Here is a 57671-nt window from a genome sequence, read left to right as displayed (position 1 = left end):
GGAAGAGCTGCCGGGACAGCTCCTTGGCGGCCCGGCGGGCCGGGTTGGCGGTCTCGTGGGGGATCTCGTCGAGCCGGTTGCGCACCAGCCGCTCGATCTCGCCGTCCTCGAACGCGGGCGCCCTGAGGGCGTCGGCGAGCAGGCCGAGCGCCTTGGGCAGCCGGGAGACGGGGACTTCGAGGCTGAGGCGTACGCCGGGGTGGTCGGCGTGGGCGTCGAGGGTGGCGCCGCAGCGCTCCAGCTCGGCGGCGAACTCCTCGGCGGAGTGCTTGTCGGTGCCCTCGGAGAAGGCCCTCGCCATGATCGTGGCGATGCCGTCCAGGCCCTTCGGCTCGGCCTCCAGGGGCGCGTCCAGGAGTACCTCCACGGCGACGACCTGCTGGCCGGGGCGGTGGCAGCGCAGCAGCGTCAGGCCGTTGTCGAGCGCGCCGCGCTCGGGCGCCGGGAAGGCCCAGGGCCGGGCCTCGCCGGCCTGGGGCTGCGGGTGGAACTCCATCGTGGCGAGCTCGGTCACTTGGCCGCCTCCTCGTCGGTGTCGTCGGTGGTGGCGGTGGCGTCGGCGTCCTCGGGGGCGACCGGTTCGTAGACCAGCACCGCGCGGTTGTCGGGGCGCAGGCGGGCCTTGGCGACCTCCTGGACCTCCTCCGCGGTGATGTCGAGGACGCGCTGCACGGCGGTCAGGGCGAGCTGGGGGTCGCCGAACAGGACGGCGTACCGGCACAGTTCGTCGGCGCGGCCGGCGACCGTACCGAGCCGGTCCAGCCACTCGCGCTCCAACTGGGCCTGCGCGCGCTCCATCTCCTCGGCGGTGGGGCCCTCCTCGGCGAACCGGGCGAGCTCCTCGTCGACGGCGGCCTCGATCACCGGGACCTCGACGTCACCGGACGTCTTCACGTCGAGCCACCCCAGGGAGGGCGCCCCGGCGAGGCGCAGCAGGCCGAACCCGGCCGCCACGGCGGTGCGGTCACGGCGCACGAGCCGGTTGTAGAGCCGGGACGACTCGCCGCCGCCGAGAACCGTGAGGGCCAGGTCGGCCGCGTCGGCCGCGCGCGTGCCGTCCTCCGGGAGGCGGTAGGCGGCCATCAGCGCGCGGGCCGGGACCTCCTCCTCGACGACCTCGCGCAGCTGCTCACCGATGGTCTCCGGGAGCGAGCCGTCGCGCGGGGCGGGCTTGCCGTCGTGGCTCGCGATGGAGCCGAAGTACTTCTCGACCCAGGCGAGCGTCTGCTCCGGGTCGATGTCGCCGACGATCGACAGCACCGCGTTGTTGGGCGCGTAGTAGGTGCGGAAGAAGGCGCGGGCGTCCTCGAGGGTGGCCGCGTCCAGATCGGCCATCGACCCGATCGGGGTGTGGTGGTAGGGGTGGCCCTCCGGGTAGGCGAGAGCGGTCAGCTTCTCGAACGCGGTGCCGTAGGGGACGTTGTCGTAGCGCTGCCTGCGCTCGTTCTTGACGACGTCCCGCTGGTTCTCCATCGACTCCTCGTCGAGGGCGGCGAGGAGCGAGCCCATCCGGTCGGCCTCCAGCCAGAGAGCGAGCTCCAGCTGATGGGTCGGCATGGTCTCGAAATAGTTGGTCCGCTCGAAACTCGTCGTGCCGTTGAGCGAACCGCCCGCTCCCTGCACCAGTTCGAAGTGGCCGTTGCCCTTCACCTGTCCGGAGCCCTGGAACATGAGGTGCTCGAAGAGGTGGGCGAGCCCGGTGCGGCCCTTGACCTCGTGGCGCGAGCCTACGTCGTACCAGAGGCACACCGCCGCGACAGGGGTCAGGTGGTCCTCGGAGAGCACCACACGCAGGCCGTTGGCCAGGCGGTGCTCGGTCGCTGTCAGGCCGCCGGAACCGGCCTCGGCTGTGGCCGTGTGACCCATGGGCATGTACGTCCCTTCGATCGCGGGGAACTGCTGAATTCCTGCTAGTCATGCCACTGTATGCAAGCGCGCGGACAGCTGGCGAAGTTCCCGTGCCGGGTACGCCGAGAGCGAGCACGCCCGGCGCCACCGGCATCTCGTACGGTCGTACGAGCGCGGGCGCGCCCCCGGCCCGGGGGCGGAAACCGGACACACGGCTTCCGGAGGGCGCGAACGCCACCGTGATCATGTCCGTACCCCCTGGGGACCGCCGCGCGGCCGGCGACGCGGTAGCGTCCTGGGACCTCCGCGGTCCGCCGCAGGCCACGCTTCCGAACGCTGTCGAGGCTTCGCCGGCGCGGTCTGCGGGGCCCGTTGGGGCGGTCGCGCACCTGGTCCGCGAAGCCCGTACGGACGGGTCGTGGTCCGCGTTGTCAGTACTCCGGTCCACAATGGACCGCGTCAGCCCCCGTCAGAACCCGTTCATGCCCCGGCAGAGACTGTGAAGGAGTCGCAGCAGCGATGGCCCGCCGCAGCACGAAGACCCCGCCTCCGGACGACTTCGAGGAGCGCATCCTCGACATCGACGTCGTCGACGAGATGCAGGGCTCCTTCCTCGAGTACGCGTACTCGGTCATCTACTCCCGAGCCCTGCCGGACGCCCGCGACGGCCTCAAGCCCGTGCACCGCCGCATCGTCTACCAGATGAACGAGATGGGGCTCCGGCCCGACCGCGGCTACGTGAAGTGCGCCCGTGTCGTCGGCGAGGTCATGGGTAAGCTCCACCCCCACGGCGACGCGTCGATCTACGACGCCCTGGTCCGCCTCGCCCAGCCGTTCTCCATGCGGCTGCCCCTGGTCGACGGCCACGGCAACTTCGGTTCGCTGGGCAACGACGACCCGCCGGCCGCCATGCGGTACACCGAGGCGAGGATGGCCGACGCGACCTCCCTCATGACGGAGTCGATCGAAGAGAACACGGTCGACTTCGCCCCGAACTACGACGGCCAGGAGCAGGAGCCGTCGGTCCTCCCCGCCGCGTATCCGAACCTCCTGGTCAACGGCGCGTCGGGCATCGCGGTCGGTATGGCGACGAACATGGCGCCGCACAACCTCGGCGAGGTCATCGCCGCCGCCCGCCACCTGATCCGCCACCCCGGCGCCGATCTCGACACGCTCATGAAGTACGTGCCGGGCCCCGACCTGCCCACCGGCGGCCGGATCGTCGGCCTGTCCGGGATCAGGGACGCGTACGAGAAGGGCCGCGGCACCTTCAGGATCCGCGCCACGGTCGCCGTGGAGAACGTGACGGCGCGCCGCAAGGGCCTCGTCGTCACCGAACTGCCCTTCACCGTCGGCCCGGAGAAGGTGATCGCGAAGATCAAGGACCTGGTCAACGCGAAGAAGCTGCAGGGCATCGCCGACGTCAAGGACCTCACCGACCGGGCGCACGGTCTGCGGCTGGTCGTCGAGATCAAGAACGGCTTCGTGCCGGAGGCCGTCCTGGAGCAGCTCTACAAGCTGACGCCGATGGAGGAGTCCTTCGGCATCAACAACGTGGCGCTGGTCGACGGCCAGCCGCTCACGCTGGGCCTCAAGGAACTCCTGGAGGTCTATCTCGACCACCGCTTCGAGGTCGTACGCCGCCGCAGCGAGTTCCGCCGCACCAAGAAGCGCGACCGGCTGCACCTGGTCGAGGGCCTGCTCGTGGCCCTGCTGGACATCGACGAGGTCATCCGGCTCATCCGCTCCAGCGAGAACTCCGCCCAGGCCAAGCAGCGCCTGATCGAACACTTCTCGCTGAGCGAGATCCAGACGCAGTACATCCTGGACACGCCGCTGCGCCGGCTGACCAAGTTCGACCGCATCGAGCTGGAGACCGAGCGCGACCGGCTCAACGGCGAGATCGACGAGCTGACCGGCATCCTGGATTCCGACGCCGAGCTGCGCAAGCTGGTGTCGGGCGAACTGGCCGCGGTGGCCGCGAAGTTCGGCACCGACCGGCGTACGGTGCTGCTGGAGTCCGCCGGTTCCGCCGCCACGGCCGTCCCGCTGCAGGTGGCGGACGACCCGTGCCGGGTGCTCCTGTCCTCGACGGCGCTGCTGGCCCGTACGGCCAACGGTGAGCCCTTCGGGGAGGACTCGGGCAGGCGCGTCAAGCACGACCTGATCGTCTCGGCCGTCCCGGCGACGGCGCTGGGCGAGATCGGCGCGGTCACGTCCACCGGACGGCTCCTGCGGATCAACGTCATCGACCTTCCGCAGCTGCCCGAGACCGCTTCGGCCCCCAACCTCTCCGGGGGCGCGCCGGTCTCGGAGTTCCTGACGCTGGAGGGCGACGAGCAGGTGGTCTGTCTGACGACGCTCGACGAGTCGTCACCCGGCCTGGCGCTCGGCACGCAGCAGGGCGTGGTCAAGCGGGTCGTCCCGGACTACCCGTCCAACAAGGAGGAGCTGGAGGTCATCTCCCTCAGGGACGGTGACCGGATCGTCGGCGGGGCCGAGTTGCGCACGGGTGAGGAGGACCTGATCTTCATCACCGACGACGCGCAGCTGCTGCGCTACCAGGCGTCCCAGGTCCGCCCGCAGGGCCGGCCCGCGGGCGGTATGACGGGGGTGAAGCTCACCGAGGGCGCCAAGGTGATCTCGTTCACGGCGGTCGACCCGGCCGTGGACGCGGTGGTCTTCACGGTGGCGGGTTCGCGCGGCACGCTGGACGACTCGGTCCAGACGACGGCGAAGCTGACCCCCTTCGACCAGTATCCGCGCAAGGGCCGTGCCACGGGCGGCGTGCGGTGCCAGCGGTTCCTGAAGGGTGAGGACTGCCTGAGCCTGGCGTGGGCGGGTCCCGCACCGGCCCGGGCCGCGCAGAAGGACGGGACGCCGGCGGAACTGCCGGAGATGGACCCGCGCCGGGACGGCTCGGGTGTCTCCCTGGCGAAGACGGTGGCGGCGGTGGCGGGCCCGGTCTAGACCTCCACCGGCTCCTCCCCGCCCTCCGGCTCCTGTACGTACCGCAGGACGCCCCACATGCTGTGCTCGTCGGCGTGTGGGGCGTCGTCCTTGCACGCCTCCAACTGCCGTTCGAGTGCGGGGACGTCGATGCCGGACCCGATGAGCACGAGCTGGGTGAGGCGCTCGTCCCGTCCGCCCTCGGCCCAGGGCTCCGGGTAGAACCGCAGGAACCGGCCCACGGCGTGTACGGCGTACCGGTTACGGGGGTCGGCGGCGCCGAAGTCGATGTACCCCTTGATGCGGTAGAGCCCGTCGGACCTGCTGTCGAGGAAGTCCATCAGCTGCCGGGGCCCGAGGGGCACGTCGGAGGTGAAGGAGAGGGACTCGTAGGCGGAGTGCAGATGGCCCGCATGCCGGCCGGAACCGCTGTCCTCGCCGTCACCGTCGCCGTCGTTGTCGCTGCCGTTGTCCTCGTCGTACCGGTGGAGGTCGTCGAAGGAGAGCTGGCCGATACGTTCCTCGGCCGGCCGGCAGTCGAAGAGGAACTCGGGGTCGATCCGCCCGTACGAGGCGGCGACGACGGCCGCGCCGTCGGCGAGCGTCCGCACGAGTCCCAGGACCCGGTCGGGATCCGCGGCCCGGTCCGTCTTGTTGACGACGACGAGGTCGGCGACGGCGAGATGCCGGTCGATCTCGGGGTGCTTCTCGCGGGTGGCGTCGAACTCGGCGGCGTCGACGACCTCGACGAGGCCGCCGTAGACGATGTGGGGGTTCTCGCTGGCGAGGAGCATCTTCACCAGCTCCTGCGGCTCGGCGAGGCCGCTCGCCTCGATGACGATCACGTCCATCCGGACGGAGGGCCGCGCGAGCCGGTCCAGATACAGATCGAGTTCGCTGGAGTCGACCGCGCAGCACAGGCAGCCGTTCCCGAGGGAGACGGTGGAGTCACCGAGCGCGCCGGCGACGGCCATCGCGTCGATCTCGATGGCCCCGAAGTCGTTCACGATCGCCCCGATACGGCTGCCGCCGCCGCGGTGCAGGAGATGGTTGAGGAGGGTGGTCTTACCGGAGCCCAGAAAGCCGGCGAGGACGAGGACGGGGATCTGCCGGGGGCTCGCCTGACTCAACGCGCGACCTCTCTCACACCAATGCGTGCACCGGCTCGCGGACCGGCTCTCACGACGGGGAACGAATGCCCACCAAGGATACGAGGCGCCGGAAACCCCTCGGAGTGAACGATTGTTAGCGGCGCTCGCGGGGCACACGTCAGGCAAGGCGCCGAGCTGCGCGACCCGCGCTTACCTCCGTGCGCCGCCTCTCCGCCTCCCAGCCGATCAGACCCGCTCGGCACCCTGGGAGACGGCAAGCGCCGCCCAACGCTCGCCGGTCCCCATCAGTCGACCCGCACCCGACGACCGGCGGACGGCCGCCTGATTCGGGGGTTGACATGGCCACACAGAACTTTGGCATCCGGGGGTTGAGTACCGTCGCCGTGGCGGGACTCGCGTTCACCACAGGAACTCTCGTGGTCCTCACCCTCCAGCAGCGTCAGTACAGCAGGACCAGACTGCGGGTGGAGCAGCAGCGCGTGCACCTGCAACTGCTGGGCAGGGCCATGGACGACCCGGAACTGGCCGTCGTGATGAGCACGGTCGACCTCAGCGGCGCGCCGGTCGCCGAGCAGCCCCGGCTGCGACGCCAGTACCTCTTCGCCAACGCCCTGTACGCGAACGCCCTGCATGCCTTCCACGCCGGACACGTCAACTGGAAGGAACTGCACGGACACCTTCGGGTGCTCTGCCAGAGCAGTGTGTTCCGCGACTTCTGGGAAGCCACCCGCCATCATCGCGACAGCCTCGACGACGCGTCGCAGGAGGCTCGCATAGGCCGGATGGTGGACAGGCTTGTCCGCGATCTGGATGACGCCGACACGGACGAGTGGTGGGTTGTGGGTGAACCCCCCGCGATGTAGGGCCAGTTGGGCTACCCCGCGTTCGCACCATCGACATCACGCGCGTTATTGTCCCGCTCTTGGCCCTACTGCTCCGAGAACCGGGATCCCTCTTGAAAATTGTGCGTCGCATCGGCGCGTCGCCTCGTGAACGAGGCAGCGTGACCGGCGAGACCTGCCCCGACATCTTCGAACTCAGCGATGGCAACTTCGCTGTCATCGGCACCGAGGCCACGGCGGCGCTCGACACCGAGCTCCCCGCCGACGCCGCGCGCGCCGACTACGAACGCATTGTCGTGGTGAGTCGAGAGACCTTGATTCGCGCCAAGGCAGACATCCCCGACGCATGAGTCCCCTTTCCGGAGCACGAGTTCACCCCCGACTCGCTCCGTGATCTCCGACGCCTCGCCGCACCCCACCTCCGTGCAGGCCAGAGGCCGTCCCCGGCCGGGCAGCGGAACAACCGGTCACTGCCCGACGACACACCACGCAAGGCCCGGTGCCAGACCGGCTCTCCGGGCCACGCATGCTCAGCGCCCCACCGGCGGAGGTGGTCAGGCCACCGCGGGAACCGCGGTCGGCGCCCCCGGCCCCACATACCGCGCCGCCGGTCGGATGATCTTCGGGTCCTCCGCCTGCTCCAGGATGTTGGCGCTCCAGCCGACCACCCGGGCCGCCGCGAACGTCGGGGTGAACATCTCCCTCGGGATTCCGCACAGTTCCATGACGACGCCCGCGTAGAACTCCACGTTGGTGTGCAGCTCACGCCCCGGTTTGAGCTCCGCGAGGATCGCCTCCACCCGGCGCTCGACCTCGACGGCGAAGTCGACCAGCGGGCCACCGAACCCCCGGGCGATGTCGCGGAGCATGCGCGAGCGGGGATCCTCCGTGCGGTAGACGGGATGCCCGAAGCCCATGATGCGCTCGCCCGCCAGGACCCGTTCACGGATCCAGGAGTCGATGCGGTCAGGCGTTCCGATGGCGTCGAGGGTGTCCAGGGCCCGGCTCGGGGCACCTCCGTGCAGCGGACCGGAGAGGGCTCCCACCGCCCCGACGAGACAGGCCGCCACGTCCGCGCCCGTGGACGCGATCACACGTGCCGTGAACGTTGACGCGTTGAACCCGTGATCAATGGTTGAGATCAGGTACTGCTCGACGGCCCGCACCCGCTCGGGTTCCGGCTCCGACCCCGTCATCATGTAGAGGTAGTTGGCGGCGTACGACAGGTCGTCGCGCGGCTCGACCGGTTCGAGACCGCGCCCGAGCCGGTGGAGCGCCGTCAGCAGCGTCGGCACCGCCGCCGACGCCGCGAGCGCGTCCGCCCGGCGCCGCTCGGCGTCGAGGTCGTACACGGGCCGGAACCCACGCGCCGCACCGAGCAACGACAGAGCGGTCCGCATCCCGGCCAGCGCGCCGGCCCGCTCACCGGCCCCGGCGATGGCGGGCAGCGCAGCCCGCACCTCCCCGGGCAGCCGACGCAGTTCCGCCGTCCGCGCGGCGAAGGCGGAACGCCGCGCCGCGTCCGGCAGTTCACCGTGCATCAGCAGATGCCACACGTCCTCGAAGGTGCGGCTGCGTGCGAGTTCCACGGCCGAGTACTGCCGGTAGTGGTAGAACCCCTCCAGCCCTCTGACGTCACCCAGCACGGTGTCGGTGACGACGACGCCCGCGAGCCTTCGCGGAACGTCGACGGAAGTGACCGAGGCCCGGCCGGCGGCGGCCCGGTTGTTCGTCATGCTTACCTCCTTGGACATGATTCGACTGTCCATGCTTGACTCAAATATTGTCAACATTGATCCAGTCAATGTATTGGTCCACACACGACGACACATGGATACGGTGACGCCCATGAGGGATCAACAACCGGCCCCGGTACCGGCCCGAGCTCCGGAGCCGACTCACGGAGGACGGCGGATCAGCACCCGCGAAGCCGCCGACCTGCTCGGCGTCAAGCCGGAGACGGTCTACGCCTACGTGAGCCGTGGCCGGCTCAGCAGCCGGAGCACCCCGGGCGGCCGGGGCAGCACCTTCGACCCCGAGGAGGTGGCGGCTCTCGCGCGTCGCAACAGGCGCGAGCCCGCCGAGAGCACGCCCGCCGCGGGGAAGCTGTCCGTCCGCACCCGGATCACCCTGATCGACGGGAACCGCTACTACTTCCGGGGCGTCGACGCGACCGAACTCGCCGCGCACCACTCCTACGAAGAGGTCGCGGAATGGCTCTGGACCGGCGTGCTGCGCCCCGGCGTCACCTTCACGGCTCCCGCCGCCTCCGTCGAGGTGGCGCGCCGCGCCGTCGACTCGCTGCCCGAGCACACGGGCCCCACGGACCGCCTCCGCGTGGCAGCCGTCGCCGCGGCGACGGCTGATCCGCTGCGCTTCGACCTGTCCGAGGAAGCCGTGCTGGGCACGGCCCGCACGTTGATCCCGACGCTCGTCGCCGCGCTGCCTCCCAAGTGGCACGACCGTCGGGACGACGGTCCGCTGGCCCACCGCCTGTGGGTCCGGCTCAGCGGACGCGAGCCTTCCGAGGCGTCCCTGCGGGCCCTGGACGCGGCCCTCGCACTGCTCGTCGACCACGACCTGGCCGCCTCGACCCTGGCGGTCCGCGTGGCGGCCTCGGCCCGTGCCCACGCGTACGCCGCCGTCTCGGCGGGACTCGGCGTCCTGGAAGGCCCCCTGCACGGAGCGGCCAGCGGACTGGCGCACCGGATGCTCCTCGACGTCCTCGACCACGGCACGGCGGTACCCGTGATCGCGGACGAGCTCCGCGCCGGACGCCGTGTGCCGGGCCTCGGCCACCGCGTCTATTCGGGTGAGGACCCACGCGCGCGGGCACTGTTCGCTCTCCTGGAGGAGATCCCCGACGCCGCCCCCGCCCTGGCCGCGGCTCGCGACGTCGTGTCCACGACGGCCCGCCACGCGCCCCTGCACGCCAACGTCGACCTGGCCCTCGCCGTCCTGACGGCCTCGTCCGGCATGCACGCCTCGGCGGGCGAGACGATCTTCGTCGTGGCCCGCACCGCCGGCTGGATCGCCCACATCCTGGAGGAGTACGGCGAGAGCCCCCTGCGGATGCGCCCGAGCGGACACTACGTGGGGGAAACGCCGCCGCGACCACTTCCCGAGCGGTGACACCACCGGCCTTCGAGTAAGCCTGCAGCAAGTCAGGTTAGGCTCACCTTGTGAGTACGTGCGCGAAGGTCTCCCAGGATCTGGGCGAGCCCCTCGCCGGGACCGCCGCCACGGCAAGGACGTGGCTGCTGGTGGAACAGCCCGGTCCCTGGGGTGCCGACGCGCTGACATCGAGCCATCTGGATCCCGCGCTCGGCCGCGCCCTGGAACGGGCCGCGGAGGGCACCGGCGTACGGGTCGCCCTGATCCGCCGCCCGGGACGCCACGCCGACTGCCACACCATCGCCGAGCGTCATGTGTACGCGGCACACACCACCCCGGGAAACGTGTGGCTGCACGAGGCCGTCACGTCCGACCCCGGACACCTGCTGACGCTCGACCTCGCCGAGCTCGGCGCCGGCCTGCCCGGCACCTTCGACACGACGCTCGGAGGCCGCCCCCACACCGGTGATCCGCTCGCTCTGGTGTGCACCAACGGCAAGCGCGACCGGTGCTGCGCCCTGTTCGGCCGCCCCCTCGCCGCCGAACTGGCCGCGTCCGGGGTGAAGGGCACGTGGGAGGTCACGCACCTGGGGGGCCACCGTTTCTCGCCGACCCTCCTCGTACTGCCCTTCGGCTACGCGTACGGCCGCGCCGGGGCCCATGCCGTCAAGGAGGTCCTCCAGGGCGTACGGGAGGGGCGTGTCGTCACCGATGGGTGTCGTGGCAGCTCTGCCTGGGAGCGGCCGGGACAGGCCGCCGAGCTGGCGCTGCGCACCGCGCTGGCCGAGGACGCGGCGGGCGCGCTCAGCGTGGTCCGTACCGACGGCGGGGCCCCCTGCTGGGAGGTGACGGTCGCCCACGCGGACGGCCGCCGGTGGGTCGTCACGGTCGCGCAGGGCGCCTCGTCACCGCCCCGGGCGGAGAGCTGCGGCTCGGCACTCGGCTCACCGGCACGGATGGACGTGACGGCGGTGCGCGAGCTCTCACGCGGGGCGGCCTCGTCTCCCGCGGCCCGCTGACCAGGTCCTCGGACCGAGATGCCCGCCACACCCCCTACGGACTCGCAGGCCGTGCCCCGTACCGTCATGGGTATGAGTTCCACCGCCCCTGTTCGACGACTCCGCCTCGGCATGCCCAGGCGGATGTTCTCGCAGGTGCTGCTGATGCAGGTGGCGATCGCCGCGGGAGTCGCCGTACTCGCGACGGGTCTGTTCCTGGCGCCCCTCAGCGACCAACTGGACGACCAGGCGATGCGGCGTGCGCTCGCGATCGCGCAGACCGCCGCGGCGCAGCCGCAGCTCGCCGAGGAACTCACGTCGACGCGTCCCTACGCGGACGGACCCGTGCAGGCCGAGGCGGAACGGGTCCGCAGGGCGAGCGGCGCCGAATACGTCGTGGTCATGGACATGCGTGGCGTGCGCTGGTCACACACCAACCCCGCCGAGATCGGGGAACGCGTCTCCACCGACCCGCGGCAGGCGCTGGCCGGCCGGGAGGTCATGCAGATCGACGACGGCACGCTGGGCCGCTCGGCGCGCGGCAAGGTGCCCCTGCGGGACGCCCGCGGTGACATCGTCGGCGCGGTCTCGGTCGGCATCGCGTACGACAGTGTGCGGGCCCGTCTGCTCCACGCGATCCCGGGGCTCCTCGCCTACGCGGGCGGGGCGCTGGCCGTCGGCGCGCTGGCCGCCTATCTGATCTCACGCCGGGTGCAGCGCCAGACCCGTGACCTGGCCTTCTCGGACATCGCCGGACTCCTGGCGGAACGTGAGGCCATGCTGCACGGCATCAGGGAGGGCGTCGTCGCGCTGGACCGCGAGGGCAGGATCCGGCTGCTCAACGACGAGGCCCGGCGGCTGCTCGGCCTCGGCGACGAAGCCGTGGGGCAGCCTCTGCACACGGCGCTCGGCGAGGGACGCACGACCGATGTGCTGGCCGGGACCGTCGGCGGAACCGATCTGCTCACCGTCCGCGGACACCGCGTCCTGGTCGCCAACCGCATGCCCACCGACGACGGCGGCGCCGTCGCCACCCTGCGGGACCGCACGGAGCTGGAGCAGCTGGGCCGCGAACTCGACTCGACCCGCGGTCTCATCGACGCCCTGCGCGCCCAGGACCACGAGCACGCCAACCGTATGCACACGCTGCTCGGCCTGCTGGAACTGGAGATGTTCGACGACGCCGTGGAGTTCGTCGGCGAGGCGGTCGGCGATCACCGGGCCACCGCGGAGCAGGTCACCGAGAAGATCCACGACCCGCTGCTCGCCGCCCTGCTGGTGGGCAAGGCCACTGTCGCGGCGGAGCGGGCCGTCGCCCTGCGGATCTCGGACGGGACGCTGTTCCCCGACCGGCTGGTCGACGCCCGGGGGCTGGTCACGATCGTCGGGAACCTCGTCGACAACGCGCTCGACGCCGTCGCGGGAACCCCCCACGCACGCGTGGAGCTCGAATTGCGCGCGCAGGGGCGTACAGCCGTGCTCAAGGTGCGTGACACCGGGCCGGGGATCCCCGCCGCGCAACGTGAGCTGGTCTTCACGGACGGATGGTCCACGAAGGAGCCACCGGCCCACCGCAAGCGCGGGATCGGGCTGTCGCTGGTGCGCCGGCTCGCCGAACGGCAGGGTGGCAGCGCGCGGGTCGCGGAGGCGGAGGGCGGCGGCGCGGAGTTCACGGTCGTGCTGCCGGAGGCACTGGCGGAGCCGCGGCTCGCGCCCGAGCCGGAGCACGGGACCCCGGCCGAGCGGGCACGGGGAAGAGCCGGCACGACGACCGAGGAGGGGCCACGGTGATCGAGGTACTGGTGGTGGACGACGACATCCGGGTCGCGCAGGTCAACGCCGCCTACGTGGAGAAGGTCGCGGGTTTCCACGTCGCGGGCCTGGCTCACTCGGCGGCGGAGGCACTGCGGCAGATGGAAGCGCTGCCCCGGCTGGACCTGGTGCTGCTCGACCACTATCTGCCCGACCGGACGGGACTCGCGGTCGTCCAGGAGATGCGGCGGCGCGGCGACCAGACCGACGTGATCATGGTGACCGCGGCCCGTGACATCACCACGGTCCAGGCGGCGATGCGGTACGGCGCCCTCCAGTATCTGGTGAAGCCGTTCGCCTTCGCCGGACTCCGCGCGAAGCTCGACGCGTACGCCGAGCTGCGGCGTACCCTCGACGGCGGCGGTGAGGCCGAACAGGCCGAGGTCGACCGCATCTTCGGCGCCCTCTCGGCCGGCACCGAGCCGAATCTGCCCAAAGGCCACTCCCCCACCACGGCGGAGGCCGTGCGGCAGGCCCTGGTGACCGCCGAGAGCCCGCTGTCCGCCCAGGAGATCGCCGACCGGACGGGCCTCAGCCGGCAGACCGCTCAGCGCTATCTGAAGCTCCTGGAACGCACCGGCCGGGCCACACTGAGCCTCAAGTACGGCGACGCGGGCCGCCCGGAACACCGCTACGTCTGGGCGACCCGGCCCTGAGGACACCGCTGGGCACACCGCCGGGCACGAGGCCGGGCGACGCGAGGCGGGGACGGTTGAGGACGGCCGAGGCGGGCCGAGGACGGATACGAACGGGCGCCCCCCAGAGGGCCAGGCCCTCTCAGACCGCCCCGGCTCCCGTGAGCGCCCGCACCTCGGTCTCCGCGTGCTTGGCCTCGTCCGGCGGTTCCGCCGAGGCGACCGTGCCGAGCCAGCCCGCGAGGAAGCCCAGCGGGATGGACACCAGGCCGGGATTCTCCAGCGGGAAGTACTGGAGGCCGGCGTCCGGGAACAGCGAGGCGGGACTGCCCGACACCACGGGTGACAGCACCACGAGCACCAGCGCCGGCACCAGACCGCCGTAGACGGACCACACCGCGCCGCGCGTGGTGAAGTTCCGCCAGAACAGCGAGTACAGCAGGACGGGCAGGTTCGCCGACGCGGCGACCGCGAAGGCGAGTCCGACCAGGAAGGCCACGTTCAGGTCGCGCGCGAGCAGCCCGAGCGCGATGGCCACGACGCCGATGCCGACCGCGGCGGTCCGCGCCACCGCCACCTCGCTGCGCGGTTTCCCACGCCTGCGGCGCAGTGACGCGTACAGGTCGTGGGCCACCGACGCCGAGGAGGCGAGCGTGATGCCGGCGACGACCGCGAGGATCGTGGCGAAGGCGATCGCGGCGACGATCGCGAACAGAACCGTTCCGCCGGTGGACGCCGCTCCGCCGCCCAGATCGAGCGCCAGCAGAGGAACTGCCGTGTTCCCGGCCGCGTTCGACCCGCGGACGGCATCGGTGCCGACGATCGCCGCCGCTCCGAAGCCCAGCACGATCGTCATCAGGTAGAACCCGCCGATGAGGCCGATCGACCAGACGACCGAGCGGCGTGCGGCCCGAGCGGTCGGCACGGTGTAGAAGCGCGACAGGATGTGCGGCAGCCCGGCCGTGCCGAGCACCAGGGCGAGGCCCAGACTGATGAAGTCCAGGCGCGCCGTCCAGTCCCCGCCGTACCGCAGTCCCGGCGCGAGGAACGATGTCCCGTGCCCGCTGCGCTCCGCGGCCGTACGCAGCAGTTGGTCGAAGTCTCCGTGGAACCGCAGCAGGACGAGCACCGTCAGCGCGATCGCCCCGCCCATGAGCAGGACCGCCTTGACGATCTGGATCCATGTGGTGGCCCGCATCCCTCCGAACGACACGTAGACGACCATGAGCGCGCCGACACCGATGACCGTCCAGGTCTGTGCCGCCTCGCTCGTGCCTCCCAGCAGCAGGGCGACCAGGCTGCCCGCCCCGACCATCTGGGCCACCAGATACAGAACGGACACGGTCACCGAGGAAGTTCCCGCGGCGATCCGCACCGGCCGCTCACGCATGCGTGAGGCGACGACGTCGGCGAGCGTGAACCGCCCGCAGTTGCGGACCAGTTCGGCGACCAGGAAGAGCACGACGAGCCAGGCGACGAGAAAGCCCACCGAGTAGAGCAGACCGTCGTAGCCGAAGAGCGCGATCAGCCCCGAGATGCCGAGGAAGGAGGCGGCGGACATGTAGTCGCCCGCGATGGCAAAACCATTCTCCATGGGCGAGAAGAGCCGGCCGCCCGCGTAGAACTCCTCCGCCGATCCGTGCCGGTGACGGCTCACCCAGGTCGTGATCCCCAGCGTGACGGCGACGAACACGCTGAAGAGCAGCAGGGCCAGCGTCTGGTGGTCCCCGGTCACCGGCCACCACCCGCGACGCCGCGTGTCAGCTCCTGGGTGTCCCAGCGCAGGTCGAGCGCGGGACGGTCTCTGCGCAGCCGCGCGTGCCGTGCGTACGCCCAGGTGAACAGGAACGTCGTGAGGAACTGTCCGAGCCCCGCGACCATCGCCACGTTCACCGCGCCGGCGACGGGCCGCGCCATGAAGGCCGGTGCCGTGGTCGCCGTCACGACGTATCCCACGTACCAGGTGAAGAAGACGGCGACGCCCGGGATCACGAACCTCCGGTACCGGCTGCGCACCTCCTGGAAGGCCGCACTGCGCTGCACCTCCAGATAGATGTCGGCGGCGCGGGCGCTGTGGTCCTGCCGCTCCCCGCGCGCGGGCGGCAGGATGGGGGCGGGTGCGCCCGTACCGTCCAGCTCGCCCCACCCGGAAGCGAGCGCGTCGTACCAGGGATCGTCGATCCGGACCTTTCCGGCGTCGGGACCCTCGTGCTTCTCCACCGAACTCTCCTTGTCCGCGGCCCGTTTCGGCCGCGTGCCCAAGGATGGACAGAACGGGAAGATCCCTGACTCTTCTCCCCCGCACTTCACCCCATCAGGTGACCCACCCCCCTGGTGGGCGCACAAGCCACCGCGCGAAGGCGTAACGGACCGCCGCGGACAGTCCCTGAGCCGGGGCCGGCCGGTACTCCGGCCGGCCCCGCCGGGTCGCCTACGCGTCGATGCGCGAGCGGTCCAGCGTCGCCGCGGAGCTGGAGATGAACTCCTTGCGCGGAGCGACGTCGTTGCCCATCAGCAGGTCGAACACCTGCTCGGAGGCTTCGAGGTCGGAGATGTTGATCCGGCGCAGGGTGCGGTGGCGCGGGTCCATGGTCGTCTCCGCCAGCTGGTCCGCGTCCATCTCGCCGAGACCCTTGTAGCGCTGGATCGAGTCCTTGTACCGCACGTTCTTCCGCTGCAGCTCGAGCAGCGTCTCCCGCAGCTCGCGGTCCGAGTACGTGTAGATGTACTTGTCCTGGCCCTTCTTCGGCTGGCTCAGCTCGATGCGGTGCAGCGGCGGCACCGCGGCGAACACCCGGCCGGCCTCGACCATGGGACGCATGTAGCGCTGGAAGAGCGTCAGCAGGAGGCAGCGGATGTGCGCGCCGTCGACATCGGCGTCGACGAGCAGGATGATCTTCCCGTAACGGGCGGTGTCGAGATCGAACGTCCGGCCCGACCCGGCCCCTATGACCTGGATGATCGCGCCGCACTCGACGTTCTTCAGCATGTCCGAGATGGACGACTTCTGGACGTTGAGGATCTTTCCGCGGATCGGCAGCAATGCCTGGAACTCGGAATTCCGGGCGAGCTTGGCGGTGCCGAGCGCCGAGTCCCCCTCGACGATGAACAGCTCGCTGCGCTCCACGTCGTCACTGCGGCAGTCGGCGAGCTTGGCGGGCAGCGAGGAGGACTCCAGAGCGGTCTTCCGGCGCTGCGCGTCCTTGTGCTGGCGGGCCGCGATCCGCGTGCGGGCGGCGGCGACCGCCTTCTCCAGGACGACGCGGGCCTGGGCCGCCGTGTCACGCTTCGTGGAGGTCAGGAACGCCTTGAGCTCCTTGGAGACCACGTTCGTCACGATGCGGCGGGCCGCGGAGGTACCGAGCACCTCCTTCGTCTGCCCTTCGAACTGGGGCTCCGCGAGGCGCACGGTCACGACCGCGGTGAGGCCCTCCAGGGCGTCGTCCTTGACGACGTCGTCCTCGGCGACACGCAGCAGCTTCTTGGCGCGCAGCACTTCGTTGACCGTCTTGGCGACGGCTTGTTCGAAGCCCGCGACGTGGGTTCCGCCCTTGGGTGTGGCGATGATGTTCACGAACGACTTGAGCGTCGTGTCGTAGCCGGTGCCCCAGCGCATCGCGACGTCGACGCCCAGTTCACGGGTGACCTCGGTCGGCGTCATCTGGCCGTGGTCGTCGAGGACCGGGACGGTCTCCTTGAAACTGCCCTGGCCGGAGAACCGGAGCACGTCGCAGACGGGCTTGTCGGAGGCCAGGTACTCGCAGAACTCGCTGATCCCGCCGTCGAAGCGGAAGGACTCCTCGCCCTTGCTGCCGCCCTCGCCGAGCCCGTACTCGTCACGGACGACGATGGTCAGGCCGGGGACCAGGAACGCGGTCTGGCGGGCACGCTGGTGCAGGTTGTCCAGCGAGAGCTTGGCGTCCTTCAGGAAGATCTGCCGGTCCGCCCAGTACCGCACGCGCGTGCCGGTGCGGGTCTTGGGGATCCTCTTGAGCTTGCGCAGCCCGGAGGTCGCGTCGAACGCGGCGTCGGCGCCGTTCCCCTTGAAGGCGCCGGGCGTCCCTCGGCGGAAGCTCACCGCGTGCGTGTTGCCGCCGCGGTCCACCTCGACGTCCAGGCGGGCCGAGAGCGCGTTCACCACGGAGGCTCCCACACCGTGGAGGCCGCCGGAGGCCGCGTACGAGCCGCCACCGAACTTGCCTCCGGCATGCAGCTTGGTCATGACGACCTCGACGCCCGAGAGGCCGGTTTTGGGCTCGACATCGACCGGGATGCCCCGGCCGTTGTCCCGCACCTCGACCGAGCCGTCGTCGTGCAGGGTCACGTCGATGTGGTCGCAGTAGCCTCCGAGGGCTTCGTCCACGGAGTTGTCGATGATCTCCCAGAGGCAGTGCATCAGACCGCGGCTGTCGGTCGAGCCGATGTACATGCCCGGGCGCTTCCGCACGGCCTCAAGCCCCTCGAGGACGAGCAGGTGCCGCGCGGTGTAGTTGGAACCGTCCCGGTCTGCTCCGGTCAGCAGGGCTGTGGACGGCACGGACGTCTCGGCGGTCACGCGGTTCGCTCCTCGCTGAATTTCATGTGGGGCCCTTTTGGGTAAGGGTCCGGCTTCGGTCACCGGTCCGAGGGTACCGACGCCTGGTAGAGCCGTTGTCACGCCACCCTCGTCCCAAACGCAGACTAGTCCAGAGTCGTATGGGTGTTCGATCCCTCGTTGGAGTGAAGTACATATCACGTTCCCTTCGAGGCATGAACCATTTAGGCTCCGGGCACGTCCTCAAGAACAACCGGCAAGCCAGCCGGAGGACTGAACCTGACAGAGTGCGAAACCCGTAAGACACGAAGACACGCAATACGGCTCATTCGCCGCCAACCGGCAGCAGACAGCCGACTCGGAAAGATTTTTTTCGAGGAAGAGCCACGAGCGGGAACGTTTTCGGCCTGGTTGGATGTTGACCCTGGTACGACAGCTCGTCGAGCTAGAGAAGAGGCGACGTGACTACTGTTCTGACCCCCGCGAGCCCGCTGACGGCCGCTGACCGCTGCGACCGTTGCGGCGCCCAGGCATATCTGCGCGTCGTCCTCCTCAACGGTGGTGAACTGCTCTTCTGCGCCCACCACGGGCGCAAGTTCGAGCCGGAACTCAAGAAGATCGCCGCTGAGATACAGGACGAGACGGAGCGCCTGACAGCCGCTCCGGCAAGCGCCAACGACGAAGAGCACTGACACTTCGCGCAGACGACGAGCCATATCCGGCACAGGCCGGTGAGCGGGCGGCCGCCCCTGACCCAGGGGCGGCCGCTCGTGCTCGTGTCCACGGATCCCCGCGACGGGACACCGCGGACACCCTCAGCGAGGGCCCTGACGGCCTCTCCTGAGCGCTTCGGCGACCCCCGAGACCCGCGTGTAGACCCCCGGGCTGCCGGCCCGCCCGCAGCCGCTCCCCCACGACACCAGACCGATCAGCCGCCCCCCGGCGACCAGTGGCCCACCGCTGTCGCCCTGGCAGGCGTCCCGGCCGCCGTCCGCCTCGCCCGCGCACAGCATGGAGCCGGCCAGGTACGTTCCGTCCGCGTCGCCGGGATACGCCTCCGCGCAGACGGCGTCGGGCAGCACCTGGACGCGCGCCGCCCGCAGGGTGCTCGCGTAGTCGCCGCTCCCCGTCGTGTCGCCCCAGCCGTAGACCGCGGCGCTGGTACCCGGCGTGTACGCCGCGTCCGTGGAGTCCGCCATGCGCATGACGGAACCGGCTTCCAGCGGCTGCTCAAGGGTGAGCACGGCGAAGTCACCGGCGTTCGTGTAGGTGTCGTACCGAGGGTTGATCCAGATGTCGCGGACCGCGATCTCACTGCCCCCGTCCGCTTCCAGGTCCCCGCGCCCCGCGACGATCCGCAGATCCCGGACCTGCCGAGGGGGAGCGCCCAGCACGTCCTCGGTCAGACAGTGGGCGGCGGTCAGCACCCTGGACCGGCCGATCACCACTCCCCCGCAGAACTGTCCCGAGCGGGTACCCCCGAACCGGTCACGACTGGACAGGGCCACCGCCCACGGGGTCGCGGCGATCTCGACCGGATGGCCGCCGATGACGACGTCGCCGGACGCGGCGGTCGGCGCCACCAGCGTTGTCACGGCCACCGTTGCCGCCACGGCCAGCGCTCCGGCGTAGGGACGACGCATACACGCTCCTCACTCGGGGTTGCCATACAACACCCAGAGTGATCCACCGGTCGGTGGCGCGCACCGCGCACGGACCGAGGGCCCGGCTCCCTGGACGGGAAAGCCGGGCCCTCGTGTCGTCCTACGGCCGTGGCCTAGTCGAGGTAGTCGCGCAGGACCTGCGAGCGCGAGGGGTGACGCAGCTTCGACATCGTCTTGGACTCGATCTGGCGGATCCGCTCGCGCGTCACGCCGTACACCTTGCCGATCTCGTCAAGGGTCTTCGGCTGGCCGTCGGTGAGACCGAAGCGCATCGAGACGACGCCCGCCTCACGCTCGGACAGGGTGTCCAGAACGGAGTGCAGCTGCTCCTGCAGGAGCGTGAAGCTGACCGCGTCGGCCGGGACGACCGCCTCGGAGTCCTCGATGAGGTCACCGAACTCGCTGTCGCCGTCCTCACCCAGGGGGGTGTGGAGGGAGATCGGCTCACGACCGTACTTCTGGACCTCGATGACCTTCTCCGGGGTCATGTCGAGTTCCTTGGCCAGCTCCTCCGGGGTGGGCTCGCGGCCCAGGTCCTGGAGCATCTGACGCTGCACGCGCGCGAGCTTGTTGATGACCTCGACCATGTGCACCGGGATACGGATGGTGCGGGCCTGGTCGGCCATGGCGCGGGTGATCGCCTGCCGGATCCACCATGTGGCGTACGTCGAGAACTTGTAGCCCTTGGTGTAGTCGAACTTCTCCACCGCGCGGATCAGACCGAGGTTGCCCTCCTGGATGAGGTCCAGGAAGAGCATGCCGCGCCCGGTGTACCGCTTGGCCAGGGAGACCACCAGCCGGAGGTTGGCCTCCAGGAGGTGGTTCTTGGCGCGGCGGCCGTCCTCGGCGATGATCTCCAGCTCGCGCTTGAGCTTCGGCGCCAGCTTGTCGGCGTTGGCCAGCTTGTCCTCGGCGAACAGACCGGCCTCGATGCGCTTGGCGAGCTCGACCTCCTGCTCGGCGTTGAGCAGCGGGACCTTGCCGATCTGCTTGAGGTAGTCCTTGACCGGGTCGGCGGTGGCACCGGCGGCGGCGACCTGCTGCGCCGGCGCGTCGTCCTCGTCCTCGTCGGACAGGACGAAGCCCTGGGCGCCGTCCTCGGTGGGCTCCTCGCCGGCGGCCTTGGCCGCGCCAGGAGTCTCCTCCGTCGCGTCGTCGTCGGCCGGCTCGGCGTCGTCCTTCTTGCCGGCGGTCTTCTTGGCCACGGCCTTCTTGGCGACGGTCTTCTTCGCGACGGCCTTCTTCGCGGTCGCCTTCTTGGCGACCGCCTTCTTGGCGGACGCGTCCTCGTCGGGGAGGTCCGCGTCGGGCATCACGGGCGTGGCGGTGGCGGTGGCCTTCTTGGCCGTCGCCGTCTTCGCCGCGACGGTCTTGGTGGCGGTGCGCTTGACGGGACTCTTCGCTGCGACGCTCTTCCGGGTGCGCTTGGGCTCCGCAGCACTGACCATCAGCGTCACACCCTCTTCCTCGAGGATCTGGTTGAGGCTGCGCAGTACGTTCTTCCACTGAGTGGCCGGAATCTGGTCAGCTTCGAAGGCCCGACGCACGTCATCGCCGGCGATCTGCCCCTCAGCCTTTCCCCGCTCAATGAGCGCCATGACAGAGACGGACTCGGCGATCTCCGGCGGGAGCGTACGGGATGTGCTGGCCGACACGAACAACCTCTCGGAACGTTGGAAAACGGCTTCCGGCCCCGTCCACTGCGGACCGGAGCCGACGACCGCCGACTTTGGAATGGGCCGACGGCGCGGGCGAGGGCCGGGAAGAGTCACAGCGCCTGGAGCGGCGCCCGTATTCCCTGCTCGGCTGTCACCTCTTAGGTCATCGCGCTGTCCCGAAGAGCGTTACGCCCAATCTGCGTGGCCCGAGTCACACCGCGTAATCACCCAAAAGCAGCCATATGCGGTCAGACGCGGTCAGAAACGGCCGACCGGCGTCGTCGGCCTCTCGTCGCGCCGTTCATCGCACCGCCGGGCCCCGACGGATCCTCCTGGGAATCCGGTGGGGCCCGGCGGCAGACCGTTCCTGGGCCTGGACATGCCACGCGGGGCAGCTGCTCCCGACCGCGCCACCCGGGGTACGCGATCAGTGCTCGCGCGGCGCGGGAACGACGCGCTCCACCTCGGGGTGGACGGTGAGCAGTTGCCGCATGGCCGCCTCCGCGCCCGAGGCGTCGCCCGCGGCGAGGGCGTCCGCGATGCGGGCATGGTGCGCGAGGGATGCCTCGTTCGGCCGGTCACAGCCCACGACCGGACCGCCGGAGACCTGGAGCGCGGCCGACACGATCCCGGAGAGGTGCTCCAGCATGCGGTTGCCGGCGACCTGGATGAGCAGGGAGTGGAACTCCGCGTCGGCCCGCGAGAAGGTGAGCGCGTCACCCTGCGCCAGCGCGTGGCCCATGATCTCGATCATGTCGGTGAGCCGCTGCTGGACCTCCGGCCGGCCGTGCCCGGCGGCGAGACGGGCGGCCAGCGGCTCGATCGTCCAGCGCAGCTCGCTCAGCTCACGCCGCTGGCTGTCGCGCTGCGGACCGAAGGCGCGCCACTCGATGATGTCCGGGTCCAGGAGGTTCCAGTCGCTGACGGGCCGTACGCGCGTGCCGACGTTGGGGCGTGCGCTGACCAGACCTTTCGCCTCCAGGACACGGAGCGACTCACGGACCACGGTGCGGGAGACCTCGAACCGCTGGCCGATCTCCTCCGGCACGAGCGGACGGTCGGCGCCCAGGTCACCGGAGACGATCATCTGACCCAACTGCTGAACCAGTTGGCCATGCAGGCCGCGGCCTCGACTGCCGGCGGTACGTCGGCCCACGCGCCCCAGGTCCTGGTCCGTGGTGTCCCACACGGAGGCGCCGAGACGGTCCGCGCCGGACGTCTCCGCATAGGGGTAGCGATCGAGTTCGCCCGGTCCGGCGAGGCCGGAGTCTGCGGAACGGGCGGCTGTCATCATGGCGTGCGCAAGGGTAGTCACGGATCCTTTGTCGGCGTCGCCTCCAACTCCCTTGAGGTCTTTGGTGAAAAGCACACGAAAGGGTGATCGCTCACCGCGTCGCAATTGACGCCTTTTCGGAAGGAAGTGGGCGTTCTGCGCGGAGTTGCGCACACGAGGGGAACACACGTGCATGGACGGTCGTCATCGGACCCTGCTCCGTAGGGTCGTGAGCAGATATGCGCAGAGCAGAGCCGTGAGAGACAACATCAGTGCGCCGCCGACGGGTTGAGAGATCACTCCTGCCACGGCGGCGAGATGGTGCTCGCCCCCGAACGGCCACCGCACCAGCACGAGCTCGCGCAGCCGGTTCGAGAACCCGGCGGCCGTCCGAACCGACGGCCCCTCCAGAACAGCTTGTACGACCGGCACGACGAGGATCGGTACGGCGAGGACCGCCGCGAGTCCCGCGGTCGTGGAACGGAAGATACCCGCCGCCAGCACTCCCGCCCACGCACAGCCGGCCACGAGGCCGATCCAACTCGCGCCCTGTGCGATCCAGTCCGCGGGAACTCCGGTCAGCTCCCGCCCGTACACGAGGTACAGCAGTTCGGCGTTCACGCCCACCCCGACGAGCGCCAGCGTCAGTGCGGTGCCCGCGGCGACGACGAGTTTGGCGGCCAGCAGCCCCAGGCGGCGCGGGACGGTACCGCGGTCCGCGGCCAGGGCGGGATGCCGGAACTCGTCCCCGAAGGCGAAGGCGCCGAGCAGCCCCGCGCCGAGCGCCGCGGGCGGCAGAGGAAAGTCCCGCGGCCACGCAGCGAGCAGCCGTGCCTGTGAGGTGTGTCCCGCCCTGGCCAGCAGGACGGAGATGAGGGCGGAGGCGACGACCACGGCGGCCGCGGTCAGCCAACCCGTGCCGACACCCGTCGCACGACGCAGCTCGTACCGCAGCGGACGCAGGGGGCCCGTGCCGGGGCGGACGGTGATGGGAGGCGGGAGGGGCGACGGCTCGCGCGCGCCCTGCGCCTGCGCGGTCCCTGCGGGCGCCGCGACCTCGCCGGGATCCGTCTCGGCTTCCTGATGTACGGGCACCGGTCCCATGTCGCCGACCTCGTCGGCGAGTTGGTGTACGAGGATGCCGTGCCGATAGGCGGCCTCGCCGACCTCGGCGCAGGTGCTGCCGTACACGGAGAGGCGGTTGCCGTCCTCCTGCACGACCTCGACGGAGTGCCGGGCGGTGCGGGCCTCCTTGGTCAGCAGAGCACCGAGCCGGACGGCGTGCGGGCTGCGGACGGCGACACGTGGCCGCAGCCGGGTACGCGAGAAGTCCGCGACCTCCTGGTCGGCGACGAGCCTGCCCTTCTCCAGCGTGACGACGCGGTCGGCGGTCCGCGCGGCTTCCCTGGGGTCGTCCGTGGCGAACAGTACGGTCCCGCCCGCATCGGCGTGAGCACGCAGAACTCCGTGCAGCCAACGGCTCTCGCGGGCGGAGAGTCCGTCGGTGGCACCGTCGAGCATGAGCGTGTGCGGATCGGCGAGCAGGGCACAGGCCAGCCCCAGACGGCGGTCCATGCCGCGCGAGAGCGTGCCCAGTCGTTCGTCGCGCAGGCTGACGAGGCCCATCACCTCCAGGACGTCGTCGGCACGCCGCGCGGGGACGCCCGCCGCGGCGCACAGCATGCGGAGTTGGCCTCGCACCGTGCGTGCCGGATGCCCGGGAACGTCACCCAGGAGAACGCCCACCTCGCGCGAGGGGTGGGCGACCCGGTGCAGTGGGCGGCCTCTGAAGTAGGTGATCCCGCGACCCTGTTGGAGTTCGAGCATGAGCCGCAGCGCGGTCGTCTTGCCCGCGCCCGGGGCTCCGAGGAGCGCCGTGACACGGCCCGCGGGCGCCTCGAAGGAGACGTCGTCGACAGCGGGGGGAAGCTCCTTGCGGGCGTTGCTGGTCAGTCCGATGGCCTGGATCATCCGAAGCAAGATAGCGCGATATGCACCGATTTACGGGCACCTTGGGCGTGCCAGGGCGCAGACGCCGTGCCGGACCGGCCACTTGGCCGTGGCCGGACCGCGGCCCGAGAAACTCCCATCGGCCCCTATCGGCCGCCACCGGCCTCTGGGCGGTGTCAGACCTCGGGGGGTGTCAGACCTCGGGGCGGAGCATCGGCGGGTTGAGCAAGGTCGCGCCGCCGGCGCGGAAGAGCTGGGCGGGGCGGCCACCTTGCCGGGTCGTCGTCCCGCCCGTGGGGACGAGGAAGCCGGGCGTCCCCGTCACCTTGCGGTGGAAGTTGCGCGGATCGAGCGCCACGCCCCACACCGCCTCGTACACCCGGCGCAGTTCGCCGACCGTGAACTCGGGCGGGCAGAAGGCGGTGGCCAGCGACGAGTACTCGATCTTGGAGCGGGCCCGCTCCACACCGTCCGCGAGAATCTGGGCGTGATCGAAGGCGAGCGGCGCGGCCTGCTCTCCGTCACGGCCGTAGCCGCTCTGGTGCAGCAGGTCCTCGACGGGAGCCCACCGTGCGCTGTTCGCGTCCCCACCCGCCCTCGGCGCGGGCAGGTCGGGCGCCAGAGCGAGATGCGCGACGCTGACGACCCTCATCCGCGGATCGCGCTTGGGATCGCCGTAGGTCGCGAGCTGTTCCAGGTGCGCGCCGTTCACCTGTGCGGGAGCGTCCGGGTCGTGGGCGCACAACCCGGTCTCCTCCATCAGTTCCCGTGCCGCGGCCTGCGACAGATCCTCGTCCGGCCGCACGAAACCGCCGGGCAGCGCCCATCGCCCCTGGAAGGGCGGCTCACCCCTCCGTACCACCAGCGCGCACAGGGCATGGCGACGCACGGTCAGCACGACCAGGTCGACGGTGACGGCGAACGGCGCGAAAGCTGACGGGTCGTAGGGCATGCCGCGATCATAGTCGTCTGCCTGACGATAAACACTCCCTTCACCAGTCGCGTACGTGGCCGATCCTCGGCCCTCCGCACGGCCGGCTCCGGTCTCGGGCGGGCCCTCACGCTCCCAGTTGCAGTCCGTCGGCCGCCTCCTCCACCAGGGCGAGGCCGAGCCTGCTGACGCGTACGGAGAACGGTGCTCCCGCCACGCGCAGGCCGGTCAGCCCGATCTCCCCCAGGGGCGCCCCACGGACCGGGCGCAGCGTCACCGTGCGAGCCGGGGCGTCGGGGCGGACCCCGGCGAGGGTGGTGAGCAGCAGGACGCCGGCGGCCGCCGCTGTGGCCGCCGGTCTGCAGGCCGTCGGATGCGGCACCGGTGCACCACCTTCCACGCGCTGCTCCCCCGCGTACATCTCGGGCAGCCGGTGGCCGAATGCCTCAGCCGCCGACAGCACGCCCCGCAGAAGTGACCCCGCCTCCTTCTCGTACCCCGCGGCGGCCAGCCCCGCCACCGCCAGAGCGGTCTCATGGACGCGCACGGCCCCGCTCCGGTGCCCGAACGGGTTGTAGCCCGCCTCCTTCGCCCCCAGGCTGCGCAGCCCCCAGCCCGAGTCCATGGCGGGCCCGCCCAGCAGGCGCGCGAGTTGTTCCGTCTGCGCCCCGGCGAGCAGACCCGGGGCCTGTTCGCCCGCGCCGAGCAGCCCGGTGTCGAGCAGGTGGACGCTGCCGGTGCCGAGGTACGGCAGGAGTCTGTCCCCCGGCAGACGGGCCGCGGCCGGTCTGCCGCCTCCTCTGTCCTCGATCCAGAAATCCTCCTGGAACGCGGTCCTCATCCCCTTCGCCCACTCCCGCAATTCCGCACCGCCTCCCCTGCCGTACGCGTCGAGGAGGTCCGCGCCCAGCAGGGCGGCCCGGTGGGCGTGCGCCTGGGTCTCACACCGCCATGGCCCTGTCGACTGCGCGCCCGGATCCGCGCCCGGGCGGGGATCCGCCAGATACGTCCCGTCGCCGACAGCGGTTCGCAGCCAGCCGAGGCACCGTTCGGCCGCGGGCAGCAGCTCTTCCGTCTCCCGTTCGGAGAGCCCCCAGCGCCGGGCTTCCGCGAGGACCACGGGGAACAGAAGGGTGGCCTCCTGCCCCGTACAGCTCGGTGGCAACTGGGCACCCGCCTGCCGCAGCGGGCCGGGAATCGAGCCGGACCGCGGTCCCGCTCCCACCTCTTGAGTGCGCGCGAGGGTCCGCAGGGTGCCGGCGGCGAGACGCGTGCCCAGCGGCAGGGTCATACGCGCCGCCGCGAGGGCCTCGGCCGGTGCCATCCCGCAACGCCAGGGTGCGCCGCCCGCCAGGTAGGTGTCGGATGCCCGGACGGGGTCACGCAGGAGCAGCGCCTGGAGATCCGCGAGGCTTGTACGCAGGAGCGCCGGGACCCTCGGGTCGTCCCCCGTGGCGCGGGCCGGAGCGAGCGGGCTCGTGGCGCCGTGCGCGACGGCTCGCAGGGGACCCGCCCGGGCCGGACCCACTCTCAGTTCCACGCTGCGGGTGCCGCCCGGCGGCAGATCGATCTCCCAGCGCAGCAGTCCCGCCGAGGCGAGCGCGTCCGAGGGCGGCGGGTCGGCCGTGACGACGGAGTGAACCGTGGCGGACGACCACCGCATGCCGCAGTCATGGACACTGGCCGGCAGATCGGGGCCGGGTCTCCCCGTGGCGACCGCGCGCAGGTCGGCCAGGTCCGTGCCGAGGGCCACCTCGACCGGGAGGCGGAGCGGGCGGTGTGCCGCGCTGCGCAGGGTGATCCGCTCCCTGCCGTCCGCGTACCGCGTCCGTTCGACCAGGACGTCCGGATCGGGCGTGGTGTCGCGGGACAGGCTCAGGGTCGCCACGAAGTGTGCCTGGTCGGCCGCGAGCATCCGGGCCTGGACGTCGAGCGGTTCCCGCCCCGCCACCCGTAGCCGGCATCGGGAGAGCATGCGCCGGCCCGACCGGTAGAAGCCCTCCAGCCCATCACCGGTCAGTTGCGCGCGTTCCGTGGAGATCGCGAGTCCCGGCAGGGCGACACAGATCAGTGCGGTGTGCGCGGACGGCAGGTGCGCCGTGCCGTGCTGCCCGGCCGGAGTGGTCTGCGGGGCGAGGACGGCGCCGCGACCTGTGGAGGGTTGTGCGGGCCTGCCGAGGGCGGGCGGCCGGCCGCTCGGATCGAAGGGCGTGGCGGACGGGGTGGGCAGAGGCATGAGACGGCTTCTTCCGTGCTCCGTGCGCTGAGTGGATGCTCGGCGGTACGTGGGTGCTCAGCTGTGTGCTGAGTGAGGGGTCTGCGACAGGTATGGGCTCGGCGATGTGGGTCGGCTCGGCGATGCGAGGCTTCGGCGGGGTGATGAGGGCTTCCTCGGGGCGTGGGCTTCGACGAGCGAGGCCCGACGTGAGGGCGCGGCATCCGCGGAAGAACGAAGGCCGCACCACTCAGATGAACGGGGCGGGCCTCTCCCGGGTCACGCCCCGGATGACGGAAGCCGACCGTTGGACGCGGGAGCCACCTCACTCACGTATCGCTTTGGGTCGTCCCCGCCCGTCCCGTGCTTCGGCGGGACCGAGCCGTACCGCCACTCGTGCCACCGCTTGTACCGTCGCCGGCCCGGTCCGCTCCCTCCGTAGCGTGGAGGCCGGAGGCGGAGGGTGCGGAGCGGGGCCGGCCCGTGCCGCCAGGACCACCGGTGCCGCCCGTGCCGCCCGTGTCCGCCGGTCGGGAACCGGGCCGGCCGCCCGCGCTTTCCGTGGCCCGCGGCTTGCGTCGGCGGCGGGAAGGAGCGCGGGGCGACCTCGCCGGAGCGTGTGCCGCCGGCCTGTCGGCGCCGATCAGCGACGGCGCCGATACCGAGCCCAAGTCCGAGCCGGACGCCGAGCCGGACGCCGAGGTCGACGCCCGGTCCGCAACCGAAGCCGACGCTGACGCCGGTGTCGAAGCCGACGCCGTTGCCAGTGCCGATGCCGGTGCCAGCGCCGGAGCCGACGCTGGTACTGACGGGGGTACCGACGACGCAGCCCCTTCCCCCTCGACGTGATCCGTCCGCTGCCCGCGGAGACAGCGGCGGATCGACTCCGGGTCCAGGCCCTCGTTGCACGCCTGGTGGAGGAGGCGGGCGAAGAGGTAGCCGGAATCCGCCCCGAGAGCCATGGCCAGGGCTTCGCGAGCCTCCAGTTCGTCGCCGGAGGACCAGGCGACCCACCCGGCGAGCGTGAGCGGAGCCGCGGCGTGCTCCCCGTACGAGCCGACGCAGCGGCGGGCGAGGGCCCGCCAGAGGCGCAGCGCCGGTCCTGCCTCGTCGCCCTCCATCCACTCCGCGGCCCTGTCCCGTGTCGTGCGGTCCTGCAGGCCGAGGATCAGTGCGGCCGCCTCGTCATGACGCAGCAGTTCGTCGTCGCGGAGGTCAGCCGGAAGGGCGCCGGATCCACGGGCGGCGGGTGCGGCGCCGGCGAACCGGCGCATGACCTGCTGGGCCAGCTCCAGGGTCTGGGCGGCCACGACGGCGCGGCTCTCGTCGTCCAGGATCCGGGGAATCAACGCCATGCTCACCGCGTCCAAGGCGGCTTCCTGTTCCTTCGCCGCTGCGGATTCCCAGGGGGCGAACCGCGCTCGCAGTTCCCGCAGGGTGCCCCGCACCTGGAGCCCGGCGTAGGTGGCCGCGGCGGCCAGCACAGAGGTGCCCGGCAGCCCCATGGACGTACCGTCCGAGGGACAGCAGTGCTCACTGGGACAGCAGTACGACCAGAAACGGCCGTCCGAGATGCACAGGGCCTCGATCACCGGTACGTCGAGTGCTCCGCACGCCGTACGCAGCAGTTGGGCGAGCGGACGCAGGCGTTCCATGACCGCCCGGGCCGATTCCCCTTCCCCGGGGTCCAGACAGAGGAAGGCGACCATGCTCTCGGGCAGCGCGCCCCTTCGTTCGCTGCCCTTCACCAGGCCCTGCGCCAGTTGTTGCGCCACGGCAGGCCAGTCGTCCGCGCTGCCCGGGATACCGAGGCGGGCCCGACCGCCGAAACGACCCCGCCCGTCCCTGTCATGGAGCGCGACGAGCACGATGCTGTCCTCGGGCCGGTACCCGAGCAGGTACGGCAGGGCGTCGGCCAGCTCGGCCGGAGTGCGGAGTGTGACTTGGCGCTCGGGGCACGAGGAGTTGGTCGCGCCATGTGTCAGGCCGGCCGAGCTCGCACGGTCACGGCCTTGCCGCCGCCCGCCACCGCCCGCACCCGGTCCGCCCGGCCCCGCCCCACTACCGCTGCCACTGCCACTGCCACTGCCACTGCCACTGCCACTGCCACGGTCACCGCGACTCCCGCCGCGACTGGCACCGCCGCCGTCACCGCCCATCTCGTCGTATCCGCTGATGTCGCCGTATCCACTGATGTCGCCGTCGCCGGGGTTTCCGGCCCGTTCGCTGTGGTTCGTCATGCCGTGACCATCCCGCGAATCCCGAAATCCCGCTCCGCCCTGTGGATAACCACGACCATGACCACGTCAGAAGTTGTCCACAGCGGGCGGTCTCATTCGCGCGATGTCCGACCCATCGGGTTGCATGGGGCCATGAGCAACGAAGAGCTGCGCACGGCGGCCGACACCGTCCTCGCCCGCCTCGTCGGCGCGCCGGGGGGCGACGCCCGGCTGCGCGAGGACCAGTGGCGCGCCATCGAGGCCCTGGTGGCCGACAAGCGCAGAGCCCTGGTCGTGCAGCGCACCGGCTGGGGCAAGTCCGCCGTGTACTTCGTCGCGACCGCGTTGCTGCGGGAGCGCCGAGCGGGCCCCACCGTCATCGTCTCCCCGCTCCTCGCTCTCATGCGCAACCAGGTCGAGGCGGCGGCGCGCGCCGGCATCAGGGCGCGGACGATCAACTCGTCCAACACGGAGGAATGGGACACGGTCCAGGACGAGGTAGCGGCGGGTGACGTGGACGTCCTCCTGGTCAGCCCGGAGCGCCTCAACAACCCGGACTTCCGGGACCAGGTGCTGCCCAAGCTCGCCGCGGCGACCGGTCTCCTCGTGGTGGACGAGGCGCACTGCATCTCCGACTGGGGCCACGACTTCCGGCCGGACTACCGTCGCCTGCGCACCATGCTCGCCGACCTTCCCCCGGGCGTCCCGGTCCTGGCGACCACCGCCACGGCCAACGCGCGGGTGACCGCCGACGTCGCCGAGCAACTGGGCACCGGCGGCAGCACGGACGCGCTCGTCCTGCGAGGCCCGCTGGACCGGGAGAGCCTGAGCCTCGGCGTGCTGCAGATGCCGGACGCCGCCCACCGGATGGCCTGGCTCGCCCAGCACCTGGATGAGCTGCCCGGCTCCGGAATCATCTACACCCTCACGGTGGCCGCCGCCGAGGAGGTCACCGCCTTCCTGCGGCAGTGCGGACACACGGTGGCGTCGTACACGGGGAAGACGGAGAACGCGGACCGCCAGCAGGCGGAGGAGGACCTGCTCGCCAACCGGGTCAAGGCTCTCGTGGCGACATCGGCGCTGGGTATGGGCTTCGACAAGCCTGACCTCGGGTTCGTGGTGCACCTGGGTTCCCCCTCCTCGCCCATCGCCTACTACCAGCAGGTCGGCCGTGCGGGCCGCGGGGTGGAGCATGCCGAGGTGCTGCTCCTGCCGGGCAAGGAGGACCAGGCGATCTGGCAGTACTTCGCGTCGATCGCCTTCCCTCCGGAGGAGCAGGTCAGGCGCACCCTGGACGTGCTGGGCCAGGCGGGCCGCCCGCTGTCCCTGCCCGCCCTGGAACCGCTGGTGGAGCTTCGCCGGTCACGGCTCGAGACGATGCTCAAGGTCCTGGACGTGGACGGCGCGGTGAAGCGCGTCAAAGGCGGCTGGATCTCCACGGGCAATCCGTGGACGTACGACACCGAGCGCTACGCGTGGGTCGCCAAGCAGCGTGCGGCCGAGCAGCAGGCCATGCGTGACTACGTGACGACGACCGGCTGCCGGATGGAGTTCCTGCGCCGGCAGCTGGACGACGAAGGGGCCGCCCCGTGCGGCCGCTGCGACAACTGCGCCGAGCCGCGGTTCTCCGACGCCGTGTCCCCCTCCGCGCTCGACACGGCCCGCGGGGAGCTCGACCGCGCGGGCGTCGAGGTGGAACCCCGGAAGATGTGGCCGACGGGTCTGCCCGCCGTGGGCGTCGACCTGAAGGGACGCATCCCGGCCGGCGAACAGGCCGCGACAGGCCGGGCGCTGGGCAGGCTGTCGGACATCGGGTGGGGCAACCGGCTCCGGCCGATGCTCGGCCCCCAGGCGCCGGACGGACCCGTTCCGGACGATGTGGCGCAGGCCGTCGTCGGTGTGCTGGCCGACTGGGCGAAGGGTCCGGGCGGCTGGGCCTCGGGCGGTCCGGACGTCCCACCGCGACCCGTCGGCGTCGTCACCATGGCGTCGCACCGCCGGCCGCGGCTGGTCCAGTCACTGGGCGCACGGATCGCCGAGGTGGGCCGCCTGCCTCTGCTGGGCTCCATCGAGTACGCACCGGGTGCCGATGCCGCGCAGGCATCCAGAAGCAACAGCGCGCAGCGGCTCAAAGCCCTGGACGGCGCGTTGGTGGTGCCGCCGCAGCTGGCCGCGGCGCTCGCCGAGGCCGAGGGGCCCGTGCTGCTCGTGGACGACGCGACCGATACCGGCTGGACGCTCGCGGTGGCTGCGCGCATGCTCCGGCGGTCCGGTGCGCAGGGGGTGTTGCCGCTGGTCCTCGCCGTGCAAGGGTGATCCTTGCGTGCGGTGCCGAATCCCGGGCAGGGATATAAGTGGCGGATCGCCAGATAACGGTCCGGTGGCCCCAATTGCTCGTTGCCGCAACCAAGTTCGACAGGAAGAATTGACCTCGCGCCCCCGCGTGACCTCCTGAGGCCGCCCGTTCGGTCTGTGCTGCGGCGCACTCCCCCAGTCCGACCCCCGCCCGCAGTGTGGGCGCGTAGCCGAAGGGAGGACCGTGACCTTCGGATTCGCTCCGTCCTCGGCGGCATCGATGTCGACGTCCGCCACTTCCGCCAACCCACTGGCCCGGATGCTCGAACCCGCGGAGTGGGCTTCTGCGGGGATTCCGCTCCTGCGCAATCCCCGGGAGGTCGTCAGCGGACTGCATTCCCGGCATCGGCCCGGCCCCACGACCGCGATCGTGGCGGTACTCGATCCCGACGAACGGCTGAACGCGAGTGCCTCCTTCACTCGGCGGCCCGCCCCGGCGGACGGCTGGATGTTCCGCAACGCACTGCTGGCACAGCTGCGCCGGGTCATCCCGCACGATCTGCGGCGCCGCACACCGGTGCGTACGGCCGTGCTGCTCTACTGCCGCGACGGCGACGCGCGCTGGACGGAGGAGGACGGGGCGTGGATGTGGGGGCTGCGGGACGCCTGCACACTGCACGGACTGCGCTGCGGGGCCTACATCACCCTGACGCGTGACGGCTGGCAGGTGCTGGGGGAAGGACGCGGAGGGCGCCACCCGAACACGGACTCGCCTCCGGAGTCGCTGGAGGCACTGTCCGCGGCCGAGACCGTACAGCCGCGCACCGGTGGCGCCGCCTCGGAGATACTGCGCCGCGCGGCCGCCCGCTGAGCCGGCGACCGCCGTCTGCCCGCGGCGCGGCACGGACGCGCACGCGGGCACGGGCACGGGCAAATCAAGGGCCGGCACTCGCGGCCACCTCTGTGGACCGGTTCGCCCGTGGGCCGCGGAGGCCGGAACGCGCGGCCTCGTACGGACCGGCCGAACGCGGACCCATCGCCGCCCGACAGACCTCACACGTCACACGCCTCACGCGTCGGGGACAGGCGTCACACGCCACACGCAGGACCCGACCACCTCGGCACCCCCAGCGCGGACACGACGGCGGCCAAACTCAGGCCCGCACCCGGCATTCGTGCATCCCGCACCTGCGCCCGGACCCACGCCCACGTCCCGCCGCGAAGACGGCCGACGCAGGCGCGCCCCCGTGCCGGCACGCGTCGGACCGCCCTCTGTGCATGCTGCGCGCTCCGGGCGGATGCCACCGCGGTGGCATCCCGGACACTGTCGGTCGTGAGAGCCCCCGGAAGAACGGGGGTCCTCAGACCCCCGCGCCCAGCACCGAGTTGATCTGCTGCGGATTCCCGCAGACGATCAGCAGGGTGCCGGCTCGGCCGAGAGCCAGCGGCAGGGCCGTGGCAGCAGTGGCGTCGGACCCTCCGTTGACGGCGACGACGACCACGGGCCGGGACGCGGCACGACCGACGGCGGAGGCGTCGGCGTAGAACACGTCGTCTCCCGCGTCGTGCTGGGCCCAGTACGCGGCCTCGCCGAAGGAGAGCTCGTGCGCGGCCCACGGGTGCGGTTCGCCGGTGGTGATCACCAGCACCTCACCGGGAGCCCTGCCCGAGTCAAGGAGCAGGTCGACCGCTTCCTCGGCGGCGTCCAGCGCGCCCTCGGCCGAGGCCGGGATCAGCTGGATCTGCGGAGTCGGGGCAGCGGTGGGGGCCACCGGAGCGGAAGGCCCCGGCTTGGCCACGGCCGTGTCGCGCGGCGTGCGTTGCACAGGCGGCATCGGCCGGACAGGACCCGGACGGCCTGGACGCGGCGGAGCCGCGGGGCGGGGGCCGGGTACGGGACGGGGGGTCGGCGCGGTGCGGCCGGTGGCCGGACTGACGCGGGGACCCTGGGCACTCTCGTGAATCTGAGGCTCCTCGGGAATGAGAGGCATGAGCTGATTTTTATCAAACGCCGGTGCGACTCGCGTAGGCGGGTGGCACATGAGTGCGAACGGAACGGTCAGAAGTCGAAGCCGAGTTGCCCTTCGATCTCCGGAACGTTTCCGTCCGCCCAACTGCGGGCCTTCTTGAGGTGCCGCCACTGGGGCAGCGAATCAAGATACGCCCACGACAGCCGGTGGTACGGGGTGGGCCCCCGCATCTCCAGCGCGGCCCTGTGCACCGGTGACGGATACCCGGCGTTGGCCGCAAAACCGAAGTCTGCATGGTCGATGCCCAGTTCGGCCATCATTTTGTCGCGCTGGACCTTCGCGAGCACCGAAGCCGCCGCGACGGCGACGCAGGACTGGTCGCCCTTGATCACCGTACGGACCCGCCACGGAGTCCCGAGGTAGTCGTGTTTCCCGTCGAGAATGACCGCGTCGGGACGCACCGGCAGCGCTTCGAGCGCGCGGCAGGCGGCCAGCCGCAGCGCGGCCGTCATCCCCAGCTGGTCGATCTCCTCGGGGGAAGCATGCCCCAGGGCGTGCGAGGTCACCCACTCGGCCAGTATTCCGGCGAGCGCGGTGCGCCTCTTGACGGTGAGGAGCTTGGAGTCGGTGAGGCCCTCGGGCGGGCGACGCAGGCCGGTGACCGCGGCACAGACGGTGACCGGGCCGGCCCAGGCGCCGCGCCCCACCTCGTCGACACCGGCGATGACCTTGGCTCCGGTCGTGGCGCGCAGAGAGCGCTCGACGGTGTGGGTAGGTGGTTCGTACGGCATGGCGCCCTCAGCCTACGCCGCCCGCAACCCCGTGCGACACCGGGTTCTCCGGAGCCCCGCGAACGGCTCCCGCCGCGGCGGCGCCGGGGCCCCGGCGCGGCTCACCCGCAGCCCGGTCAGGTCCTGGCCGGCCGCAGTAGCGGGACCATGAACTGGTCGATCATCTCTTCGAGGTCCTGCTCGTTCCATTCGCTCGCGCACACCTTCGAGCGGTACATCATCATGGCCGGAATGGCGTCGAAGACATAGGGGTTCGCTGCGTCCGGCCGCACTTCTCCGCGCCGAATTCCACGATCGACGACCTCACCGAGCAGACGGATGGTCGGCTCGATGACGCCTGTCAGGATCACTTCCTGGAAGCGTCCGGCCTGGGACGCGTCGCATTCGTGAATCACCGAGCGCAGCGCGAATCCGGGACGCGAGAACATCGCCGCGCGGGCCCGCCGGCACAGCTCCAGCAGGTCGTCCCGCACGCCGCCCAGATCGGGTACGTCCTGGAGCGGCGGCAGCCCCGCCTGGAGCGCGTCCGCGACGAGGTCCTCCTTGGACGGCCAGCGGCGGTAGACCGCGGCCTTGCCGGTCTGGGCGCCGGCCGCGACGCCCTCCATCGTGAGGCCGTTCCAGCCGACCGTGCTGAGCTGTTCCAGTGCGGCGTCGAGGATCGCACGTTCGAGTACGGCACCGCGCCTGCGCGGGGAGGCCGCCTGAGCGGGGGCGGCCGTCCAACTCGAGGTAACCATGGGCCTGTCTCCGTTTGAGCGGGCAGTAGCACGCGCGTTCACACGCACGTGCGGACGGACCGAGGTCCGTAAGCGGTCAAGTGACGTAAAGCGGCAACAGCTTCAGTGAACGCTTGCGTTCACTGTCGGGGACTCACTACCTTTTGACGCGACAGTGAACGCGAGCGTTCACTAACGCACTCGTGGGGGACTCAACAGTGACAACCTCTCCGTTGATACAGGATCAGAAGCCAGGAGCGGCCCGCCGGGAGGGGCACCCCGGCATCGCACTCACGGTCATCGCGGCCTGCCAACTCATGGTGGTACTCGACGCGACGATTGTGAACATCGCGCTCCCGCACATTCAAGGCGCCCTGAAGTTCTCCACCACGGACCTCACCTGGGTGGTCAGCGCCTACACACTCACCTTCGGCGGGCTGCTGCTGCTCGGCGGCCGGGCCGGTGACATCCTCGGCCGGCGTCGGGTCTTCACGGCCGGCATCCTGCTCTTCACGGTCGCCTCGCTCCTCGGCGGTTTCGCCCAGGAGCCCTGGCAGCTGCTGGCGGCACGCGCCCTCCAGGGGGTGGGCGGCGCGATCGCCTCCCCCACCTCGCTGGCGCTGATCACCACGACGTTCCCGGAGGGGCCCGAGCGCAACAGGGCGTTCGGTGTCTTCGCCGCGGTCTCGGCCGGCGGTGGCGCCATCGGCCTGCTGGCCGGCGGCATGCTCACCGAGTGGCTCGACTGGCGCTGGGTGCTCTTCGTCAACGTACCCATCGGTGTACTGATCATCGTGGTCACACCGCTCTACATCAGCGAGTCCGAGCGGCATCCGGGGCGTTTCGACATCTCGGGGGCGCTGACGTCGACCCTCGGCATGGCCTCCCTCGTCTACGGCTTCATCCGGGCCGCCGAGGAGGGCTGGCGGGACAGCCTCACCATCGCGTCCTTCGGCGCCGCGGTCGTACTCCTGGTGGCGTTCGCGCTGGTCGAATCCCGGGCCAAGGAACCGATCACACCGCTGCGGATGTTCGCCGACCGCAACCGCTCGGGCACGTACGTGATCATGCTGAGCCTGGCCGCGGCGATGTTCGGCATGTTCTTCTTCATCGTTCTCTTCGTGCAGAACGTGCTGCAGTACACGCCGATCGAGGCCGGCCTGGCCTTCCTGCCGATCACGGTCGCGATCGTCGCCGGTGCGGGTCTGTCGCAGCGGTTCCTGCCCGTGCTCGGCCCGAAGCCGTTCATGGTGGTCGGGTCGTCCCTCGTCACGCTGGGACTGGGCTGGCTGACCTTCATCGACCCCGGCAGTTCGTACCTCAGTGGTGTGCTCGGTCCGATGCTGCTGTTCGGCTTCGGCATGGGGCTGAACTTCGTGACACTCACCCTGACCGCGGTCTCCGGAGTCGCCGTGCACGAGGCGGGCGCCGCGTCGGGCCTCCTCAACGCCACGCAGCAGGTGGGCGGCTCGCTCGGCCTGTCCATCCTGACCACGGTCTTCGGTACGGCGAACCGTGAGGAGGGGGAGAAACAGGTCGCCGACTTCATGGCCACCGCCTCGGCCGAGCAGAAGGCGGAGTTCGCCAGGACGCAGCAGCTCCCGGCGCCCTGGAGCCATGAGGTGCTCGCCCACGGCATCTCCACGGCCTTCATCCCGGCCGTCGCGATGGCCGTACTGGCTCTGATCATCGCCACCCTGGTGATCCGGGTCCGCAAGAGCGATCTGGAAGCGCTCTCGGGCACGGCGGGGCCCGCGGCGGGCTAGCGTCCGAGGGGCCCGCGGCGGGCCGGCCGACGGCCATGCGGTGGCCGCCCACCACGGGCCGCGCGCCCGACGACCGGCCGAACGGTCGACCAGCCGCACCGCGGTGGCCGAACCACTGACAGTCTCGGTCGAATGACGAATATCGCAGGCCGGGTCGCTCCCCATGGGACGGCGACCCGGCCTGCGCGGTGCGTACGCGGCGCCGCGGAACGCCCTCGCCTCAGCGCACTCAGCGCGCCTCAGCGGTACGCCAGGTCCAGATTCAGGCGGCTGCACTCGCGCCAGTCGGCCTCCGGTGAGAGCGCACGCCCGTCGAGGATGTCCCGGGCGTGTGCCTCCCCCCAACTCGTGGCGTACCAGGGCGCGACGTCTGCCTCCAGGTCCTCCGCGATGTGTTTCAGGGCACAGGACCGCAGTGGCTCGTCAAGTTCGTCGAGAGCCGGGACGGCGTCGGCGGACAGCCCGCGCGCGTAGTCGAGATCGAACGTGCCCGTCCTCTCGTACCGCTGGACGTTGCGCTCGGCGATCAGGGCGTCCGGCGACATGATCCCGAACGCGAGCACTCCCGCGGCGGCACTGGCCAGCACCGCGCGCGGCAGCCAGCGGGCGCCCAGGACACCGGCCGCCATGATGAGCACGATGACCAGGCCGAGCCAGACCTCGACGGTCACCACGGAGATCCGCAGCCGGGTCAGTCCGTACGCCTCCACGTACATGTCCATACGCCGCACCGCCGAGGCCACCACGACGAGGGCCAGGGCGCAGAGGGTGCCGAGGACCCCCCGGACCAGCGTCCGGTCGCGCGCGCCGTCCCGCGGGGCCCAGCGCAGGGCAAGGACGATGACCAGCAGGGTGAGGAGCGTGACGAGGAGCAACTGCCAGAAGCCCTGCCGGGCGTACTCGGAGTACGTCTGTCCGGTCTTCTCCAGTACGGCGTCGTACCCGCCGAACAGGACGGCCAGCTGGACGGCGTTGAAGGCCGCGAAGAGCACGGCGAGCACGACCAGGGGCAGCGCCCACTCGACACGGCCGTGCGGACGCCCCGCGGGCACCTCGACGCGGTCCCACTGGACGGGCGCCGCGGCCGTGTGGGCCGCCGCGAGGGCGCCGACCACGCCGAGGACGAACAGGACGGCGTGCCAGGGGCCGCCGGAGACCGACGCGTCCGGTACGAGGCCCGCGAGGAGGTCCGCGAACGCCGCGTCCGCTCCGGCGAACAGGGCGCCGAAGACCACCAGCAGGACCGCGGCCACGGCGGTCGCGCGCAGCACCGGGCCCACGGTGCCGCGGGCACCGCCGGTCCGCTCGCGCAGCCCCCGCCAGCCCCAGCCCGGACCGGTGATCAAAGAGGTGTAGAGACCGATCGGGCCGAACAGCATCCCGGTCCAGGTACGGCCGCCGTGCAGCGCGAGCGAGCCCACCGCCACGGCGGCGGCGATGGCGAGGAACGAGGGCCAGTCGGCGTCGCGAAGGGCCGGGACGACCAGCAGGGCGAGTGCCCCGACGCCCCACACCAGCGTCCAGGGACGCGGGCGACGCCCCGCTCTCCCGGCGGCGAAGTACGCGCCGAGCGTGACGGGGATCGCCACCAGCAGGAGGTTGACGGCCAGGCCCTCGCCGAGCAGGAGCATGCTCAGCAGGCCGGTGGCCAGAGCGGCCCACAGAGTGGCGGTACGGACGGGCGCCGGGGTCCCGGCCTGGATGTCCGCGAACCAGGACTCGATGGCGGGACCCTCCCGACGCCCGTCCTGGTCGAGGTCGGCCTCATTGTCCTCGGAGGTCTCGCGATCCGCCGAGGTGTCTTGTTCTCTCGGCTCGGCCTCGGACGGCTTGTCGGACACGGGACCCCTCCCCGACCGGTCCGGGCAACGCACAGCGCAAGGCTGGGGCGAAGCTCGGGAACCGGTTTCTCGTCGGCGCCGGCCCGAAATGATCAACGAGCGGCGTGGCGGAAAGGTTAACCGGGGCACACTCGGCACAGCGGGTCACTGTCTCTCTGTGGCAGGGCTGTGACAGTCACCGCCCCAAGCACCAGGAGAAACGCGCTCACGCGCGCGTGCGGCCCGCGAACCCGAAACCAATCCCCGCCCTCGCCCCATGCCCCGCGCTCGCTCTCGCCCTCGCCCTCGCCCTCGCCCTCCGCAGCATCAGCCGGCGACAGCCCTCTCAAGCCCTAGCCGGCGGTCTCCCGCACCAGCCAGCCCGGCAGCGCCTCGGTGCGCTCCACCCACTCCGCGGGCGGCGCCCCCGCCCTCCCCGCGGCCACGACGCCTCCGACGATGGCGCAGGTGGTGTCCATGTCGCCGCCCACCTGTGCGGTCGCCCAGAAGCCCTCTTCGTAGTCGTCCAGGGCACGCGCGGCCGACCAGAGGGCGAACGGCACCGTGTCATGGGCGGTCGTGCGCCGCCCGCAGCCGAGGACGGCCGCGACGGTGGCCGTGTCCCCGTAGTCGAGCATGTCCCGGGCGCGTCGCAGACCCGCGCCCACGGCGCTGCGCGGCACCAGGGCGATGACTCCGTCGAGCAGCGCGTCGGGCCGGGGCGGGCCGTCCGGCGCCGCCGCCAGCGCGGCGGCGGCCGCCACGGCCATGGCGCCGACCACCGCTTCGCGGTGCTGGTGGGTCGGGTAGGCCGAGATCTCCGCCTGGTGAGTGGCCTGCTCCGGGTCGTCCGCGTACCAGGCGCCCAGGGGGGCGATGCGCATGGCGGCGCCGTTGCCCCATGAGCCCTGCCCCTTGAAGAGGGCCGAGGACAGTTCGCGCCAGTCGCCGCCCTCCCGGAGCTGCCGCAGCAACCGGTCGACGGCGGGTCCGTAGTCCCGGCCGATGTCGTGGTGCTCGGCGAAGGAGCGGGCCAGTACGTCCTGGTCGACCCGGTGGTGGGTGGCCAGAGTGGCCACTACGGAGGAGGCCATTTCCGTGTCGTCGGTCCACTTCCAGGGGCCGGGCGGCAGTGCGCGGTCCTTGAGCGACGGATAGTTCACCGGCACGAAGAACTGCGAGCCGAGGGCGTCCCCGACCGCCAGTCCGCGCAGGCTGGCCAGGGCGCGGTCCAGGCGCCCGGCGGGAGAGAGGTCAGCGGTCATCGCTCTGTCACTCTATCCGCTGATTCCGTACGGTTCCGGGTCCACGTAGGGCTCCGGATCACGCCAGCGTTCGAACGGACGATCGATCGTGTATCTGCCGTCCTCACCGAGGACGAGCATCCGCATCTCCGCGTTCCCGGGGTTCGACAGCGACTCGAACTCGGCGACCGTCCAGTGGAACCAGCGCATGCAGAAGAGCCGCATGGCCAGGCCATGGGTCACCAGGAGCACGTTGGGCGGGTGATCGCCCGCCTCGAAACTCCGGAACAGGCTCTCCAGGAAGTTGCCGACCCGGTCGTACACGTCGGCACCGGACTCGCCCTGTGCGAAGCGGTAGAAGAAATGCCCGTACGCGTCGCGGTACGCCTTCTGCAGACGTACGTCGTCCCGGTCCTGCCAGTTTCCCCAGTCCTGCTCGCGCAGCCGGGGCTCCTCCCGGACCCGTACCCGGCCCGGGTCGAGGTGGAAGGCCCGGAAGGTTTCGTGCGTGCGGCGGTACGGGGAGACGTAAACGCTTACCCGCTCGCGGCCGAAGACCTCCCTGAGCCGCTTTCCCGTCTCCTCCGCCTGTCGCCACCCCTTCTCGGTGAGCGCCAGAGCGTGGTCGGGTTCCCGCTCGTAGACGGAGTCATCGGCATTGCCCACCGACTCGCCGTGCCGGACAAGAACGATGCGCCGTGGACGTGCCATACCGAAACCCTAGATCGGGTCACGCCCGATCGAGCACTCGTACGGGCTCCATACGTCACAGGTCACACAATTCACGGCCTTCAGACGGTCCAGCCCGGTTCCAGCTGGACGATGTCCCCCGTGAGCGCCACGACGTCCGCCTCTATCTGGGCCCGCAGGGCGAGCCGCTCCACGCGTTCGGCGCGGTACTTGCCGTGTTCGGCGGCCGACTTCCACATGGAAAGGACCAGGAACTCATGGCCGGGCGCCTCCCCGAACAGTCCCCGGACCATGCCGGGCGAACCGGCCATGGCGGGGTTCCAGACCTTCTCCTGCATCAGGGCGAAGTGCTCGGCACGCTCCTCGTGCACACGGCAGTGCGCGACCCGCACCAGGTCGGCCTCGGTGAAGCGCGGTTCGAAACCGGTCTTCACGTCGAACCGGTGATCGAAGAGCTTTGCGTGCTGGTCCTTGAAGGTGCCCGACTGGGAGGCGGCCAGCCGGTCGTGGGAGCGCGCCATGAAGGAGTCGTAGAAGGCACGGCTCTCCCAGAAGGCGAAGATGTGGGCGACTCCGGGCCTTCCCCGGCTCCATCCCCCGCCCTGCCCCCGGAATCCCGGCTCCCCCAGAAGTCCCGCCCACTTCCGCTGCCCCCGCTCGAAACCGCGGCGGTCGACCACGGTGCAGCGAATCCACTTGACCAGCACCGCGCCATCGTACGGCCCAGGACGTGGCGTCGGTCACGCTCGGGCGGACTGCATGCGCCCGCACGCCCCCGTGCGCGTGGCACGATGGGCAACCTGCCTCACCTGCCCGGCAGTTGAGGCGTCCGACACAGCGGGACCAGGAGGGACATGCGGTGAACGGCCTGAACAAGGGCATCAGCAAGGTCGAGGTCTCGGTGAAGTGGGATCCCGGTCCCGCCGGTGAGCCGGCCGTCGATCTCGACATCGTCGCCGCCACCTACCTGGCGGCCGACCCGCACGCACACCCCGACTACGTAGTGCACTTCGACAGCCGCTCCCCGGACGGCACCATCTATCTCAACCGGGACAGCAAGGACGGCAAGGGTTTCGGCTGGGACGAGGTGATGACCCTGGAGCTGTCCCGTCTCGACAGGCGCTACACGCGCGTGATGGTCGGTGTCGCCATCCAGCAACGCACCGGACGGCGCACGTTCGTCGGCGTGCACAACCCGGCGCTGCGGATCCGCGAGGGCTACACCGTCCTGGCCGAGGACGACTTCGGCGCGGTACTCGGCGCCACGGCCACGACGGTCGCGGAGTTCGTTCGCGACGACTCCGGAGAGTGGGGTTTCCGTCAGGCCGTCCGCGGCTTCGACGCCGACCCGGCGACCTTCGCAAGGATCATGGGCAGCGCCGACGAGTCCTGATCCGCCGACGCAGGTCGAGACGCACGTCGAAGGGGCGGTACGGCTGTGGCCGTACCGCCCCTTCGACGTGCGGGTCCGCCCGGGTTCACACCCGGGCGGCGCCCTCGATCAGCTGCAGCCGCTGGTGGAGCCGCAGCCCTCGCAGATGTAGCAGGAACCGGCCCGCTGCATCTTCGTACCGCAGGAGAAGCACAGGGGGGCGTCCGCCTGGATGCCCAGCTGCATCTCCACCAGTTCGGCACTGGTGTGGGCCTGCTGCGGAGCGGGCTTGGCCGCTTCGACCTCGGCCTTCGGGGTGACGACGGCCTTCAGTTCCTGCGTACGGGGCGCGGACTGGGCCAGCCCCTCGACATCGACGTCGACGTCTTCCTCGCTGGACTCGTACGAGCCCGTCTCCAGGTGGCGCTGCCGCTCGTCGGCCGAGTGGATGCCGAGTGCGGAGCGCGTCTCGAAGGGCAGGAAGTCGAGCGCCAGGCGGCGGAAGATGTAGTCGACGATCGACTGCGCCATCCGCACGTCCGGGTCGTCCGTCATGCCGGCCGGCTCGAAGCGCATGTTGGTGAACTTCGAGACGTACGTCTCCAGGGGCACGCCGTACTGCAGGCCCACGGAGACGGCGATCGAGAAGGCGTCCATCATGCCGGCGAGGGTGGAGCCCTGCTTCGACATCTTCAGGAAGACCTCGCCGAGACCGTCGTCCGGGTAGGAGTTGGCGGTCATGTAGCCCTCGGCGCCGCCGACCGTGAAGGACGTGGTGATGCCGGGACGGCCCTTGGGGAGGCGCTTGCGGACCGGACGGTACTCGACGACCTTCTCGACCGCGGTACGGATGGTGTCCTCGGCCTTGGCCGTCACGGCGTCGGTCGCGGTCTTCTCCTTCTCCTTGGTCTTGGCGGAGAGGGGCTGGCCGACCTTGCAGTTGTCGCGGTAGATCGCGAGCGCCTTGACGCCCATCTTCCACGCCTCGAAGTAGACCTCTTCGACGTCCTCGACGGTCGCCGTCTCCGGCAGGTTGACCGTCTTGGAGAGCGCGCCGGAGATCCACGGCTGGATGGCGGCCATCATGCGGACGTGGCCCATCGCGGAGATGGAACGCTCGCCCATGGCGCAGTCGAAGACCTCGTAGTGCTCGTGCTTGAGGCCGGGCGCGTCGATGACATTGCCGTGCTCGGCGATGTGGGCGACGATCGCCTCGATCTGCTCCTCCTGGTATCCCAGGCGGCGCAGGGCCTGCGGCACGGTGCCGTTGACGATCTGCATCGAGCCGCCGCCGACCAGCTTCTTGAACTTGACCAGCGCGAGGTCGGGCTCGAGGCCGGTGGTGTCGCAGGACATCGCGAGACCGATGGTGCCGGTCGGGGCGATGACCGACGCCTGCGCGTTGCGGAAGCCGTTCTTCTCGCCGAGGCGCAGCACGTCCTGCCAGGACTCCGTGGCGGCGGCCCAGATCGGCGTGTCCAGGTCGTCCACGCGGGGAGCCACGGCGTTGGCGTCGGCGTGCTGCTTCATGACGCGCTGGTGGGGCTGCGCGTTACGGGCGTAGCCGTCGTACGGGCCGACGACCGCGGCGAGCTCCGCCGAGCGCTTGTACGAGGTACCGGTCATCAGCGAGGTGATGGCGCCGGCGAGGGAGCGGCCACCGTCGGAGTCGTACGCGTGTCCGGTCGCCATCAGGAGGGCGCCGAGGTTGGCGTAGCCGATGCCCAGCTGCCGGAAGGCACGGGTGTTGTCGCCGATCTTCTGGGTCGGGAAGTCCGCGAAGCAGATGGAGATGTCCATCGCCGTGATCACGAGCTCGACGACCTTGGAGAAGCGCTCGACGTCGAAGGACTGGTGGCCCTTGTTGTCGTCCTTCAGGAACTTCATCAGGTTCAGCGAGGCGAGGTTGCAGGACGTGTTGTCCAGGTGCATGTACTCGCTGCACGGGTTCGAGCCGTTGATCCGGCCGGACTCCGGGCACGTGTGCCAGCGGTTGATCGTGTCGTCGTACTGGATGCCCGGGTCGGCGCAGGCCCAGGCCGCCTCGGCCATCTTGCGGAAGAGCGACTTGGCGTCGACCTCCTCGATGACCTCGCCGGTCATGCGGGACGTCAGACCGAACTTGTCGCCGTTCTCGACGGCCTTCATGAACGTGTCGTTCACGCGGACCGAGTTGTTGGCGTTCTGGTACTGGACGGACGTGATGTCGTCGCCGCCGAGGTCCATGTCGAAGCCCGCGTCGCGCAGGGCGCGGATCTTCTCCTCCTCCTTGACCTTGGTCTGGATGAAGTCCTCGATGTCGGGGTGGTCGACGTCCAGGATGACCATCTTGGCGGCGCGGCGGGTGGCGCCGCCCGACTTGATCGTTCCCGCGGAGGCGTCGGCACCGCGCATGAAGGAGACGGGACCCGAGGCGTTGCCGCCGGAGGAGAGCAGTTCCTTGGAGGAACGGATCCGGGAGAGGTTCAGGCCGGCGCCCGAGCCGCCCTTGAAGATCATGCCCTCTTCCTTGTACCAGTCGAGGATCGACTCCATGGAGTCGTCGACGGACAGGATGAAGCAGGCGGAGACCTGCTGCGGCTGGGGCGTGCCGACGTTGAACCACACCGGCGAGTTGAAGCTGAAGATCTGGTGCAGGAGGGCGTACGCCAGCTCGTGCTCGAAGATCTCGGCGTCGGCGGGCGAGGCGAAGTACCTGTAGTCCTCTCCGGCCTTCCGATACGTCTTCACGATGCGGTCGATGAGCTGCCTGAGGCTCACCTCGCGCTGCGGGGTGCCCACGGCGCCCCGGAAGTACTTACTGGTGACGATGTTGACCGCGTTCACCGACCAGAAGTCGGGGAACTCGACGCCACGCTGCTCGAAATTGACCGAGCCGTCGCGCCAATTGGTCATGACGACGTCACGGCGCTCCCAGGCAACCTCGTCGTACGGGTGCACGCCCGGGGTGGTGTGAATGCGCTCGATACGCAGTCCCTTGGTGGCCTTGGTGCCCTTCGTGCGGGAACCTCGTGCCGGACCGCTCGCCGTCTCTGTCATGCCGCCTCCCTGTATCAGGCTAAAACGCCCTGAAGTGCCTCGTTCTTCCCGAGGCACGTATATATCTGGTGATGCGGGCATCGCCTACGCGTCCGCCCGCAACAGGTCTGTGGTCGCCGCCGCTCGGCCGGGCCGCTGCCCGGCCTCCTCGTCAGTCGGCGGCGCCGGCGGGTTCGGGGACCTCGACGGCCCCCGGCGACCCGCGGTCGCTTCCTTGGCACCCCTCGCACACGTCTTCGTCGGCCGCGGCGGAGCCGTGCGTCTCTTCCCTGAGTTCCGTGATGGCGGCCTCGAAGTCCTCCAGCGAGTCGAACGCCCGGTACACGGACGCGAACCGCAGATAGGCGACGAGGTCGAGCTCCTGCAACGGGCCGAGTATGGCCAGCCCCACGTCATGGGTGGTCAGTTCGGCACTTCCGGTGGCCCGCACCGCCTCCTCGACCCGCTGACCGAGCTGGGCGAGCGCGTCCTCCGTGACGGGCCGTCCCTGGCACGCCTTGCGCACGCCGTTGATGACCTTCGTACGGCTGAAGGGCTCGGTGACTCCGGACCGCTTGACCACCATGAGAGAACAGGTCTCCACGGTCGTGAACCGGCGGGAGCAGTCGGGACACTGGCGGCGCCTGCGGATCGACGTACCGTCATCCGTCGTACGGCTGTCGACGACGCGGCTGTCGGGGTGCCTGCAGAAGGGGCAGTGCATTGGCTCCAACCCTCCTTCACAGCACGACTCAATAGCCTCAACAGGCCACTCGGGCCCCTCGAAGAGCCCCCAGCATAGGCGATGACCTACAGCTCGGAAGACCGGGGGACCACAACTTCTGGGCCGCTGTGGAACTCGGACCACTATATGTAGGGCCTGACCCTAAATTCACGCTCTCCGCGCGTGTCGCACCGGTATTGGCATGTGCCGCACGGCCATTCCGGCGAGGAGCGTACGGGGATACGGTGGGCGCCGGCGGGACGGGGGCCGGTTCCCGGCCCGTGGGACACCAGATGGCAGACTGACCCGCGTCCCGCTCCGACCCACAAGGCCACGATGCCGGCGGCGGAAAAGGGGCGGAAAGTGCGCTGGCGGGCACTTCTGCCCGCCTCGGGCGGCGGTAGTCATACACCCAGATGCGTGATCACGTCAGGCCAACCGCGTTTTTTCACTCGAACGTGTGTTTGGCGCAACCTTTCGAAAGCAACTACCGTTGTCCAGCAGGGAGACGAACGAGAGGGGCCGACGTGACCACCACCGCAGACAGTGCCACCATCACTGCCCAGGACCGCTCCCAGGGCCGATTTGAGCCGGTGCATGCCATGAATGAAACCGCGAACCAGGAGGGCACCAAGCCGGCACGCTCCCTGCCGGGCCGACCTCCAGGCATCCGGGCGGACAGCTCCGGACTCACCGACCGGCAACGCCGGGTCATCGAGGTCATCAGGGACTCCGTACAGCGGCGGGGATACCCGCCGTCCATGAGGGAGATCGGGCAGGCCGTCGGCCTCTCCAGCACCTCCTCGGTCGCCCATCAGCTGATGGCACTGGAGCGCAAGGGCTTCCTGCGCCGCGATCCGCACCGCCCCAGGGCCTACGAGGTGCGCGGATCGGACCAGTCCACCGCACAGCCCACCGACACGGCCGGCAAACCGGCCGCGTCGTACGTCCCGCTGGTGGGCCGTATCGCCGCCGGTGGCCCGATCCTCGCCGAGGAGTCGGTCGAGGACGTCTTCCCGCTGCCCCGGCAGCTGGTCGGCGACGGCGAGCTCTTCGTCCTCAAGGTCGTCGGCGACTCGATGATCGAGGCGGCGATCTGCGACGGCGACTGGGTGACCGTCCGCCGCCAGCCGGTCGCGGAGAACGGCGACATCGTGGCGGCCATGCTGGACGGCGAAGCCACGGTCAAGCGCTTCAAGCGCGAGGACGGCCACGTGTGGCTGCTCCCGCACAACAGCGCCTACCAGCCGATTCCCGGCGATGAGGCGACCATCCTCGGGAAGGTCGTGGCGGTGCTCCGGCGGATCTGAGAATCCACCCCTGACCGGGCCCCGGGACCTCTGCGCCGGTTCCGGGGCCCTGCGCTGTCCGTACGCTGCGGAACCGGCCGAGCCGCGGACGCCTGCCGGACCGCACCTGTCCGCTGGGCCGCACCCCGATCCATGAGGGGTGCGGCCCAGCGCGCGTTCACGCCTCTTCGGCCTTCCGTGCCTTCTCGTCGATGGCCGCCAGCGACCGCCGCACCTGGTTACGGTCCGTCGTGTACCAGAAGTCCGGCAGGGACGCCTTCAGGTAGGTGCCGTAGCGCGCGGTGGCGAGACGCTGGTCGAGCACGGCGACCACCCCCCGGTCCCCCGTCGCCCGTACGAGGCGGCCGGCGCCCTGGGCCATGAGCAGGGCCGCGTGCGTGGCCGCGACAGCCATGAAGCCGTTGCCCCCGGCGTCCTCCACCGCCTTCTGGCGTGCGCTCATCAGTGGGTCGTCGGGGCGCGGGAAGGGGATCTTGTCCATGACGACCAGCTGACAGCTGGCGCCCGGGACGTCCACTCCCTGCCAGAGCGAGAGCGTCCCGAAGAGACAGGTCTTCGGGTCCGCCGCGAAGTTCTTGATCAGCTCGCCGAGGGTCTCCTCGCCCTGCAGCAGGATGGGGAACTCCGGGATCCGCGTGCGCAGCTCCTCGGCGGCGAGCTGGGCGGCCCGCATCGAGGAGAACAGCCCGAGCGTACGGCCGCCGGCCGCCTGGATCAGCTCGGTGAGTTCGTCGAGCATGTCCCCGCGGTCGCTGTCACGGGCGGGTCTGGCCAGGTGCTTGGCGACGTACAGGATGCCCTGCTTGCCGTAGTCGAAGGGCGAGCCGACGTCGAGGCCCTTCCAGGGCGGGACGTCGTCCCCTTCCGTACCTTCGGGAGCCAGTCCCAGCGAGGCGCCCACGCCGTTGAAGTCGCCGCCGAGCTTCAGGGTGGCCGAGGCCAGGATGACGGACCGGTCCGTGAAGAGCTTCTCGCGCAGCAGGCCCGACACGGACATCGGCGCGACCCGCAGGGACACCCCGAAGCGGTCGTGCCGCTCGTACCAGACGACGTCCCACTCGGAGCCGTTCGTGATGCGCTCCGCCACGTCGTGGACGCTCTCCACCGAGGCGAGGGCCTGTTTGCGCACCGCGTCCTCGTCGGTGACGGACTTGTCGCGGGTCGCGCCGATCCCCGAGATCACCGTGCGGGCGGCGTCCCGCAGGGCCATCAGCGCGTACCCGAGGTCCTCAGGGATCTCCTCGAGTCGGCCGGGCAGCGCCAGCTCCATCAGCCGCTCGAAGCCCTCGGCGGCCGTCTGCAGCTGGTCGGCCGCCTTTTCGTTGACGAGCTTCGCCGCTCGGCGCACGGCGCGGTTGACCTGCCCCGGCGTGAGCTCGCCGGTCGCGACCCCGGTGACCCGCGAGACCAGCTCGTGGGCCTCGTCCACGATCAGCACCTCGTGCTGCGGAAGGACCGGAGCTCCCTCGATGGCGTCGATGGCCAGCAGCGCGTGGTTGGTGACGACGACATCGGCGAGCTTGGCCCGCTCACGGGCCGCCTCGGCGAAGCACTCCGCTCCGTAGGCGCACTTCGAGGCGCCGAGGCACTCCCTGGAGGAGACGGAGATCTGTGACCAGGCCCGGTCGGAGACTCCGGGGGTCAGATTGTCCCGGTCCCCCGTCTCCGTCTCGTCCGACCACTCACGGAGCCGCAGCAGGTCCTGGCCCAGTTTGCTGGTGGGCGCGGCCGCCTCGAACTGGTCGAAGAGGCCCTCCTCCTCGTCCTGCGGCGCCCCTTCGTGGAGGCGGTGCAGGCACAGGTAGTTCGACCGGCCCTTGAGCATCGCGAACTCGGGGCGGCGGCGCAGCAGCGGATGCAGCGCGTCCACCGTGCGCGGCAGGTCCCGCTCCACGAGCTGCCGCTGGAGCGCCAGGGTGGCCGTCGCGACAACCACCCGCTCCCCGTGCGCCAGCGCGGGCACCAGATAGCCGAGCGACTTGCCGGTGCCGGTGCCCGCCTGGACCAGCAGGTGGGAACCGTCGTCGATGGCCTGCGCGACGGATTCGGCCATGGTCACCTGGCCAGGGCGCTCCGTGCCGCCGACGGCTGTGACGGCGGCGTGCAGGAGTTCGGGGAGTGAGGGCTCTGTCATAGCCCGACCACCCTACGGGTCGGCACCGACAACCGGGTGATCACGGCGGAGGCGGGGGACGTGATCAGGACGTCGGCGCTGCCGGGAGCACGGTGGGTGATCACGACTGGTGGAGCGGGTTGGGGACGGTGCCGTGCACGGCGGCGTGCGGGCGCTGGGGCCGGTCCCGATAGCCGTCGAGATGCAGCCGGTTGCGGTTCAGGCAGAGCCGCTCAATACGGGGGGTGAGCAGGTCGAACGTCTCGTGGCGTTCCTTGAGCTCCGGGAAGAGCCTGTGGTGCCGGATGATCTCCGCCCGGACGAGTGACCAGAACTCGTCCTCGGGGACGCCCAGTTGTTCCTGGCAGAGCGGGGCCAGATAGCGGAAGACACCGACGAAGAGCCCGGAGTGGATGAACTGTGTGAGGAAGGCGGCCGGCTCCGTGAGCAGTACCGCCCGTACGTCGTCGGGCATGGAGGCGTGCTCGGGGAGCCTCTCGGCGCTCACGTTCACGTCGTCCACGAAGTCCTTCACCGCGAGCCGTACCGGCACGTCGTGGTCGTCGAAGACGACGATCGCGTTCTCGCCGTGTGGGCTGAACACCGTGCCGTAGCGGTAGAGGAAGTGCAGCAGGGGTGGCAGGAGCGCGGCGAAGAGGCGGCTCAGCCAGCTTCGCGGTGCGAGGCCCGAGCGCTCGACCAGCTCCGCCGCGAAGGCACGGCCTTCGAGGTCGGTGTGCAGGAGCGCGGCGAGAGTGCGGGCGCGTTCGCCGGGCGCGAGATGGCGGGAGAGCGGCTCCCGCCAGATGGCGCCGAGCAGTTCCTTGTACTGGTAGGGGACCTCGGGGAGCGCGTCGTACACCGGGTGCCCGACCGTCACGGACGCGACCTCGCCCAGCAGGATGACCCCGCAGGTGTCGTGCAGGAAGGGGTCGGAGTCGCGCAGGCCGTGCATCCAGGCGGTGACGGCCGGGGCGGCGAGCGTGCGTTCCGTCGGCAGACCGCGCCACACGAGGGTGTTGAGCACGGACAGCGGCAGTTTCACGGTGTGCCGGTCCGGGCGTGAGGTGTTCAGGAACGTGCGGATCGACTGCTGGGGCAGGCGCAGGTCGCCGTCCGGAGGCAGCGGGACGATCGCTCCCGCAGCGACCGAGGGCGCGAAGAGCGGCAGCACGACATCGTTCCACTGCCAGGGGTGTACCGGCAGGTAGAGGTACGCCTCCGGAGCGCGCCCCCGCGCGCGCAGTGTCGTGTCGTAGGACTCCCGGACGGCGGGGTCGAGCTCGCGTGCGTAGAGCTGGTCGGCGGTGTCCAGGCCCTGGACGCCCCGGTAGGTGGCGAGCGAGGTGTGCACGGCGATCCACGGCAGGGCCGTCGCCGTGCGGCCCTCCGGTGCCCACTGGGCGGCGTCCGTCGCGGAGAAGCCGAGGCGGCCCTTGTTGAGGACGATCCAGGGGTGTCCCGTCTGGTGTCCCTCCAGCTCCGCGTATCCGAGGTCGGCGAGGCGGGCGGCCGGGAGCGCGGTGTGGTCGAGCCGTGCGTCGGCGGCGAGCGTGGTGGACATTTCCCGGATGACGTGGCCGAGGGTGGCACCGTCGAGGTCGAGGGTGGCGCGGGCTCGGGTGAGGAAGTCGAGGGGGTCGGTGTAGGGGCGCCGGCGTGGCGCTGCCCCGGCCGCGTTGTCGGCCTCGTCGGCTTCGCGAGGCCCGCCGGCTACGTCACTTCCGTCCGGCCCGCCGGTTCCGTCAGGGCCGCCGGTTCCGTCTGCTCCGGGCGCCTCGGTCAGGGTGAGGGAGGACGGGTCCACCTGCCAGCTGTCGTACGCGCCGCGACGGGCACGGAAGGTGAGGATGCCGCCTGCGTCGAGACGGAGCGTGTAGGAGCGCTTGTCGGCGGGACCGGTCTCGGGCGGCTTCGTGGGGGGCGGGTCCTGGTGCCCGGAGGCGGGCGACGCGGTCGGCGGCCACCCGGCGTCCGTGCCGGGCGGCGAATCGTCTCCTCCGGGTTGCTCGGAGCGGCCGGAGGAGTTGGAGGGGGCGACAGCGGATTCGGCTGCCGCCGCTGTGGCACCGGTGCCGTTCCGGTCCGGTTCTGGTGCCGGTTCTGGTCCCGGTGCCAGCTCCGGTGCCGGCTCGGGCTCCGGTTCCGGTTCTGGTTCTGGTGCCGGCTCCGGCTCCGGCTCCGGCTCCGGCTCCGGCAGCAGAATCTCCTCGTGTGCGAACTCGCCGATCATCTTCGCGAGCAGGCGGCGCCCCGCCTCTTCCCAGCGTGCCGGGGTCAGTTCTGGCGGGTCGTAGAGGCGTGACGGCTCTCCAGGGACAGGGGCGGCGGGCGGGTTCGGCACGAGGACTCCTCGACTGGGAACCTGATCGGGACGAGCGGTGTACTGGAAGTGACGGCGCTACAGCAGATCGCGCAGGGCCCGGTCCCGGACCATGAGGGCTGCCTTCTTGTCGGGCAGTTCCACCTCGGCGGAGAACCGGAAGCCGGCACTGAGGAAGGCGGACACGGAGGGGGTGTTGCGAAGGTCGGGCTCCGCGACGACTCGCGCGCATGAGGGGCGCCGGTCGAGGACGAGGTCGGAGACAGCACGGAGCAGGATCGTGCCGAGCCCTCGCCCGCGATGGGCGACACCACCGATGAGGAGGTGGATTCCGGTGTCGTGAAGGCGGGCCGGGTAGTGGCGGGCCAAGGGGTCCAGATCCGCGCGGTAGATCTCCCAGTAGCTCATCGGTGTGCCGTCCAGCAGGCCGAGGCACGGGACGCTGCGTCCGTCGCCGTCGAGCTGCGCCCGCAGGTGCTCCTGGGTCGCGGTCCCTGGCCCGGAGAGCTCCCAGAAGGCGGCCACGGCAGGGTCGTTCATCCAGCGGGTGATGAGCGGCAGATCGCGGTCGATGCGTACGGGGGCCAGCTGGAAGGCACCGACCGGGGTGGCTTTCGGTCCCCAGTCCCCGACGCCGTCGAGCAGGTCCTCGCCGGTCGCCCCGGTTTCGGCGCCGCCCGCGAAGAGCGCGAGGAAATCGTCGGGCAGGCGCAGGTCGAGGGTGTCCTGGCTGTCCGCACCGGAACCCGTACGGTCGCGGGCGCCGGTGCGGGGGGCGGTGCCGGCGTCGGTGCTCGCATCGGTGGGAGGCACGGCGACGCTCCTCTCAGAAGACGGAATGGGTCATGGTCCTCAGGGACGAAGGGGGTTGGCGATGGTGACGTAGACGGACTGGGTGTCGACGGGGCCGACGAGCTCGTCGAGGCCGTGCAGCCGGGTCAGCAGGTTGGCCTTGCAGCGCAGGACGGGTGAGTCGAGCAGGTGGGCGGGCAGGGTGGACCGCAGCCGCGCGGGTCCGGACGCGGCGTTGGTGAGGAACCGGCGGAAGGCGGCGAGCAACAGCCGTTCGTCGGCCAGGCGCTGCGAGCCGAAGGCCCCGATGAGGCCGAGGACGTTGTTGATGGCGAGGTAGTAGGCGAACCGTTCGTCGGTGACCGCGTCGGAGACGAAGGTGTCGCTGTGCTCGCCGATGCCCGGCAGTCGCCTGTCCAGTTCCGAGCGCCGGGACTCGCGGAAGTAGTAGCCCTGGTTGTCTCGGTAACGGCCGCCGCTGGGCCAGCCCTCCGGGTCCAGCAGGAGCAGGGTGTTCTGCTGGTGGGCCTCCAGCGCGATACCGGCCTCGCCGTCCAGCCAGAGGACGGGGCGGACGACGTGCTCCAGGTAGCGCAGGAACCACTCCGCGGCGACGGCGCCGCGGGGTCGGCCGGTGCGGCCCGCGAGGCGGGTGACGATCTCGGTGAGCCGGGACCGGCTCGTGGTCCTGTTCTGCTCGGTGTGGCGGGGGTCGGTGGACGTGGCCGCCGGCCTGGGCGAGACCAGTCCGGCGATGCAGGTGACGTCGTCCGTCGGCGTGAACGGGTTGTGGCGGATCATCACGTCGAGGCCGGGAAGGGGGGCGCCGTCGGTGTCGTTCACCGCGAGCCACGCGGGGTCGCGGACGATGTCGAAGCCGGGGTGGGCCGCGTGCCACCGTTCGGCGAGGCCGGCGCGGAGCAGGCGGTGGACCTCGACACCCCGGTGGAATTCCTTACGGAGGTTCTCCCGGCGGGAGTTGGTGATGCGCAGGCCCAAGGACAGCTTGAGCATCGCGAAGGCACCGGAGCGGTAGACCGTGCGGACGGAGGAGGTGGGGGACCACGGGGAGCCGTGGACGCCGAGGTCCCGGAGCAGTCCGGCGTCCAGGAGTCGCGCCGTCCCCCGGCGATGGTGGACCTCGCGGAGCTGCCAGGGGTGCATCGGCAGGGCGGCGTATCCGTCGGGCAGGTGCAGTCCCGCGCCGGCGAGCCGCGAGGTGAGCTGTTCCGCCGGGACAAGACGTCCACGCTCGGTCCACGCGGAGTCGGTGGCGAGTACGGAGGGGGCGACAGCCATCCAGTGCAGTGCGAAGGAGCCGCGCGTCTCGGGCGAGTAGAGCCGGTTCTCGGCCGAGGAGAGTCCTTCGCGGCTTTTCGGGGTGGGGTGCAGCGGGTGGCCGAGCAGCAGCGACTGTTCGGCGGAGAGGAAGAGGTCGGGGCCGTCGGCGGGGTTCTGTCTGCGGTCCGCGATGAACACGGCGGTCCGTCGCAGGGAGTCCGCGACTCGGCCGACCAGATCGGCTTCGCCGGTCGGGGCCTCGGGCTCGCCGGTCGCATGCGGCGCCCCGCACTCGCCGGTCACGTACGGCGGCTTCAACTCGCCGGTCGCGTGCGGCGCTTCGGGGGTGGTCGCATCGGCGGGCGCGTCAGTCGGGGCGGAGGCGGTGGGCGCGGCCGGGGCTTCGGGCGTCAGGGTTTCGCGCTCCAGCAGGGCGGCCAGCGTGACGGCGTCGGTGGGGGGCGCCTGGTCCGGGGCGTCGGCGAGGTGGGGCGGGCCCAGTCGGTGCCATCCGGTGGCGGACCAGTAGTGGACCGGGACGACCAGGGCTGTGCCACTGGCCGGGAGCGGGATGCGCAGGGCGCCGTCGGCGGGAGCGGGGAGGTCGTGTTCGCGTACCCAGCAGCGCAGCAGGTTCTCGACGGTCGCGGCGTGGGCGGCGGTGCGCGGGTCGGGGTGTTCCAGCAGGTCGGTGGTGGTGCCGTACAGCCCTTCGGACCGTCCGGACCCGCTGTTCTGTCGGGGGACCGAATCGGCCCCCGGTCCGTGTGCAACCTGCGTGCCTCGGGCCGCTCGATCATCGGTGTGGGGGCGGCCGTCGGATGCGGGGCTGTCGTTCAAGAGGGTTCCTTGGGGGGTGGTGCTCGGACGGTTATGGGGACACGGTCCGGTCGGCGTGCTCGGACGGCGGTCGTCGGGTACCTGTGAGGCCGTCATCCGTGCGGTGGGCGTCGGTGAGTCGGGCCTCTGTGCGTCGGGCCTCTGTGACCCGTGGGCCGGTGGGACTTCTCGCGACCTCCGCCACCGCGTCCGTGAGCCTGTCGAGCACCGCGGCCGCCTGTTCGTCGGTGATCGTGAGCGGTGGGAGCAGTCGCACCACCGCGGCGTGCCGGCCGCCGAGTTCCACGATCAGTCCGCGTCGCAGGCACGCCCGCTGGACGGCGGCAGCCAGTTCGGGCGCGGCCGGGGGAGGTCCCCCAGGGGTCGCCGACGGATCTTCGGGGTCCACGAATTCGACGCCGATCATCAGTCCCCGGCCGCGCACCTCGCCGACGCAGGCGAAGTCCGCCTGCAGACAGCGGAGTTGCGTGATCATGCGGGTGCCCAGTGCGGCGGCGCGCTCGGCGAGGCCGTTCTCGCGGACGTACGCGAGGGTCGCGGCGCCCGCGGCCATGGCGAGTTGATTGCCGCGGAACGTGCCGGCGTGGGCGCCCGGTTCCCATACGTCGAGGTCGTCGCGGTAGACGACGACGGCCAGGGGCAGGCTGCCGCCGATGGCTTTGGAGAGGACCATCACGTCGGGTGTGACACCGCTGTGCTCGACCGCCCAGAAGGTGCCGGTCCGGCCGACCCCCGTCTGGACCTCGTCGGCGATCAGCGGAATGTCGCGGGCCGCGGTGATCTCCCGTATCCGCCGCATCCAGTCGTCGCGGGCGGGAAGCACCCCGCCCTCCCCCTGCACCGGTTCGAGGATCATGCCCGCGGGGCGCGCCACCCCGGACTTGGGGTCGTCGAGGACGGACTCCGTCCAGCGCGCGGCGAGTTCGGCCCCGCGCCCGCCCCCGGCGCCGAACGGGCAGCGGTAGTCCTGCGGATAGGGCAGGCGCGTCACCCGTACGTCGGGCGCGCCCCCGGACACCGCGAGCGCCCCCGCGGTCATGCCGTGATAGGCACCGGTGAAGGCGAGGACGCCGTCGCGTCCTGTCGCGGTGCGCACCAGGGTGAGTGCGGCCTCCACGGCATCCGTACCGGCGGGGCCGCAGAACTGCACGCGGGCACGGTCGGCGAGACCGGGCGGCAGTGTGCGGAACAGCTCGGTCGTGAAGGCGTCCTTGACGGGTGTGGCCAGGTCGAGGACGTGCAGGGGGGCGCCCGAGTCGAGGACTGTGCGGATGGCCTCCAGCACGACCGGGTGGTTGTGGCCGAGTGCCAGCGTGCCCGCGCCCGACAGGCAGTCGAGATAGCGGCTTCCGTCGGCGCCCTCGATGGTCAGCCCGCGCGCCCGTACGGGGACGATCGGCAGGGCGCGCGCGTAGGTGCGCGCCGCCGACTCGCGCGCTGCCTGCCGTCGCAGGATCCCTTCCTGCGCCGCGCGCGACCGCGCGGTCTCGTGCGCGGCACGCGCCCCCACCGTTTCCTGCACACCGGGCGCCACCTCGGGCGCGGACTCCGTCACAGCCACGTCTGTCGGTCCTCCAGCTGCCCAGAGGCGAGTTGCCGGTCCGCCCGATGGGAGGCGGCAGGGGGATGAACGCAGCCGGAACGTCCCCCGTACGTACCAACGACGAGGACCGCGCGGGGCAACGGCGGAACGAAGATCCTTGCCGTGACGGAACCGTTGCGGGTCCGTCGGAAGTCCCCCACAGCAACGGCATAGTCTGTGGTGCCGTTCGGCGGTACTCGCTGATCAGCACCCACGGTCCACGCCGGGCACGCGCGGGTCCCAGGATCCGTACGAGGCCCCGGGTGGCAGCACAGAGTTGTTCGTTCACCTCCAGGGGGAGTCACACCATGCGACCGATACGCCCGCTCTTCGCCGCCCGCCGAGGGAGGAGCCCGCGCCGCAGAACCTCCCCCGTGCTGGCCGCGGTCGGCCTGGCCACCGCGCTGGCCCTGACCGGCACCGCCTGCGACTCGGGGGGTGACACCGACGCGTCCGCCGAGGCGTCGGCGACCGCCGCCGGCGACGGCAAGATCCACATCCCGGACGACATCAGGGACAGGCTCAAGGATCACGGGATCGACATCGACAAGTGGAAGGGCGGCGCCTGGAAGGACTGGGACAGGGACGACTGGCTGCGGGAGGCCGGTGACTACGTCAACCCGGTCATCGCGGACCTGTGGGACCCGGACCGCATGCGCGAGGCCGAGAACCCTGACCAGGGCAAGGGTGTCGACGAGAGCGACCTCTCGGGCGACCAGGGTGTGACCGACCCCGAGCCGGCGCCCGTAGAGGCGCAGGCCGTTCCGGCGGGCTACCACGAGAGCGTGCCCGAGGCGGGCAAGGTGTTCTTCGACTCCCCCGAGGGCACGATGGTCTGCTCGGCGACCGTGGTGGAGGACCCGGCCCATCCGGGCAAGTCCAACCTGGTGTGGACCGCGGGCCACTGTGTGCACGCGGGCAAGAAGGGCGGCTGGTACCGCAACATCGCCTTCGTGCCCTCGTACAACGACGACGCCCTGTCGGCGACGGAGCTCCAGGGCGCCACCGAGGAGGAGGTCGCTCCGTACGGTGTCTGGTGGGGTGACTGGGCGCAGACCTCGGACCAGTGGATCGAGCGGGGCGGCGCAACGGGCGGCGACGGTGCCTCGTACGACTACGCCGTCATCCATGTGACGCCGGAGAAGGGCGGCGACGGCACGTCCCTGGAGGAGACCGTGGGTTCGGCTCTCCCGGTGGACTTCGACGCTCCGGCGGTGTCCCAGGTCGGTGACATCACGGCGACCGGTTACCCGGCGGCGAAGCCGTT

At 71.0% G+C, this 57671-nt stretch carries 42 protein-coding genes (2 of these 42 cut by a window edge); 14 read left to right on the top strand and 28 right to left on the bottom strand.

All coding sequences use genetic code 11. From position 1 onward, the window contains the following. Positions 1-514, bottom strand: the beginning of a protein-coding gene (locus ACFYXC_RS28695) for a M16 family metallopeptidase (protein ID WP_388908296.1). 875 nt of this gene lie to the left of the window's left edge; 514 of the gene's 1389 nt are visible here — the first part of the coding sequence; the start codon lies at positions 512-514; its stop codon lies off the left edge, out of view. Beyond that, the gene (locus tag ACFYXC_RS28690; RefSeq protein WP_389554750.1) at positions 511-1872 is read right to left on the bottom strand and encodes a M16 family metallopeptidase; all 1362 of its coding nucleotides are present in this window, start codon (positions 1870-1872) and stop codon (positions 511-513) included. The genes ACFYXC_RS28695 and ACFYXC_RS28690 overlap by 4 nt, the downstream gene beginning before the upstream one ends. Positions 1873-2367: 495 nt before the next feature. Between ACFYXC_RS28690 and ACFYXC_RS28685 the strand changes: the two genes are divergently transcribed. Continuing rightward, positions 2368-4818 (top strand): DNA topoisomerase (ATP-hydrolyzing) subunit A, encoded by a 2451-nt coding sequence (locus ACFYXC_RS28685; protein WP_389554748.1) that lies wholly within the window; start codon positions 2368-2370, stop codon positions 4816-4818. Here ACFYXC_RS28685 and ACFYXC_RS28680 read toward each other — a convergent pair. After that, complete coding sequence (locus tag ACFYXC_RS28680; RefSeq protein WP_389554746.1) at positions 4815-5927, bottom strand: CobW family GTP-binding protein; 1113 nt, start codon at positions 5925-5927, stop codon at positions 4815-4817. The genes ACFYXC_RS28685 and ACFYXC_RS28680 overlap by 4 nt on opposite strands. A 350-nt stretch (positions 5928-6277) precedes the next feature. On the opposite strand from ACFYXC_RS28680, the gene ACFYXC_RS28675 reads away from it, so the two are divergent. Together ACFYXC_RS28675 and ACFYXC_RS28670 are read left to right on the top strand one after the other, a co-directional pair. Beyond that, positions 6278-6772: a DUF6082 family protein gene (locus ACFYXC_RS28675; RefSeq protein WP_388908304.1), complete on the top strand. Its 495-nt coding sequence runs from the start codon at positions 6278-6280 to the stop codon at positions 6770-6772. Positions 6773-6864: 92 nt separating this feature from the next. Further along, positions 6865-7101 (top strand): hypothetical protein, encoded by a 237-nt coding sequence (locus ACFYXC_RS28670; protein WP_388908382.1) that lies wholly within the window; start codon positions 6865-6867, stop codon positions 7099-7101. Between the two features lie 204 nt (positions 7102-7305). On the opposite strand, the gene ACFYXC_RS28665 is transcribed toward ACFYXC_RS28670, so the two are convergent. Then, on the bottom strand, positions 7306-8487 hold the full coding sequence (locus ACFYXC_RS28665) for a citrate synthase/methylcitrate synthase (RefSeq protein WP_389554744.1): 1182 nt from the start codon (positions 8485-8487) through the stop codon (positions 7306-7308). A gap of 112 nt (positions 8488-8599) precedes the next feature. On the opposite strand from ACFYXC_RS28665, the gene ACFYXC_RS28660 reads away from it, so the two are divergent. The 4 genes from ACFYXC_RS28660 to ACFYXC_RS28645 all read left to right on the top strand — a co-directional run bounded on the left by ACFYXC_RS28660 (position 8600) and on the right by ACFYXC_RS28645 (position 13331). Then, positions 8600-9883 carry a citrate/2-methylcitrate synthase gene (locus ACFYXC_RS28660; RefSeq protein WP_389554742.1) on the top strand — a complete coding sequence of 428 codons (1284 nt, stop codon included), beginning with the start codon at positions 8600-8602 and terminating at the stop codon, positions 9881-9883. A 50-nt stretch (positions 9884-9933) separates the two neighbouring features. Beyond that, positions 9934-10884 (top strand): sucrase ferredoxin, encoded by a 951-nt coding sequence (locus ACFYXC_RS28655; RefSeq protein ID WP_389554740.1) that lies wholly within the window; start codon positions 9934-9936, stop codon positions 10882-10884. A gap of 72 nt (positions 10885-10956) precedes the next feature. Then, positions 10957-12654, top strand: a complete 1698-nt coding sequence (locus ACFYXC_RS28650) for an ATP-binding protein (RefSeq protein ID WP_389554738.1) — start codon at positions 10957-10959, stop codon at positions 12652-12654. Continuing rightward, a complete protein-coding gene (locus ACFYXC_RS28645) occupies positions 12651-13331 on the top strand; it encodes a response regulator (protein WP_389554736.1) in 681 nt (226 codons plus the stop codon). Before ACFYXC_RS28650 ends, ACFYXC_RS28645 begins: the two co-directional genes overlap by 4 nt. Positions 13332-13452: 121 nt before the next feature. On the opposite strand, the gene ACFYXC_RS28640 is transcribed toward ACFYXC_RS28645, so the two are convergent. The 3 genes from ACFYXC_RS28640 to ACFYXC_RS28630 all read right to left on the bottom strand — a co-directional run bounded on the left by ACFYXC_RS28640 (position 13453) and on the right by ACFYXC_RS28630 (position 17865). Continuing rightward, the gene (locus ACFYXC_RS28640) at positions 13453-15045 is read right to left on the bottom strand and encodes a cation acetate symporter (RefSeq protein WP_389554735.1); all 1593 of its coding nucleotides are present in this window, start codon (positions 15043-15045) and stop codon (positions 13453-13455) included. Further along, positions 15042-15530 carry a DUF485 domain-containing protein gene (locus tag ACFYXC_RS28635; protein ID WP_389554733.1) on the bottom strand — a complete coding sequence of 163 codons (489 nt, stop codon included), beginning with the start codon at positions 15528-15530 and terminating at the stop codon, positions 15042-15044. Before ACFYXC_RS28635 ends, ACFYXC_RS28640 begins: the two co-directional genes overlap by 4 nt. 211 nt (positions 15531-15741) lie before the next feature. Then, a complete protein-coding gene (locus tag ACFYXC_RS28630) occupies positions 15742-17865 on the bottom strand; it encodes a type IIA DNA topoisomerase subunit B (protein WP_389554731.1) in 2124 nt (707 codons plus the stop codon). 440 nt (positions 17866-18305) lie between these two features. Between ACFYXC_RS28630 and ACFYXC_RS28625 the strand changes: the two genes are divergently transcribed. After that, positions 18306-18536, top strand: coding sequence for a hypothetical protein (locus tag ACFYXC_RS28625; RefSeq protein ID WP_107021495.1), 231 nt, complete (start codon positions 18306-18308; stop codon positions 18534-18536). A 123-nt stretch (positions 18537-18659) separates the two neighbouring features. On the opposite strand, the gene ACFYXC_RS28620 is transcribed toward ACFYXC_RS28625, so the two are convergent. The 7 genes from ACFYXC_RS28620 to ACFYXC_RS28590 form a co-directional block, all read right to left on the bottom strand. Further along, entirely contained in the window at positions 18660-19487 is an 828-nt protein-coding gene (locus tag ACFYXC_RS28620) for a S1 family serine peptidase (protein ID WP_389554729.1), read from the bottom strand. 134 nt (positions 19488-19621) lie between these two features. Beyond that, positions 19622-21163, bottom strand: coding sequence for an RNA polymerase sigma factor (locus ACFYXC_RS28615; RefSeq protein WP_389554727.1), 1542 nt, complete (start codon positions 21161-21163; stop codon positions 19622-19624). 430 nt (positions 21164-21593) lie between these two features. Beyond that, positions 21594-22481: a FadR/GntR family transcriptional regulator gene (locus ACFYXC_RS28610; RefSeq protein ID WP_389554725.1), complete on the bottom strand. Its 888-nt coding sequence runs from the start codon at positions 22479-22481 to the stop codon at positions 21594-21596. Positions 22482-22643: 162 nt separating this feature from the next. Beyond that, positions 22644-24410 carry an ATP-binding cassette domain-containing protein gene (locus ACFYXC_RS28605; RefSeq protein WP_389554723.1) on the bottom strand — a complete coding sequence of 589 codons (1767 nt, stop codon included), beginning with the start codon at positions 24408-24410 and terminating at the stop codon, positions 22644-22646. 172 nt (positions 24411-24582) lie between these two features. Beyond that, positions 24583-25341: an NUDIX domain-containing protein gene (locus tag ACFYXC_RS28600; RefSeq protein ID WP_388908331.1), complete on the bottom strand. Its 759-nt coding sequence runs from the start codon at positions 25339-25341 to the stop codon at positions 24583-24585. Positions 25342-25447: 106 nt separating this feature from the next. Next, on the bottom strand, positions 25448-27556 hold the full coding sequence (locus ACFYXC_RS28595; protein WP_389554720.1) for a glycogen debranching N-terminal domain-containing protein: 2109 nt from the start codon (positions 27554-27556) through the stop codon (positions 25448-25450). 308 nt (positions 27557-27864) lie between these two features. Further along, complete coding sequence (locus tag ACFYXC_RS28590) at positions 27865-29775, bottom strand: DUF4192 domain-containing protein (protein ID WP_389554718.1); 1911 nt, start codon at positions 29773-29775, stop codon at positions 27865-27867. 132 nt (positions 29776-29907) lie between these two features. On the opposite strand from ACFYXC_RS28590, the gene ACFYXC_RS28585 reads away from it, so the two are divergent. After that, complete coding sequence (locus ACFYXC_RS28585; protein ID WP_389554717.1) at positions 29908-32070, top strand: RecQ family ATP-dependent DNA helicase; 2163 nt, start codon at positions 29908-29910, stop codon at positions 32068-32070. Between the two features lie 223 nt (positions 32071-32293). Further along, positions 32294-32920 carry a hypothetical protein gene (locus ACFYXC_RS28580; protein WP_388908339.1) on the top strand — a complete coding sequence of 209 codons (627 nt, stop codon included), beginning with the start codon at positions 32294-32296 and terminating at the stop codon, positions 32918-32920. Positions 32921-33410: 490 nt separating this feature from the next. Here ACFYXC_RS28580 and ACFYXC_RS28575 read toward each other — a convergent pair whose 3' ends face one another. The 3 genes from ACFYXC_RS28575 to ACFYXC_RS28565 all read right to left on the bottom strand — a co-directional run bounded on the left by ACFYXC_RS28575 (position 33411) and on the right by ACFYXC_RS28565 (position 35550). Then, a complete protein-coding gene (locus ACFYXC_RS28575) occupies positions 33411-34040 on the bottom strand; it encodes a hypothetical protein (RefSeq protein WP_389554715.1) in 630 nt (209 codons plus the stop codon). Between the two features lie 68 nt (positions 34041-34108). Continuing rightward, entirely contained in the window at positions 34109-34810 is a 702-nt protein-coding gene (locus ACFYXC_RS28570; protein ID WP_388908343.1) for a ribonuclease HII, read from the bottom strand. 116 nt (positions 34811-34926) lie between these two features. After that, positions 34927-35550 (bottom strand): TetR/AcrR family transcriptional regulator, encoded by a 624-nt coding sequence (locus tag ACFYXC_RS28565; protein ID WP_389554712.1) that lies wholly within the window; start codon positions 35548-35550, stop codon positions 34927-34929. A 197-nt stretch (positions 35551-35747) separates the two neighbouring features. Here ACFYXC_RS28565 and ACFYXC_RS28560 point away from each other — a divergent pair, with 197 nt between their 5' ends. Next, positions 35748-37295 carry an MFS transporter gene (locus ACFYXC_RS28560; RefSeq protein WP_389554710.1) on the top strand — a complete coding sequence of 516 codons (1548 nt, stop codon included), beginning with the start codon at positions 35748-35750 and terminating at the stop codon, positions 37293-37295. A gap of 239 nt (positions 37296-37534) precedes the next feature. Here the strand turns inward: ACFYXC_RS28560 and ACFYXC_RS28555 are convergent, their stop codons facing one another. From ACFYXC_RS28555 to ACFYXC_RS28540, 4 genes are all read right to left on the bottom strand, one after another. Continuing rightward, positions 37535-39019, bottom strand: a complete 1485-nt coding sequence (locus tag ACFYXC_RS28555; RefSeq protein WP_389554882.1) for a DUF4153 domain-containing protein — start codon at positions 39017-39019, stop codon at positions 37535-37537. Positions 39020-39468: 449 nt separating this feature from the next. Then, positions 39469-40380 (bottom strand): ADP-ribosylglycohydrolase family protein, encoded by a 912-nt coding sequence (locus tag ACFYXC_RS28550; protein ID WP_389554708.1) that lies wholly within the window; start codon positions 40378-40380, stop codon positions 39469-39471. A 12-nt stretch (positions 40381-40392) separates the two neighbouring features. Beyond that, positions 40393-41070 carry a histidine phosphatase family protein gene (locus ACFYXC_RS28545; RefSeq protein ID WP_388925551.1) on the bottom strand — a complete coding sequence of 226 codons (678 nt, stop codon included), beginning with the start codon at positions 41068-41070 and terminating at the stop codon, positions 40393-40395. An 80-nt stretch (positions 41071-41150) separates the two neighbouring features. Continuing rightward, the gene (locus ACFYXC_RS28540) at positions 41151-41756 is read right to left on the bottom strand and encodes a YdbC family protein (protein WP_388925554.1); all 606 of its coding nucleotides are present in this window, start codon (positions 41754-41756) and stop codon (positions 41151-41153) included. Positions 41757-41908: 152 nt separating this feature from the next. Here ACFYXC_RS28540 and ACFYXC_RS28535 point away from each other — a divergent pair, with 152 nt between their 5' ends. Further along, on the top strand, positions 41909-42442 hold the full coding sequence (locus ACFYXC_RS28535) for a TerD family protein (RefSeq protein ID WP_388925557.1): 534 nt from the start codon (positions 41909-41911) through the stop codon (positions 42440-42442). Positions 42443-42550: 108 nt separating this feature from the next. Here the strand turns inward: ACFYXC_RS28535 and ACFYXC_RS28530 are convergent, their stop codons facing one another. Beyond that, positions 42551-45460, bottom strand: coding sequence for a vitamin B12-dependent ribonucleotide reductase (locus ACFYXC_RS28530; RefSeq protein WP_388925560.1), 2910 nt, complete (start codon positions 45458-45460; stop codon positions 42551-42553). Between the two features lie 151 nt (positions 45461-45611). Then, positions 45612-46163, bottom strand: a complete 552-nt coding sequence (nrdR, locus tag ACFYXC_RS28525) for a transcriptional regulator NrdR (RefSeq protein ID WP_388925563.1) — start codon at positions 46161-46163, stop codon at positions 45612-45614. Positions 46164-46690: 527 nt separating this feature from the next. On the opposite strand from nrdR, the gene lexA reads away from it, so the two are divergent. Then, the gene (lexA, locus tag ACFYXC_RS28520; protein ID WP_362782620.1) at positions 46691-47473 is read left to right on the top strand and encodes a transcriptional repressor LexA; all 783 of its coding nucleotides are present in this window, start codon (positions 46691-46693) and stop codon (positions 47471-47473) included. A gap of 157 nt (positions 47474-47630) precedes the next feature. Here lexA and ACFYXC_RS28515 read toward each other — a convergent pair whose 3' ends face one another. From ACFYXC_RS28515 to ACFYXC_RS28495, 5 genes are all read right to left on the bottom strand, one after another. Next, the gene (locus ACFYXC_RS28515; RefSeq protein ID WP_389554704.1) at positions 47631-49607 is read right to left on the bottom strand and encodes an ATP-dependent DNA helicase; all 1977 of its coding nucleotides are present in this window, start codon (positions 49605-49607) and stop codon (positions 47631-47633) included. Positions 49608-49707: 100 nt separating this feature from the next. Next, positions 49708-51930 carry an IucA/IucC family protein gene (locus ACFYXC_RS28510; protein ID WP_389554702.1) on the bottom strand — a complete coding sequence of 741 codons (2223 nt, stop codon included), beginning with the start codon at positions 51928-51930 and terminating at the stop codon, positions 49708-49710. A gap of 57 nt (positions 51931-51987) precedes the next feature. Beyond that, positions 51988-52722 carry a GNAT family N-acetyltransferase gene (locus tag ACFYXC_RS28505; RefSeq protein WP_389554700.1) on the bottom strand — a complete coding sequence of 245 codons (735 nt, stop codon included), beginning with the start codon at positions 52720-52722 and terminating at the stop codon, positions 51988-51990. 39 nt (positions 52723-52761) lie between these two features. Next, positions 52762-54822, bottom strand: coding sequence for an IucA/IucC family protein (locus ACFYXC_RS28500; RefSeq protein WP_389554698.1), 2061 nt, complete (start codon positions 54820-54822; stop codon positions 52762-52764). Positions 54823-54853: 31 nt separating this feature from the next. Then, complete coding sequence (locus tag ACFYXC_RS28495; RefSeq protein WP_389554696.1) at positions 54854-56383, bottom strand: diaminobutyrate--2-oxoglutarate transaminase family protein; 1530 nt, start codon at positions 56381-56383, stop codon at positions 54854-54856. Between the two features lie 329 nt (positions 56384-56712). Between ACFYXC_RS28495 and ACFYXC_RS28490 the strand changes: the two genes are divergently transcribed. Further along, positions 56713-57671, top strand: the 5' portion of a protein-coding gene (locus tag ACFYXC_RS28490) for a trypsin-like serine peptidase (protein WP_389554694.1). Its footprint extends 268 nt past the window's final position; 959 of the gene's 1227 nt are visible here — the first part of the coding sequence; its start codon is at positions 56713-56715; its stop codon lies off the right edge, out of view.

Origin of the sequence: Streptomyces sp. NPDC002701 (genome assembly GCF_042889045.1) — a bacterium.
In the GTDB taxonomy this organism is placed as follows: Bacteria; Actinomycetota; Actinomycetes; order Streptomycetales; family Streptomycetaceae; genus Streptomyces.
Note: the sequence above shows the minus strand (reverse complement) of the source record. Positions and strands in the feature narration are given on the sequence as shown.

Bases quoted from the DNA above. Each gene is read 5' to 3' on its own strand.
- ACFYXC_RS28690 (WP_389554750.1), bottom strand. From the start codon at position 1,872: ATGCCCATGGGTCACACGGCCACAGCCGAGGCCGGTTCCGGCGGCCTG.
- ACFYXC_RS28685 (WP_389554748.1), top strand. From the start codon at position 2,368: ATGGCCCGCCGCAGCACGAAGACCCCGCCTCCGGACGACTTCGAGGAG.
- ACFYXC_RS28665 (WP_389554744.1), bottom strand. From the start codon at position 8,487: ATGACGAACAACCGGGCCGCCGCCGGCCGGGCCTCGGTCACTTCCGTC.
- ACFYXC_RS28660 (WP_389554742.1), top strand. From the start codon at position 8,600: ATGAGGGATCAACAACCGGCCCCGGTACCGGCCCGAGCTCCGGAGCCG.
- ACFYXC_RS28650 (WP_389554738.1), top strand. From the start codon at position 10,957: ATGAGTTCCACCGCCCCTGTTCGACGACTCCGCCTCGGCATGCCCAGG.
- ACFYXC_RS28620 (WP_389554729.1), bottom strand. From the start codon at position 19,487: ATGCGTCGTCCCTACGCCGGAGCGCTGGCCGTGGCGGCAACGGTGGCC.
- ACFYXC_RS28605 (WP_389554723.1), bottom strand. From the start codon at position 24,410: ATGATCCAGGCCATCGGACTGACCAGCAACGCCCGCAAGGAGCTTCCC.
- ACFYXC_RS28600 (WP_388908331.1), bottom strand. From the start codon at position 25,341: ATGCCCTACGACCCGTCAGCTTTCGCGCCGTTCGCCGTCACCGTCGAC.
- ACFYXC_RS28595 (WP_389554720.1), bottom strand. From the start codon at position 27,556: ATGCCTCTGCCCACCCCGTCCGCCACGCCCTTCGATCCGAGCGGCCGG.
- ACFYXC_RS28590 (WP_389554718.1), bottom strand. From the start codon at position 29,775: ATGACGAACCACAGCGAACGGGCCGGAAACCCCGGCGACGGCGACATC.
- ACFYXC_RS28585 (WP_389554717.1), top strand. From the start codon at position 29,908: ATGAGCAACGAAGAGCTGCGCACGGCGGCCGACACCGTCCTCGCCCGC.
- ACFYXC_RS28575 (WP_389554715.1), bottom strand. From the start codon at position 34,040: ATGCCTCTCATTCCCGAGGAGCCTCAGATTCACGAGAGTGCCCAGGGT.
- ACFYXC_RS28570 (WP_388908343.1), bottom strand. From the start codon at position 34,810: ATGCCGTACGAACCACCTACCCACACCGTCGAGCGCTCTCTGCGCGCC.
- ACFYXC_RS28565 (WP_389554712.1), bottom strand. From the start codon at position 35,550: ATGGTTACCTCGAGTTGGACGGCCGCCCCCGCTCAGGCGGCCTCCCCG.
- ACFYXC_RS28550 (WP_389554708.1), bottom strand. From the start codon at position 40,380: ATGACCGCTGACCTCTCTCCCGCCGGGCGCCTGGACCGCGCCCTGGCC.
- ACFYXC_RS28545 (WP_388925551.1), bottom strand. From the start codon at position 41,070: ATGGCACGTCCACGGCGCATCGTTCTTGTCCGGCACGGCGAGTCGGTG.
- ACFYXC_RS28530 (WP_388925560.1), bottom strand. From the start codon at position 45,460: ATGACAGAGACGGCGAGCGGTCCGGCACGAGGTTCCCGCACGAAGGGC.
- nrdR (WP_388925563.1), bottom strand. From the start codon at position 46,163: ATGCACTGCCCCTTCTGCAGGCACCCCGACAGCCGCGTCGTCGACAGC.
- ACFYXC_RS28515 (WP_389554704.1), bottom strand. From the start codon at position 49,607: ATGACAGAGCCCTCACTCCCCGAACTCCTGCACGCCGCCGTCACAGCC.